Genomic DNA, 56,011 nt, shown 5'->3' on the forward strand with positions numbered 1-56,011 from the left:
AGACGCGCGGAGTTAAATCACTGATTTGCCCGACGGCGAAAGTGGAATGTTTTTCGCGCGAGGGCTGGACAGACTTTCGGTGATTTGCCCGTCGGGTTGATTTGTCGCACCGAAAGTCGCCACGTCGTCATTGCGAGCGCAGCGAAGCAATCCATCGCGCCGCTTGTGGAGACATGGATTGCTTCGCTCCGCTCGCAAGTGACGGAAAGTACGGCACCCGTGGGCGCGTCAGCGCAAACGCGGACAGATCAATAACAATACGGCACGCCATCGAGCACCGGGCAGCGCGCCCGCCGCGGGTCGCTTGGATTCTCCATCGGCACAACGCCGTTGCCCTTGCCGACGAACACGCCTTGCCCGACCCTGACCGAGGACCGGTTGCCGACGATCACGCTCGGATGCGGCGAGGTCAGGCTCGAGCGCGTGCCGTCGCTCCAGATGATGGTGTCGCCCGAAAGCACCCCGCGTCGTCCGTCGTCGCAGCTCACATCCGTCCCCGCCTTGGTGCAGCTTTGCGCCAGCGCCGGACCGGCGCCCACAACCGCCACCACGACCAGGCCGAGAATCGCAAATGCCCGCTTCATGCCGCCCTCGACCGCTGATTTGCCTTGCGGTCGTCGGCACGGCAAGGATTCGGGTTCAACAGGCCGAACCCGCGCCCCGATCCCGACCGGCAGCCCCGCCAAAAACCCAAGCTCTTCCAAAAACTTAAGGAAATTTCAGCTTCCACCCGCTCTCTCCCTTGCAAAATCCGCCCCATCCCTTCAAGAGAGGGCGCTTCCGGAGAGATGGCCGAGTGGCTTAAGGCGCACGCTTGGAAAGCGTGTGTGCGGGAAACCGTACCGTGGGTTCGAATCCCACTCTCTCCGCCATTTATGCGAGTTTGTACGCCGGACTACGATTTGGACGGTGTTGCACGCGATATCACGCCGTTGCACACGCAGGGCATTCTAGAGCTTTGCTTAGCGGGTGGTTCAAGGCAACGGTCTCGAAGTGCATAATGCAGACATCTAAAACTGTCTAAGCGGTGAACGAGAGGTGCGAACGATCTCCGCACCTCCCACCAACGGGCTTACAAAAACCCGATAGAAATCCACGGCACTACAGCCACTAGAAGTGTGCCGAGGAGTAAGGCCAGTATGTACGCGACGATCGGACCCATGCCTTCGTCGGGATGAATTCGACTGATCGCGCAGGCTGCGTAATAGCCAACGCCGAAGGGCGGGGCAAAAAGACCGATTCCCATCGCGAGAACGACGACCATCGCATAGTGGACCTCATGGACGCCCACTTGACGAGCAATGGGGAAGAGCAGTGGTCCAAAGAGCACGATGGCAGGAATACCTTCGAGTACACTCCCGAGGATGACGAACGCGATGATGGTGACGATCAGAAATGCCGGCGCACCACCGGGCAAGGAGGTCATGAACTTCGCAAGCCATGCCGAGAAGCCCGACTGGGTCAAAGCCCAGGCCATTCCCGTCGCCGCACCGATGATGAAGAGGATCGCGCCGGAGAGAGCCGCGGTCTCAACCAGCATCGGATAGAGGCGACGCCAGTCAAACTGGCGATAGATGAGAAGCCCAGCCAATATGGAATAGACGATGCCGATTGTCGAAACCTCGGTCGCAGTCGCGACCCCTTCGATAACCGCGGCGCGGATCACAAAGGGAAGGGCAATAGCGGGAATAGCAATCAGAAACGCACGACCAACTTCTCGGCCCGTCGCTCGCTTGACGTGGGATAAGTCCTGCCGACGGTATCGCCACCACACGACCGCGCACAGCCCGATCGCGAGCACGATGGCTGGCAATAACCCACCGGTGAACAGCGCGGCGATTGACACGCCGGTCACCGATCCGATCGTGATCAGCACCAAGGAGGGAGGGATCGTCTCGGTCTGGGCGCCGGTAGCCGCCAACAGTGCGACGAGGTCGCCGCGCTTTGCGCCGCGCTTGGTCATTTCAGGGAAAAGCACGGGCGCTACCGCCGCCATGTCGGCCGCCTTGGATCCTGAAATGCCTGAGACCAAGTACATCGCACCGACCAACACATACTGGAGGCCGCCCCGGACGTGGCCGAGCAGGCTGGCAAGGAACCCGACCATGGCGCGTGCCATGCCTGTCATTTCGATTAACAGACCGAGAAATACAAACAGGGGTACCGCAAGAAGGATGAGATGGCTCGTGCCTTCGTCCATGCGGCCGATGACAACCACGTCGGGCGTGCTGGTGGTCAGCGTGATATAGCCGATGGTTGCCAGGCCGAACGCGAAGGCGATCGGCACCGCCGCAAAAACCATCGCCCCGACGATGAATACAAAGAAGATCAGCAAGTTGAGATTGCCGAGCGGTTTCAGCACCGGCGCTAGTAGCGCCAGAACTGCGACCAGCGATCCCACCGCGACGACGGCCCCAACGAGGTGCTTGAGATTGGCCGTGGCCGCCAGCCTTAGGCTTGCGACGATCAGCATCAGGCCAATTCCGACCGGAAGCGCGGCCGCCCGCCAGGTGTTGACGATGCCCAGTGCAGGAGTGGTGACATAGACTTCGTCGGCCGCGAACTCGTACGCCGGTTGAATGACCAAAAGCAGGAATGCCAACGATGCGGCTGTCGCGAAAACATCGAGGAACAACCTGGCTTCAGGGCGGATCATGCCGATGACCGCCGTCATCCGCATATGTTCGGCTCGTTGGAAAGCGATAACTGATCCCAGCATCGCGAGCCATAGGAATAGAATGCCAGCAAGTTCGTCCGACCAGACAATCGGCGCCTGGAGCACGTAGCGGGAAATGATGCCGACAAAGAGGACGATCACCTCGGCAACGACGAGCAGTGCGGCAGGGACGGCGACGACAGGCTTGAGCGCGCGGTTCACGCTCACGACAATCTTTCGCCATCCGGAGGCCGGTTCGGGAAGGGCAAGAACCGCCCCTTCTATGTGTCCGTGTTCCATGGCGCTCAACCCAGCTTACCGGCGGCTTTCTCGAGCTGCGCCCATGCTTCTTCACCGAATTTGGCTTTCCAGTCGGCATAGAAGCTCGTCTTCGCCAGCGCCTGGCGGAAGACCGATCGGTCGACCTCGAGGAATTGCATGCCCTTTGCGGTCAAATCGTTGCGTAGGGACTCGCTGAGCTTCGCGATATCCGCCCGTTCATCATTCGCAGAGCGATCGAACTCGCGCGTCACGATCTCTTGCACGTCTTTCGGAAGCTTCTCGAAGGCGCGCTTGTTGCCGAGAATCCAGTAGTTGTCCCAAACATGCCCGGTCAGGCTGCAGGTCTTCTGCACCTCATACAAGCGCGCCGTCGCGATGATCGGAAGCGGATTTTCCTGACCATCAACGACCTTGGTCTGCAGCGCGGAATAGACTTCGTTGAAGTTGATCGGTGCCGGACCCGCGCCAAGAGCTAGAAACAGCGAAGTCAAATTCGGAGCAGCAGGGACCCTCAGCTTGAAGCCCTTGAGATCCTCCGGCTTCTTGATCTCGCGCCCCGAGGACGTAATGTGCCGGAAGCCGTTGTCCCACGGCTTTGACACCGCCATGATCGGCGTCTTTGCAATCTGCGCGCGGATATAGGCGCCGAGTTCGCCATCCATGGCCTTCCACACCGCATCATAGTTGGGAAATAGGAAGCCCAGGTTGACGGTGCCGGCGGCCGGTACGAGCGTGGCCAAGATCAGAGAGGAGAGGTTGAAGAATTCGACACTTCCGTTGCGAACTTGTGTCAAGAGATCGGTATCCGAGCCGAGTTGATTGGCGGGGAAAACGTTGATCTCGAGACGTCCGCCGGTCGCCTCCTTGATGCGATCGGCCGCTTCTTTGGCGCGAACGTTTACGGGATGCGTCGGGTCCTGCCCGGTCGCAAGCTTGTATGTGAATTCTGCCGCCGCAGCGGGTCGTGTGAGGATGGCGCAGAACGGGACGGCCGCGCCGGCCAAGAGTAATTTGCGACGACTGATGGCGATCGGTTTACGTTGGGTCATGGGTTCCTCCTTGTTAGTGCGAAGTGGTCTATTCACCGGTAGCGGGACATGATTGCAGCTTCGACCGGCTCTCGGACGCCGGGTTCGGGTAGCAGCCATCCTTCTGCGCGGTGGGGCCGCGCAGCCGATGTTTTTTCGCAGTCGAACGTGACGAAGGGACGATGCGCGCTTAGCGCAGCCACTCCTTGATCTGCCGCGAGACTTCGGCAGTGGAAATTCCGTAGCGATCGTGCAGCGTGGGGAGCGCCCCTGCGGCAAGAAACTCGTCGGGTAGCGCGACCTGACGGAAGGCAGGATGGACTCCCGAACGCATCAGCAGAGCCGCAACCGCCTCCCCGAGGCCGCCGATGGTGGTATGATTCTCGGCGACGACAACGAGGCGACCGGGCTTGCCGGCCTCGCGCAGGATCGCTTGCTCATCGAGCGGCTTGATGGTCGGAACATGCAGCACGGCAGCATCGACTTTGTCGTCAGCAAGCGCTTTGGCGGCTTCCAGCGCGCGCATGGTCATGATGCCCGAAGAGATGATCAGGACTTCCCGCCCGTCGCGGATTAGCGACGCCTTGCCGAGCTCGAAGCGGTAGTTGTATTCGTCGAGCACAAGCGGCACCTGGCCGCGCAGCAGTCGCATGTACACCGGTCCCCGATGAGCGGCGATGGCCGGAACGATTTGCTCGATCTCATGAGCGTCGCAAGGATCGATCACCGTCATGTTCGGTATCGCGCGGAAGAGGGCGAGGTCTTCCGCCGCCTGGTGGCTTGGGCCGTAACCGGAAGTGAGGCCGGGCAAGGCGCAAGCGATCTTCACGTTGCGGTCCTCTTCCGCAATCGTCTGATGAATAAAGTCGTAGGCGCGTCGCGACGCGAACACCGCATAGGTCGTCGCAAAGGGCATGAAGCCTTCGGCCGCCAATCCAGAGGCGGCGCCGAACAGCAGTTGCTCGGCCATGCCCATCTGGTAGTAGCGATCCGGAAACTGCTTCGCGAAGATATGCAGGTCCGTGTACTTGCCGAGATCGGCCGTGAGCCCGACGACCTCCGGCCGGCTCCGCGCCAGTTCGACGAGCGCGTGGCCAAACGGCGCAGGTTTGGTCCGTTGGCCTTCGGCCGCGATCGACGCGATCATTGCAGAGGTAGTGAGCCGCGGTTTCCCGGGGCTAGCTGGGGCTGCCGATTTCATGACCTGTCTCCCGCATCGAGTTCTGCCAGGGCGAGCTGCCATTCGTGCGGCTCAATCCGGATGAAATGGTTCTTTTCGCGCTGCTCCAGGAAAGGAACGCCCTTTCCCATGAGGGTGTCGGCGACGATCACGCGCGGTTGCGGTTCGGGGTGCGAACTCGCTGCGTCAAAGGCCGCCACGACGGCGTCGAGGTCATTGCCGTCGACCCGGCCTACGAACCAGCCAAAGGCTTCGAGCTTGTCGACCAACGGCTCGAATCCCAGCATCTGCTTTGAGGGGCCATCGGCCTGCTGATTGTTAACGTCGATGATCGCGATCAGATTGTCGAGCTTGTGGTGTGCTGCCGACATCATCGCTTCCCACTTCGAACCCTCGTCGAGTTCTCCGTCGGAGAACAGTGTGAAGACGCGACTTTTGGAGCCCTTTCGCTTCAAGCCGAGACCCATGCCGACCGCGATACTTAGTCCGAGCCCCAGTGACCCGCCGGACATTTCCATGCCGGGCGTGTAGGAGGCCATGCCAGACATTGGAAGACGGCTTTCGTCGAAGCCGTACGTCTCCAGCTCGGCTTCCGGGATAATGCCGGCCTCGATCAGTGCGGCATATAGGGCGATGGCGTAGTGGCCGTTGGAAAGAAGGAAACGGTCACGATCTTCCCAGGTGGGCTCCTCGGGCCGGTAGCGCATCGCGTGAAAGTATGCGACCGCTAGCACGTCGGAGATGTCGAGAGCCTGCGCGATGTAGCCTTGGCCTTGCACTTCGCCCATGAGCAGGGCGTTACGGCGAATGTTGCGCGCACGCTGTGCAAGGGTCGGCGTGTTAACAAATGTATTCGTGGACATCCTTCTCTCCATCGCTTCTCTCAGTGAATGAGCATCCCGCCGTTGACGTCGATCACCGCGCCGGTGACGTAGGCGGAAAGGTCCGAAGCGAGGAATGTGTAGATTCCCGCAACATCCTTCGCTTCCCCGAGCCTTCCCAGCGGAATGCCTTCCAGAATCTTCGCCCTCATTTCGTCAGTGAGCTTGCCGGACGTGATGTCGGTGCCGATCAATCCCGGCGTGACGCAGTTGACGCGAATTCCATCGGCGCCAAATTCCCGCGCCATCGCCTTGGCAAGCCCAAGGACGCCCGCCTTTGCTGCCGAGTAGTGCGGTCCACCGAAAATGCCGCCACCGCGCTGGGCTGATACGGACGACATGCACGCAATGGATCCGGACCTGCGCTTCTGCATGTGCGGAATCACCGCCTGAGACAGGAACAGTATGCCCTTGAGATTGACGTCCTGAATCCGGTCCCAGTCGCCCGGCTTGATGTTGAGGAACTTCACCGGCTGGGTAATACCAGCGTTGTTGATCAAGACGTCGATCTGACCGAAGACGCTGGCGACGGTTTCGACCGCTTTCAGGCAAGCGGCCTGGTCGGCGACGTTGCAAGCCACTCCAATATGAGCGTCGCCCAGATCTTTTGCGGCGGCTTGCGCGGCGGGGCCATCGAGATCGAGGATACCGACGCGAGCGCCTTCTTCGGCAAACCGTCTGGCGGTCGCGAGGCCAATTCCGCGCGGCGAAGCCGCACCTGTAATAATGGCTGTCTTGCCGCGAAGCAGCATTCGATCCTCCCTGTGTCTATTCTTCCAAGGCGCTGCGGTAGGCAGCCGGTCCTCTTCACCCCATTCCTAGGTCCGAGGCGCTGCAGGGACAAACGCGCTGTTGTCTTGGATATGTGAATCTGGTTCACTCATAGGCATGCTGCTGTCGAGCATCCCGATCTCGGCGATCCGAGCCTTCGAGGCGGCTGCGCGCACCGGCTCCTTCAGCAGCGCGGCCGACGAACTGCATTTGACTCCGAGCGCAGTCAGTCACGCCATCCGCAAGCTCGAAAGCTCGATGAGCACCACTCTGTTCGAAAGGAGTGCACGTTCCGTCCGTCTGACGCCGGCGGGCGAAAACCTGATGCGTCACGCCGGCGCGGCTTTTGACAATCTGCGCCGTGGCATCGAAGAGGTTGCCGGTCGCGGGCCGCAGCTCTTGAGGGTGCATTGTGCGCCAAGTTTCGCCGCGCAATGGCTGGCCCCGCGATTGACAAAATTCCTCGCTGCCGAACCGCGGCTCGAAGTGAGGCTTGCCGCCAACACCGACTATGCTCGGTTCACCAATGACGACTTCGATCTTGACATTGTTTATGGTCAGCCGCGCGGCGAAGGCGTCGATGTGATACCTCTTGGGGAAGAAACTGTTACCCCGCTTTGCACGCCTGAAGTCGCGAAAAAGATTCGCAAGCCAAAGGATCTTTTGGGCGCGGTGCTCATCCGTTCAGACGTTAAGCAAGTGCAGTGGCATCAATGGTTCACTGCGAACGGACTTGAGCCGCCGGCCATCCACGGAATGCGTTTTGATCGCAGCTTCCTCGCGATAGCCATGGCATGCGGCGGTGTCGGCGTTGCTTTGGAATCGACTCGTCTGGCCGAGCGTGAAATGGCATCTCGCAGATTGGTGGCGCCGTTGGTCGGTCGTTCTGTCGACATTCGATACGTCGGCCATCATCTGGCATTTCCGCGTGCAAGTCGGCAACGCCGCGCCCTGCGAACGTTCGTGGATTGGATCACGTCGGAACTCGCGCTGGCCGATAAGGGTTAGTTCGAGTTGAGTTAGGAAAACCCGCTGGCCATCTGCCAGCCGGTGGCGCAGTGCGCTCTCGCCGCTGTGCATCAATTCCGATCATCGCGCGGCGGCTGCCTTCGGAGGGCAAATGGTCGCCCGACATGCAAGGGACAACGCATCCGACCAGTCCCAAGGATCGTGTTTTGCAGCATCTGTGACCTCGCCGCCACGCTCATTCATACGCCGCACCACGCTGCGTCGCGAAACTGGCATAAGGTACTGTTGTCGATGAAAAGATCTATCAGCGGAAAGAGATTCTGTCGGAGACAAAATACTATCTTCCAGCGTAGCTTAGAGTGTGGGTTTTGGTCTAGGAAAGACAGAAACGCTTTATCTTTCAATGGGGATTGACTGACACTCTCTCCGCCATTTACACGATTTTGTACCCCAAACTACGATTTCGCGCGCTGGGGTTCGTTAGTTGTGCCGAATGCACGCCAGTGGCTTGCATGAGGGACTCCAAGTGATCGTCCCATCAACAAGGATGTGGACGCGCCGATCTTCCAGGTGCCGTTGGGGCGAAGCATCAGCGGCAAATCTTTGGGCGCGATACCGAGCCGTTCGACTAGCTCGCGACCATCGGGCCGCCCGGGTTTGCCGCGCGTTCGTCTCTTCATCGACTCGGTTGCCGCTGTTCTCGGCCCCGGACGGCGTCTTTGGCGGTTGTGCTAATCGATGAAGGCCGCAAGCTCGTCCGGTGTCCCTGAGGGGAAGGCTTCCTTGAGAAAGTCGAGGAACGCGGATACGCGAGCGCTCAGCAATCGGCGCGATGGATAGAGTGCCCAGAGGACGATCTCCGGTCCGTCGACATCACCCCAGTGGACAAGCTTGCCGGCGGCCAGATCGTGACTCACGAGCGACACAGGAAGGCGTGCGGCGCCCACGCCTGCGCGGACCGCATCGCGGACCATGACGATCGACGACAGGCGAAGCACCGGGGCGGTCGTGATCCGAGAGTTTCCGCTTGACGACTTCACATCCCATGCGGATGTCAGATCGCTCACCCCGCGCACCACGGTCGGAACGGCAAGATCGCGCGCAGGACGACTTAGGTCGGGGCTCGCCACCACCACCAGCCGATCACGCATCAGGATTCGTCCGACAAGGGTTTCGTCCGGATCCGGATTGACCCTGATCACCAGGTCATAGCCTTCCTCGATCATGTCGACGGCGCGGTCTTCCGTCGTGACCTCGAGCCGAACCTCCGGGTATCTCAGCGCGAACGCGGCAGCCAGCTTTCCCATCGCGGTCTGCGAGAAAAGCAGAGGCGCGCTGACCCGTAACCGGCCTCGCGGCTTGTCCCCGCCCGAAGCGATAGCCGCCGCCGTCTCGTCGAGCTCGGCGAGCAATGCTCCTGTCCGCTCAAAAAGCGCTCGACCTTCCTGAGTAAGCTTCAGTGTGCGCGTTCCGCGCTCGAACAACCGCAGATCGAGGCTGCTCTCCAGTTCCGAGACTCGGCGGGAGAGCGTCGCTTTCGGGCGGCCGGCGGCCCGGGCGGCCCGTCCAAAGCCTCCATGGCGGGCGACGAGGTTGAAATCGGCGAGGGCCAGCAAATCCATTCGTTCCACCAGTGAGACGATCTGTCTAAATATAGCGTCTATCTGGCTGAATTTGGATCACTAATTTGCGGGGTGTCGCAACCCACCCGGAGTGATCCCCATGACCATCCTCGTTACCGGCGCCACCGGCAATGTCGGCCGCCACGTCGTCCAACAACTCGTCGAGCGCGGCGCCGATGTCCGTGCCCTCGTGCGCGATCCTGCAAAGGCCAACTTCCCGGCAAGCGTTAACGCCGTGAAAGGCGACCTGCTGGACGTCGACTCGCTGCGCAGCGCGTTCTCGGGCGTCTCGACCCTGTTCCTGCTCAACGCAGTGGTGGCGGACGAATTCACCCAGGCGCTGATCGCGCTCAACCTGGCGCGAGAGGCCGGCATCGAGCGCATCGTGTACCTGTCGGTGATCCACAGCGACGTCTACGTGAACGTGCCCCACTTCGCCGGCAAGTTCGGAGTCGAGCGGATGATCGAGCAGATGGGCTTTAGGGCCACCATCCTGCGCCCCGCTTACTTCATGAACAACGATCTCACGATCAAAGACGTCATGACTGGCTACGGCATCTACCCGATGCCGATCGGCAGCAAGGGCCTCGCCATGATCGACGCGCGCGACATCGGCGAGATCGCTGCTATCGAGCTCGTCCGCCGCGAGACGTCCGTCGCGTCGCTTCCGCTCGACCGGATCAATCTCGTCGGTCCGGATGTGCTGACCGGCGCGAAAGCTGCCGCCATCTGGTCGGAGGTGCTGGGTCGCACGATCGCATATCCGGGCGACGATACCGCCGGCTTCGAGAAGAACCTGAGGCAGTTCATGCCGAGCTGGATGGCCTTCGACATGCGGCTGATGAGCGAGCGCTTCCTCACTGACGGGATGATCCCCGAGGCCGGCGACGTCGAGCGTCTGACCGCTCTCCTGGGCCGTCCGCTGCGCTCCTATCGCGACTTCGTCGCCGAGATCACGGCCGCTGCCTGATGGCAGCGGCTTCACCCAAACGCGACAACCAAGGAATACGACCATGATCCATTCGACCGCCACCGTTCCGGTGAATCCGAAAGGCGAGATTCCGCTGACCCGCGCGCAGGTGTGGGAGGGCCTTGTTCTCAAGGCCCGCGACGCCCGGCTGTTTCTTCCGCCCAATCTCTGCACGCGTTGCGAGGTGGTAGAAGAAAGCAAGACGCACATCGTGCGTGAAGCCACGATCGCCGGCGACGATCTGCGCGAGATCATCGCCTTCGAGTCGGAGAAGAAGGTGACCTTCTTCCAAGCCACCGGCCCGCGCGAAGGCGCGATCGTCAACGAACTCTTCGAGGACGAGGTCGGCGCCCTGCAACTGCGGTTCTATTGCTACACGGGGCTGCGCGGCAAGAAGCCGAATGGCCCCGAAGAGCAGGCCGAGCAGGCGCAGTTTGACAGCGACAAGGGCTACAAGGCCGCCCTGCTGTCCACGCTAAAGCGGACCCGCGAATTGCTCGCGGAAACCAAGCTCTGATCATCACCGAACACCGAAACCGCGGCACGACCTCCTGAGAGGCGTCCCGCCATTCAAGGAGGCATCCATGAGCAATCCCACGAACGACAGCACCAGGACTTCCCCATCGAAACTGTTGGTCCTTGGCGCGACCGGCGGCACCGGACGTCTGATCGTCAGCCAGGCGTTGGCGCGCGGACATCAGGTCACCGCGCTGGTGCGTTCAACCCAGAAGGCAAGCGATCTGAAAGGCGCCAAGCTCGTCGTCGGAGACGTCCGCGACGAACAAGCGTTGCGCGAAGCCCTCAGGGGACAGGACGCCGTCGTGAGTGCGCTCGGCACGCCGGCAAGCCCCTTCAGCGAGGTGACGCTGCTCTCGACGGCAACGCGCGCACTGGTGAGCGCGATGAAGGCCGAGCACGTGTCCCGCCTGGTTTGCATTACGGGGATCGGCGCCGGCGACAGTGCCGGACACGGCGGCTTTCTCTTCGACAACTTGATCTTTCCGCTTCTCCTGAAGAAGGTGTACGCCGACAAGAACCGCCAGGAAGCCATCGTCAGAGACAGCGGGCTCGACTGGATTCTCGTTCGGCCCTCCGTCCTGAATGACCAGCCCAGCCGCGGTTCGGTCCGGGCCCTGACGGATCTCTCCGACTTCCATGGCGGAAGCATATCGCGACAAGACGTTGCGGCGTTCGTCCTGGATCAACTGCGAGCCGATGTCTGGCTGCATCGTGCTCCGTTGATCACCTGGTGAACGCGATTCCGCACACCGTCTGGTCCGGAACGCGTACGAGTGCGCGGAATGCGGGCTTGACTATGCTGGCGTTCATGATGTGGGGCGCGCCAAGCGGGGTCGGCATCATTCTGCGCGTGGAAGCCATCATCCCCGTAGGCGACATGCTGCTCATTCTTGCAGAAGGCCCCACGAAAAGCGCCTTCGGTATGCACGGTCTCACGGCCGTGATCATGGTCGAAGTGCTAGAGTTGGAGGCAATGCATCGCCGCGAGCAACGTGGCGCTTTTCTCGGCTGGAGCGGTTTGCTGTCCGACAGAAAGTCGATAATATAGCGATAATACGTGAGTTTTGGTATCAGGAAGGGCTCAGTGACCAAGGAACGAGAGTTGCCTCTCATCGCCCTTCGGGCGTTCGCCGTCGCCGCACGTGCGCACAGTCTGAGTTCCGCGGCGAAAGAACTCGGGGTGACTCACGGAGCGGTTAGCAAGCAAATTCGGTCCCTCGAGAGTTGGCTGGGTCAACACGTATTCACGCGTGAGGGAAGGGGCCTTACGCTGACCCCCTATGGCAAGATACTCGCAGAACAGTTGGGGCAATCCTTCAAGGATATCGGAGCCGCTTGCGAGTACGTGAGACGCCAGCGAAGCAAGACGGTTCTTGCCATAGAGGCACCCTCCACATTCGCAATGTACTTTCTGATGCCCCGATTGAGACGCTTCGAGGTGCGCAATGCCAACGTGTCGGTTTGGATTTCAACGCGCATGACCGGCGAGACCCCCGACATATCGGCCAATGATTTAGTGATAACGAGAGGCACAGCGGAGCGGATTGGATCGTACCTCAAGGATACCACGGCACTTTTCACCGAGAACCTTACCCCTGTCAGCGCGGAGGTCCTCTTGCAACGTCGCCCCGTTAAGAAGCCGGCTGATATCCTCAAGCATTCTCTGATCACATCGGCAACGCGTCCGGGGCACTGGGAAGCGTGGCTGCAGGAGGCCGGGGTCCGCGATTATCTGCTTGAAGGCGGCCACCGATTTGATCACATGTTCGTCGCGATGCATGCGGTGCGCGAAGGATTGGGGTCGATTGTAGCACCCAAAGAGTTCTTCGCTGGCCCGAGCAGATGGAAGCTGCGCTGTCCGCTCCCAGGCATCGCTGTGAAAGGAGAGCAGTACTTCGCGCATTCTACTTCGAGAGCTGATCCGCGACATGTCAATCGCGTCGTGGATTGGCTGAAAGAAGAGATCGGGAAGTAGCGCACCCACGAAACGTGCCGGTCAATCTTGTCCGGCGCCGGCGGATTTCTGCGTGCCAGAAGATTGAGTTCGGACGTCTCTCCGCAAAACGATTTCGCGGATGTCCTCTGCTGGCTGGGACAGTTACTAGAACTCACATATAGGTGCATTTAATTCGATTGAAACTCTCGCTCGCGAGCGGGAATGTGCCGCCATGCACGATTTGCCCACCCGAGCCTTATCCATGAACCAACGCCTCGCGCCCTCGCAGAATCCCGCTACGGGAGTCGACGTGAACGGAAGATTTTATGCTGCGCCCAAGCGTCCCACCGTCGTGGTGTGTGTCGACGGTTTCGACCCCGCTTATCTGGAGCATGGCATTGCGAACGGCACGTTGCCCACGATGAAGTCCTTCAAAGAACATGGCTTTGTTGCAATCGCGGATTGCTCGATGCCGAGCACGACGAACACCAATAATACGTCAATCGTCACCGGCGTGCCGCCGGTCGTGCATGGGATCAACGGAAACTATTATCTCGATGCGGAAACTGGCAAGGAGATCATGGTTACCGACGCCAAACGCCTTAGGTGCGGCACCATCCTCGGTGCATTGAGTCGGGCTGGCGTAAAGACGGCTGTTGTGACCGCGAAAGACAAGTTGCTGAAGGTACTCGCTTACGAGATGAAGGGGATCAACTTTTCCTCGGAGTACGCAGGCAAAGCCAATCTGAAGGAAAACGGTATCGATAACGTCGAAGAATTGGTGGGGCGCACTACGCCGGACCAATACTCGGCAGATCTCTCGCAGTTCGTCTTCGACGCCGGTGTCAAGCTCCTGGCGACTGAGCATCCAATGCTCATGTACCTGTCGACCTCCGACTACGTCCAACACAAACATGCGCCGGGCGAGCCCGAAGCTGACGCGTATCATCAGGCTGTCGACGAGGCGATCGCGTCCCTCATCTCGCTTGGAGCAACTGTTGCGATTACTGCAGATCACGGGATGAACGACAAGTCTGCCAAGGATGGCACTCCCAATGTCGTGTACCTCGAGGACGAATTGAACTCACGGTTCGGCGACGGCTCGGTGCGCGTGATTTGTCCGATTGCGGATCCATTCGTTCGTCATCACGGGGCGCTCGGTTCCTTTGTTCGGGTGCACCTGCGAAAGCCTGGCGATGTCCACGCGATGATTGCCTTTGCCAAGACGTTGCCGGGAATCGAACTCGTCTTGGATAAGCAGCAGGTATGTAGGCAGTTCGAACTGCCCATCGACCGTGAGGGAGATTTTGCGGTCTTCAGCGATCGGCACACCGTGGTGGGCGCTCGACAGGAGGATCATAATCTCAGCCAGTTGGCCGGCCATCGGCTGCGCTCGCACGGTGGCCTCGGCGAGCAGAAGGTGCCGTTCCTGATTTCGCGTCCGATCAGCGAGCAATACAAGGAAAAGGCAAAAGCCGGACCGCTGCACAACTACGACATTTTCGATTTCGCGCTGAACGGAGTTGTCGACTAGACAGCAAAGCGCCAATCGAGAGCGGCGGTCCGTAGCTGCGCGAACCGCTGATCGTTCCGTCCGTCAATGTCTATCCCTACAAGCACGCGATAGGCTTCCCAAAGGTTTTGCAAGGCCGTCCGGCGCAACACGCAGGGGTCGCCCACGTTGACCCACGGGCGCTTGCGCCTTGCTCACATCGGCGCTCGCCAGCCGGCCGACCTGGACAGCGCCCGCCAGCTGCGTGCGTCAATCGGCGTGCGTCGCTTTAGGGACGAACGCGGATGATCGTCTTCCCCTTGCGTCGCTCGGTCGGGTTTAAGGCGGCGACGGCATCCTCGAGGGGCGAGACGTTGCCGATGTTCGTCCGCAGTCGTCCGTCCCGCACCCGCTGGACGATCTCACTCAGTTGGGCACGATCGGACTCGACGACGAAGTCGACCGCGAGGCCGTCGGCGGGCCGTGCCTCGGCCGGCCCGACGATAGACACCAGCGTTCCTCCGGCTCGAATCAGGCCTGCAGACCGCTTCCCGATGTCGCCGCCGATGACATCGAACACGAGATCGACTCCGCCGACGTCTTCCAGGGCGTCGTTGTCGAGGTCGACGAACTCCTTCGCGCCGAAGTCGAGCACCGTCTGACGGTCGGCGGCGCGTCCGGTACCGATGACGTAGGCGCCGGCCTCTCGTGCGAGTTGCGTCACCATCGACCCGACTGCGCCGGCCGCACCGTGCACGAGGACGCTCTGCCCCGCCTGAAAGCGGCCGTGCTCGAACAGTCCCTGCCACGCGGTCAGCCCCGAGATCGGCAGGCTCGCGCCGACTGTGAAGTCGACATCGCCCGGCAGCGGCGCGAGGTTGCGTGCCTCAATCGCCACATACTCGGCCAGCGTGCCGTCGCGATACCAGTCCGCGAGGCCGACCACCCGCTGTCCCACCGACAGACCGGTCGTGCCATATCCGAGAGCGGTGACCACTCCGGCCAGCTCGTGCCCCAGGATCGACGGTGTTCGATCACGGTCGAGGCGATCGGTCCAGGTCGAGGGCCACGCCAGCTCAGTCGGGACGAATCCCGACGCATGAACCTGAACGACGACGTCGTTTATCGCTGCCTGCGGCTCGGGCCGCTCCACCAGCGTCATCCCGGCCGTTCCCGCCGCTTGGTCCGTCACAACGATCGCTTTCATGATAATTTTCTCCTCGGTCATTTGTCTCTTTGGCTCGGGAGCGTGGACGCGCCGGCTATCCACAAAATGTCAGCCATTGTCGAAGTCCGGTCTCCATCCCTGCGATCTGCGCTGTCTGCATTGACCGGGGTTCCCACCAAGCCTGATGCATCGGGATCGCTCCGGTCGCCGGTGTTGACGAATAGATGCGTTGCGGCTGGTCATAAAACAGTACCAAGATTGCCAATTTTGGCTGTACCATCGCGCAACGGCTGGCCTCCGCATCCGACTTGATCGTGCCAGAAGGACCCCGCTGGCTGCCCAGATCTGCTGGCTGCCCAGATCTATTGCGCGGTCAGAGAGGGTATCGAGAACGGGCGGCTCACCTCGGGCGCGCGGTCACCCTCTTGGCGCGATCTGGCCGCTCAGCTCGGAAGGACTTGATGTCGCCGCTGGTGTCCAGACCGCCGGTGGAGCGACATTGCCAGTTGTAACGCCAGGCCAGCAGGCACCGCTCGGAATGACGATGTCGCTGCCGCGGCGGCTTGCACTGATCGCCTGGGCTCGGCGGAACGACGCCTGGATCATCGAGGACGATTACCTGAGCGAACTGCAGCTGAAAGGACGGGCGGCTCCGGCTCTCTCTCGACGGCCGGGAGCGAATAATATTTCGACCTTCTTGCGCTGTCGTCGTGATGCTCGACCCAATCCAGGATTTGGCAAGCGCCGCGCCATGTCGCGGGCTCTTCATGAAGCGAGCGAGGTACCTTTCGAGCAGGCGGGCAGCAATGTCGATTGTTCAGACAAGAAGCCGCCGCGCAGGCCATTGGAACAAAAGCATGCAATGTCGGTTGGCCACCAGTTGTCCAAGGAGGAGAGCAATGGATTGGAATCGCGTTGAGGGCAATTGGAAGGAAATGAAAGGTAAGGTCAAGGAGCAATGGGGAAAGCTCACCGATGATGACCTCGACGTCATCGCGGGAAAGCAGGACCAACTCGAAGGTCGTTTGCAGCAACGTTACGGCTATGCGAAGGACCAGGCCAGAAAAGAGATCGATGACTGGTACGGTCGTCAGAAGTGGTAACTTCAAGAAGCCCCGCTTTTGCGGGGCTTTTTTGATCGGAGGTCCAGGGTTTCGACGTCCTTCAGGACAGGAACAAAATGTCGCACCGGCACGTTCTTCATCTGTAATCGGAATGGAGGAATGAGATGAGGAGCTACCTTCTTGCCGCCGCCTTGATGGTGTCGTTTGCCGCCCCCGCTTTGGCTGAAGACGTTGGCGTTGGGGTTCAAACCGGACCGGTTGGCGGAGGTGTCACTATCGGTGAGCCTCGCGATCATCGCGACCGCGATCGGACTACCGTCATCAAAGAACGTGAGCCTCGCGAGACCGACAGGACAACGGTCATCAAGAAAGAAAATGAGGACGGATCTCGCGAGAAAACCGTCATTCATCATGACAACGACTGACCGGGCGACTGGTGAAGACGGCCGGCAACAGCCGTAGAAAATTGGAAAAGGCGATCGGGCCATCAAGCGGGCATTCTTGGATCCGCAAGATACTGCCCGGCCCTTCAACTTCTGAAAGAGCCTCCGCTGCCTAGCGGGGGCTTTCTCATACGAGGCGGCATGGTCGTACAAGCGCTTGGTCGGAGGTCGGACCCGTGCGATTCCGGTCCACGACGAAGTGCGCTATCATCCGATTCGAGCGCGGCCCACGCCTCCCCCCTCCGATCGGGAAAGTATTGTTCATACCGGGCTACCTGATCATCGAACCGACTGTTCGAGCGCCAAGCATAAGGAGGGATTGCGAAGATTGCTCGCAATCGGAGGTTGCCGATGAAGCTGTCTGCGCCGATCTACCATTTGAAGCGCAAAGCCAAACGACTATCCCGCGAGGAAGGTATTCCACTCCATGTCGCGCTGAATCGCATCGCCCTTCAGGAAGGCTATCGCGATTGGAGCCTGCTTGCGGCGAAGCTGTCCGCGTCCAGGCCCGCCGGCAAGCTGCTTGCTCGGTTGAAGCCTGGTGACCTGGTGCTAGTGGGCGCGCGCCCGGGCCAGGGAAAGACGCTGATGAGTCTTGAGCTCGCCATTGAGGCCATGAAATCCGGCAATCGCGCCGTGTTCTTCACGCTGGAGTATACCGAAAGGGACGTTCTGGATCGCTTCCAGGCCATCGGCGCGGAGTACGCGCGGTTCGACGGACTGTTCGAACTCGACTGCTCCGACGCGATAAGTGCCGATTACATCACGAGGGTGTTGGCGACGGCAGCTCGCGGCACCCTGGTGGTGGTGGACTATCTGCAATTGCTCGATCAGAAACGTGAACACCCGGGATTGGCCGAGCAGGTTCGCGTGCTGAAATCGTTCGCGCGGGAGCGGGGGCTGATCATCGTCTTCATCTCGCAGATCGATCGCTCCTACGATCCGGCGAAGAAGACGTGTCCTGACATTGGCGATGTCCGGCTGCCTAATCCGCTGGACTTGCGGCTGTTCAACAAGACATGCTTCTTGAACAAAGGCGAAGTCCAGTTCCGGGCGGTGAGCTAGCGCGGGCCAATCCGGTTCTGCTCCTGTCGTGTGCCAAATCGATCGTGCGCGACAGGGGCTGCAACGCCCCGTTGCTCCGTTTCTGATATCGCCAGTCGTGTTCACGCCTTCGGCAGGCTCGGCGGAAACCAATCGTTAGGATTCGGTCGGGTCCGCTTTTTCCGGCTTCGATTCGTTCTTTGAGAACGAAATGAAGTCAGATGCAGAACAGTCAAAGACAGGTGCATGGCCCGCAAAACAGCGCGCCCCGCCGCGGGCGTGCTAGTCGCCTCTCTTGCATTCACTCTCGCGCGCAACCACTGTCCGGCAACGCGCTAAGGGGCGGCCGCGATGGCTTCGATCTCAATAACGAATTCCGGCCGCACCAAGCCGGCCACCATTATCAGCGTCGTCGCCGGCGGCGTTCCCGGAAACTGCCGGTCGCGCGATCGCCTGTAGCCCTCCATGTGCTCACGGGCCGTCACATAGACGCTGAGGCGGACGACGTTCGCCAGCGTCATCCCGTCCTCGGCAAGGATCGCCGCAATGTTTGCGAAGCAGAGATCGGCCTGCGCTTCGCTGTCCGCGGGAATCCTCTCATCTGGAGCGATGCCGAGTTGCCCCGCAGTGATCACCAGCCGGTGGCCCGCCGGCACGGCGATCCCGTGGCTGTATCGCGCCAAGGGCGGTCGAATCGACGAGGGAGACAGTGCACGCATGGCGACCATCCTGAATGGAGACAAAGGGCAGATGATGCAGCCAATGTTAGTCAAAGCTGCGACGCAGCGTCAATGAGATGACGCCGCCACGTTCGGCGGAAACCAATCGTTAGGACGCTGTCCGGACCGATGTTCGCGGCTTCGATTCGTTCCTTGAGAACGAAATGAAGTCAGATGCAGAACAGTCGAAGGCAAGATGCATCGCGACGGAAAACAGCATGCCCTGCCGTTGGCGCGCTAGTCGCCTTTCTTGCCATCGCTCGGAGGCGCAGGCCTCGGTGGCGGTGGGCTGCCCACGCTGCCGGGGGTACCGCCGGTCCGGGCTCCAGGTTTGAGTGGCGGCGCGCTTCCGCCCACGGCGCCTGTTGCAGCGGCCGGGTCTCCAGGCCGGGGCGGCGGTGGACTGCCGACGCCTTGCGCAAACACCTGAAGTGGCGCGAGTGCGAGAGCTGCGGCAATCAGCATGGAGAGCTTACTTTTTGACATTCGCTTCTCCCAATGATGTCCCACGATAACCTTCAGGCCAGGTGCGAAGTTCCTCATCGACCCATCCGATCGATCTCCGCCGCAGCGAGTTGCGCGATATGCAGATCGATCTCCGCCATCGGATCGCCGTCGCCCAAGTACCAGGCTGCAGACAGACCGGTCCAAGCAAGGATCCAGCGAAGCAGGCGAAGCCGGTCGAGCTTTGCGGCTTCTGCGACGATGTCCAGACGCCGTGCAAAGCGGCCCGGCACGGTGGCCACCGGCCGCGTCGGGTCGGCGAGATCGGGATTGGTGAAGATGTTGGCGAAGTCGAAGCCGCGCTCGCCCATGATGTGCTTGGGATCAATCGCGAGCCAGCCGCGCGCGCCAAAGTCCAGCACGTTGTCGTGGTGCAGATCGCCATGCAGGACGACGATGTCGCGCTGATCGCGGAGCAGGGCTTCGGCCGTCTCGGTGCAGCGGGGAAGAATCCCGCCGTAGGTTCGCGCGGCTGGCGCGAGTTCGCGAAACCATTGCGCCAGCGGTATCAGCTTCGGCAAGGCCTTGGCGCGGGGCGCATGAAGGCGGGCGGCTGTCCGGCACAAAATGCGGCAGGCCTCATCGTCCTGTCCCGTTCGGGCCATGTCGCTGAGAGAGGCCGGACCGGTGGCGCGCTCCAGCAGCAGCGCGTGTTCGTCGCGTGCCAGCACGCAGGCTGCGCCGTCTCCATCCCACCATTCCATGACTGCGCCGCCGAGGCGTTCGTCCTCCTCGAACGCCAGCTTGAGCATGGCGGGTTCGCCGTGCCGCAGCACCGGCAGCAGCCGCGCTGCATGGGTGACAATGGGTTCGCCATCACGGACGAGGCGCCAGTTTGAGAGATATGAATCGAACATCCGATGAGCGTATAGCGGCGTTTATCGTGTTGTTCACGCGGTCGTGTAGAGGTAATTCATCGTTATTTTCGCACGAGCGCGATGCATTCTTTGCGCCGCTTGGCGACGCGCCGATTTCTGCGATTTACGCACAAGTCTTTCAAGCGCGGCGCGCTTTCTCCGAAACGGTGTTCCGCGATAGCTCTGCTGTCAGATCAGTTGCAGCCATTGCGAGTCAGGCGGGCATGTCCCTCAAACGATTACCAGAACCACGCTGTTGCGTGGGCGATGATTGCTGCCGTGATCCTCACCAAGGCAGTTACGGAGAAACAAGATGAACAGCCTCAAGATATCAGTCGCTTCGGCCATGATGCTTTCGGCTTTGGCGGCGGCGCCGGTGTTCGCGCAGCAAGCGATTCAGGAGCCCGGCCTGCACGCATTCTATCATCCCAACTCGGATGTGCTGAATTCGGGGGCGAGCGCAAACAAGCTCGTGAATGACGCCAGCGCCTACGCGGCAATGGAAGGCGGTCGTGCTTCGCAATGCGCGCCGCGGGTTCGGTCTCAGAAATCCGGATCGCGAGCCGTTGCTGCAGCGGACAATCGGCAGCTTCGCTGCGACTGACGCATCGTCCATCCTGAATGTCGAACGACAGTGCGGGTTCGCTTCGGCGGCCCGCGCTTCACACGCTGAGAACCGGAGCGCTTTGGTCGCTTCCCTGGTTCCGGATCTCGCCCGGGTCCTCGGAAAGCAAAGCGCGAATTTCTCGCAGCTCTTCCAGGATGAAATTCAGCACCACGCGCGTGCGCGGCGCAAGATGTCGGCGTGAGGAGTAGACCAGGCTGAGCGGAATGTTCGGCGACGGGAAGTTGTTCAAGACGCGGATAAGCTGGCCACTGCGCAGATCGTCGAACACGTCGACCAGCGTGAGATAGGCAATCCCGTATCCGCCTCTGGCGGCCAGATGCACAGCGCTGCCGTCATTGGCGAGGAATCCGCCCGACACGCGAAATTGCTGGGTGCCTTCGTTGGTCACGAACGTCCACATATCCGAATTCTGGCTGGTGGCGTGCACGATGCAGGTGTGCTCTGCAAGTTCGGCGGGCAAGGAAGGCTCGCCATGCTTTTCGATATAGCTCGGCGCCGCCACGGCGACGCGCGAAATCGTGCCTGCGTGACGAACGACCAGCGATGCATCTGATATCTCGCCGGCGCGCATCGCTAGATCGAGACGATCTTCGATCATGTCGCCGATCCGATCGCTCACCACGAGCTCGACCTTCAGTCCCGGGTGATCCGCGAGCAACTCGGGCAGACGCCGCGCGAGGAAGCGACCTGCGGTCCCCGTCACGCCGACGCGGACCAGGCCTATGGGAGAGGCGCTCTGTCGTCCCACGGCGGTCAGCATGCCCTCGACGCCGTCCAATATCGGTCGCGCGAGGAGGACAAGCATCTGTCCGTCATCGGTGAGGCTGATCTTTCGCGTGGTGCGATGGAACAAGCGAACGCCAAAGTGCTCTTCGAGCTGCGAAATCTGGCGGGCGACCGCGGCCTGGCTCACATCACGCTCGCGCGCGACGGCGGAGAACGAAAGAACTTCCGCTACGCGTACGAGGATGCCGAGGCTGCCGAGAAGGTCCATCGCCGGTGCGCCTGTTCTCTAAGGCTCTGCCACCTGCAGACGTGCTTTCTCCAGCCTTTCCTTAAGAGAGAATAGTTTTCCACTGAGTTCATCGAGTTCGCCGGGCGCGAACTCCGCGAAGATAAATTCAATCAATGAATCTCGTCGCGGTGCCAGTCCTTCCAGATGCTCCAACGCTCGATGCGTCAGCGACAGGTTGACGATTCGTCCGTCTCGTCGCGACGTCTTTCTCTGGATTAAGCCCTCTTTCTCAAGGATTTTTGACTGCGTTGTGACAAACGATGCTTCGACGTTCAAAATTTTCGAGACGTTGCCGACGGACAACCCGTTGTCGTCGTTGGCATCGGCGAGGATCAGCATGATCTTCCATTGCGGGCCGGTGATTCCGAGCGTTTTCGCCCAGGACTGATAGAGTTCATCAAGAGATGCGTGGAGCGACGCGATTTCCCGACCAAACTGTCGAATAGAGTCTCGCTTCCTCATTGCGAATACATCTGCTCCGTTCATTGGTCATGTCACCGAGTGTAGCTTGGCTGCAACAAGATCGATTTTGTTGTCATTTGATAATGGTGTTATCTAGATCATGACAAATAAGTTCGTTACTTATGCTCGGGCAAGGGGGCTGGTTGGCTCGACGCGATAAATTTTCCGTCAGCTTGAGACACTTGTAATTGGGCATTACGCGAGAGCGATGGGTCTCAGGCCGCTCGTTCCGCTTCGACTGACACCAGTCCGTCAGATCAGGAGGTTGCAATAAAATGACTGTCGTTAGGACATTCGTACTTGGTGGGGCCGCAAGCCTCATCACTCTGGCGGGCGCGCAAGCGGCCGATCTTCCGGTGAAGGCGAAGGCCGTCGAATATGTGAAGGTTTGCTCGCTGTACGGCGCCGGCTTCTGGTACATCCCGGGCACCGACACCTGCATGAAGATCGGTGGCTATCTGCGCGTGGACGCGACCTTCAACGGCGGCATCCATGGCACCCCGGCGTGGAACGGCGATATCGGTCAGGGGAACCGTTATCGCGATTACTTCGCCGCTCGTTCCCGTATGGCGCTGACGATCGATACCCGCACCGCCACCGAATATGGCGTGGTCCGCACCTTCGGTCAGGCCGACTTCCAGTTCTCGACGCTCGGCGGCAGCACCTACAACCCGAACTCGATCAATACCGGCCTGCCGGTTGCCGGCTCGCAGTTGCTCGACACTCCCGGCGGCGGCTACGTCGCGGTCGAATACGTCTTCATTCAGTTTGCCGGTTTCACGTTTGGTAAGTCTGCTTCCGCCTACGCTACTCCGTGGCAGGGCTTCCCGGGCAACATCAACTCCAACCTGCTCGGCGGCCAGAACACCGACACCGGTGTGAACAACATCCAGTACACCGCGCAGTTCGGCAACGGCATCTCGGCCAGCATCGGCTTGGACGATCCGACGGTCTGGGATCGCACCGCGGTCTACAACCTGTCGCTGCCTCTGAACGCGACGTTCAACACGGGCAACGCCTATGCGGGCGTTCACGCGCCTGACGTGGTCGGCAACATCCGCGTCGACCAGGCTTGGGGTCTGTTCCAGATTTCGGCCGCGGCGCATGAAGTGAGCGGCTCCTACAACACGCTCAACGCACTCGGCGCACCGGCCGGCGGCGTGGGTCTGCCGGGTGCGGCACCGACCGGAGCGTCCGAGCTTTCCGGTCACCCTGACACCAAGTGGGGTGGCGCGGCGATGATCGGCGTGAACATCAAGAACATCCCGACCGGCCCCGGCGACGACATCAAGTTCGACGTCAGCTACGCCAAGGGCGCGACCAAGTACGTGATCTCCACCTCGTCGTCCTCGCCGAGCTTTGCGATGTTCGGCGGCGGCGGCGCGGGCGCCTATCAGAGCATCGGCTTCGGTGCCACCACCGACGGCGTCTACCTGCCGGTCGCGGCCGGTGGCGACGGATCGTTGCATCTGACGGAAGCCTTCGGCGTCCGCGGCGCCTTCAACCACAACTGGGATCCGTACTGGTCGACCAGCCTCTTCGGCAGCTATTCGGCGGTCCGGTATGATGGTGCGGCGAAGGCGTTCATGTGCCTCAACTACACCACGCCGGCCAAGGCGGTCAGCGCGAATTACGTCTGCAACCCCGACTTCAACGTCTCGCAGCTCGGCGCGGTCACCCGCTGGACCCCGGTCAAGAACCTGACTTTCTCGGCCGAATTCCAGTGGTTCCACCTCGACCAGAGCTTCCAGGGCTCCGCCGTCCTGGGCCCGTCGGCGCCCAAGCCTTCGGCCCGCTACGAGTTCAAGGACCAGGATACCTACCTGCTCCAGCTCCGCGCGCAGCGTAACTTCTGAGGACAAAGAGCCGCAGCGCAGCTCGTCTGCGGCTCCAGATCATGATCCGATTAGACCAATCGGATCATGGTCCATCTATCTGTTTGAGCATGATCTTTTCGGAAAACCGGTTTCCACTTTTCCGGATGATGCTCTACCAACGTCAACAGGGACCTGCCGCAAACAGATCTTCGTGTTGACCTCCAGGGACCTCCGGCGATGCCCCGCCGGAGGTCTTTCCTTTGAGATGACATATTATTCACGTGACATGGTGTCCGCGCGACATATTGTTGTTGCGCGTGTTCCGCTTTTGCTCATATTTTATGCAGAACCCGCCGGTGAATTTCGATTTTCGCTCTGGCGTTTCCTATGGCGGCCGATGCAGCATCCCGCGCCCTGTCGGCGCTCCAGGGGCGCTTCCAGAAGGAGCAGTCGGGGGCGCCGTCGGTCATGCCCATCCTGTCCCGCGAGCATATTGAACCAGCAGAAATGTCTTACCTTGACGATTCCCTTGGCTATGCCCTCCATCGGGCACAATTGGCGGTGTTTGAGGGAATTCTTCAGTGTTTCGCTGAGTCCGACGTAACGGCTGCGGAATTCCTGGTGCTTGTGGTGGTGGCGGAGAACCCCGGCATCAACCAGGCTGATCTCGCCAAGAGCCTTGAAGTGGAGCGCCCGAGGATCGTTCCGACCCTCAACAGCCTGGAACAGCGCGGGCTAGCCAAGCGGACCCAAGTCGCCCAAGATGCCCGCGTCAGGCAGATCCATCTCACCAAGAGCGGCCATCAGCTCGTGAAGGTGCTGCAACGGCGCGCCCGGGACCATCAGAAAAGGATCATGGCGCGGCTCGATGAAACCGAGGCAAAGGTGATTCTCTCCTGCCTCTGGAAACTTGCAGGGCGGGATTGTCCGGACGAAGAGCGCGTCCGTCGGAACGGAGCGCAAGTCCGCAGCGTCTGAGTCTTCGCCGCGAACGTGCTGTGGTCACCGCTGTCGTTTCTCATTTTCGCCGCGGCTGACGATCACGCCTGGACGTTGATCAGCTTCGCCGCCGTCAGGCCGAGGATGTCGGCCTTCTCCTCATCGCTCAATGACGTGCATGCGAAGATGTGGTCGACCGGCTGCAACTGCCATGGATACGGATAGTCGCTGCCCAGCACGAGCTGCGACGCGCCGACCTGCGCGGCCAGATGCCGGATGGCCTCCGGCGTGAACACCAGCGAATCGAAATAGATCTGCTTGAGATATTCGGTCGGCCGCTTCTTCAGCTTGATGTCGGGATTGCAATTGGCCGGGCTGACCAGGCAGGCGTGATCCGCACGATCCGCATAGGAAGGCAGATAGCCGCCGCCATGCGCGGCGATGATCTTCAACCCGGGGAAGCGGTCGAACGAGCCTTCGAAGATCAGGTGCGCCAACGCGATACTGGTCTCGGTCGGGTAGGCAACGAGGTTGGAGAGCCAGCCGTTGCCGGCAAGATGCTTGTTCAATTCCGCGATGCCCTGCGGATGGATGAACAGGGGGACGCCGAGCTCTTCAGCCTTGGCCCAGACCGGGTGAAATTTGGGATCGGAAAACGGCATGCCCTCGACCATGCCGCCGATCGCCGCGCCTTTCAGCCCCTGTTTCCTGACCGCCGTCTCCAGCTCGTTCACCGCGAGATCGGGCGCCTGCAGCGTCAGCGAGGCGAAGGCCGCAAAGCGCTCGGGCTTGGATGCACAAAGCTCGGCCAGCTTTTCGTTCTGCATCTCTACGATCTTGCCGGCGAGCTCACGATCGCGGCCGTACCAGAACGGATTGATCGACAGCACTTCCATGTCGACCGCCTGCGCGTCCATCGCCGCCAGCCGCTGATCGAGATTGATGAAAGCTTCCTCGGCGCCGCGCACCGGAGGCACCTGGATCTTGCTGGCATCGTTGCCCAGCAGTGCGCCGGCTTCCCGGATCTGGCAATGCGCGTGAACGTCGATGGTCTTCACACGTTTGCCGTTGACGCTGACCGGCAGCGTCTGGCGCGCCGGCTGCTGCGCGTGCGCGCTGCGCAACAGGCCGCAACTGCAGAACATGATGCTGGCGGCAGCGCCGCCCTTCAAGAAGTTTCGACGGGTGGTCACGCGGGTTCCTCCCAGTTCTATTTTTGAAGTGTGCAAGGTAAGGTAGTAAACGCGGCCTCAACAAGGCAGCCGGTGCGCGCCGCACAAAATGCAACCGCGGCAACTTTTCAGAGGCGCTTCTCGAAGAACGTGTCCGGATACGGATCGTCGTTGAAACGCTCGATCTCGTTCCAGCCGCTGTTGCGGTAAAGCTGCTGCGCCTCCGGCAGCGCGCTGTTGGTATCGAGACGCAGGACCTTGATGGACAATTCGCGCGCGATGTCCTCGGCGGCCTCCATGAGACGATGTGCGAGCCCAAGGCCGCGCGCTGATGGCGCGACCCACAGCCGCTTGATTTCCGCGATCTCGCCGCCACCGCCCTTCAGTCCGACGCAGCCGATCGGCAGGCCGTCCGATATCGCGACGAGGAACGCGCCGCGCGGGCGGATCATGTCCACGGCTTCCGGATCGCGGGACAGCGAGACGTCGAAGCCGTTCTCGAAGCGGCGCGCCAGCTCGGCATAATATTCACCGAGGCAGTATCTGGCGTCCTCGCGCCTCGGGTCGATTTCCTCAAGCACGATGCGGCCGCACCCGAGCGCGGAAGCGACCAGGTCCATCGCACGCAGAAGTTCTTCCTGCCGCGAGTGGCGGGCCAGGAAGTCTTTGGCCCGGGCGTTGGAGAGCGCTTCATAAGCGCGGAATTCGGAACGGCCAGTCCTGGTCAACCGGGCGACGCGCCGCCGTGCATCCTCGGGATGCGGCACGGTCTCGATCAGGCCTTCGTCTTCCAGGCCGCGCAGCAGGCGACTCATCAGGCCGGAGTCGAGGCCGAGATAGTCGCGGATCGCCGCAACATCGGACTGCCCATGCCCAATCGCGTTGAGCACGCGCGCGCTGCCGAGCGGGCGTCCGCGCCCGAGAAAGGAGGTGTCGAGGGCGCCCACCTCGGAGGTGACGGCACGGTTGAAGCGGCGGACACGCGCGATGGGATCGAGCGGCATGATACCTGACTTTAGTCAGATAAATTGTTCTGTCAATCGAGGGCGGGGCGAAGTTGGGACGAAGCCCTGCGCACTGCGTCATGTCGTTCGCCAGATCCGGGCTCGCCAGCAGGCACTTACCGCGCCCGTTAACCCAACCTCTTAACAATCCGTAAACACCTGCAAGCGCAGCCTCCGCACCGGAGGTGCAGCATGCTCATCTACCCCGTACCTGTCGAAGTGACGAAGGCGAGGGTTCAGCTTCTCGCCCATCAGATGGAAAAGGCCCCGCCTCGTGTCATCAACGAAGCCGTCCTTGACGTCTTCGCGGCCAAGAACAAGGTCGAGCGCGACGCTGTCGCTGTCGATATCAAGGCGTAGCGCGCGGCCGTCCTTGCAGTGAGAAAAGCCGCCCCTCACGTTGCGCCCACGCGATCTCTGTTGAGCAACGGTGGCGCGGACCTATCGGAGCGCTCGGGCGTTGATGGCAGACCATCCCGGTGATGGTGGCGCCATTGTCTCACCGTAAGGTCATGCAAATGAAGCGGCAGTTCATCATCGCTCTCGGTGGGTTGACGTTCCTGCTCGCGTCATTCGCTTCCGGGCAACCGATGGCGCAAGACGCGGGCGCATCGGGACAGCAACTGTTCAACAATTCCTGCCGCACCTGCCACACCACGAAAGAAGGTGACAATCGCTTCGGTCCGCATCTGCACAATATCATCGGCCGCAAGGCCGGTTCGCTGCCGAATTATCGCTACTCCGAGGCGATGCAATCTGCCGATTTCGTGTGGGACGAAGACAAGCTCGGACGCTTCATTCAAAATCCGGATGCACTGGTGCCGGGCAACGGCATGACACCCTATACCGGAGTCCGGTCCGCCGAAGACAAGGCGAAGATTATCGCTTTCCTGAAGTCGTCCGGCCAGTAAGGCGCGCCGCCTTCAGTGCGCCGGCACGACGAAGACCTGGCCGGGATAGATCCGGTTGGGATTGCGGATTTGTTCCTTGTTCGCCCGGTAGATGACGGCATAGCGTTGCCCCGCACCGAACGCGCGCTGGCTGATGCGCCAGAGGCTGTCACCGCGGGAGACGGTGGCGGTCGTGATCTTCGGCACCACCACGGCGGAGGGCGAGCCCTTGTCGGACGGAGCGGTCGCCTGGGCAGCGGCCAGCTTGGTCGGGGCAGCTTCCGAGGGCTTGGCCTGCGCCGGCAAGGAGGCGGTCGTCAATGTGCTCGGAACGTTGAACGGCACCTCGGCGCGCGCGCGGACGGCGCCTGAAGCAGCCTCCACCTCGTCCAGCCTGATCCGGTAATTGCCTGCCGCCACGCCGGCATTAATGGCGACGGAGAGGCGCCCGTTGTCGTCCGACGTCACGGCGGTGACAAAGCTGTCGTTGAGATAGAGCCTCACGGCGGCGCCGGGATGCGCGCGACCGCTGACACGGAGCTTTCCGCCCGGCTCGGTCTCGATCGCTTCCACGACGATCACGCGCTCCGCCGCCGGCGTCGGGGCGGGATCCTGCGAGAGCACCTTCACAGGTTTATCCGGCGCTATCAGCGCTACGATCGGCTGCTCCTTCCCGGCAGGCTCGAGCGCCACCGCGACGCTCTGCTTGGACGCGGTCTCCTTGCCGTCCGGCTGCTTGACGCGCAGGGTGAGATCGTAATTCCCCGGCGGCAGTGGACGCGGGATCATGGCGAATTGTCCCGATTGATCGGCGACGATGCGATCGTGCAATTCGCCGTTGCGGAGCAGCTCCACCGTCGCACCCGGCGTCGCCCGGCCCGCGATCACGGCTTCGCCTGTTGGCTCGATGCGGACAACGTCGAACTCCGGCATGCCGTCGCTGCTACCCGGGGCGGGAGGCAGGCCGGTAAGCGCTGTTGCGAGGTTGGCCGCCTCCGATTGTAGGGCCGATAGAGCCGATGGTGCCTGATCGCGCTTGTCCGATGCCGAATCCTGCGCTGCAGGCGCAGACGTCGTGGCGGAGCTGGTGTCCACCGGTGGCGTTTGCCGCGCGGGAGGAATGAGGAAGAACAGCGCGACGACGCCGGCGATGGCAAATGCCAGCATCGGCACGACCATTCGGCTTATCGACGTGGCGCTCATGATGTTCATCCGTTTGGCCGAATCGCTTGACGGCGCGTGGCGCAGCATGTCGGGAACAGTGCTCCCATCTGTTCAGTCCATCAAGTAGCCTTCAAATCGCTTGGTAGATTGGTCAGCCAGGCTGACTTAATCTGCCAGCGCTCCTCAGTGCCAATCCGCCAAATTGATCGCGAGCGCGATGGCGCCGACCAGGACCAGGCTCACGGCCCAGACCGTCTCCAGATTGAACCAGCTTCTCGCCACATACCTCACGCCGAGATAACGATACACCAGCCACGCCAGGCATCCGCCGGCGGTGATCATGGCTGCGGTGTGGACCAGGGCGACCAGCAGCGCCATCGCGAGGTTCTGGTTGACGACGCCTGCCGCCGCCTCGTGGCCGTCATGGATGCCGGAAGGCAGGCAGAGCCCGAGATAGAGCGGCAGGATCATCAGCCCGGCGCCATGGGCGATCGCGACCGCGAACGACCACAGGCCAAGTTGCGTCGGCGGTATCCGTGCCAGCGCGCGCGGATGGCGAGGCCTGAGCAGTCGCGTGACGCCAAAGGCGATGACGAGCAGGCTGGCGCCGGCCTGGATCGGGCGCTGCCACTCGACCAGCGCGATCAGGAGCGCGAACGGCAACAGCACCAGCAGCATTGCAAAGAGGTGACCGACCGACAGCGGCAAGAGCGCACTGACGAGTGCACGAGGGGATTTCTCCATCAGGCCCGCGGCGACCGCGAGCGGCCAGCCCATGCCGGGATTGATCCCGTGATAGAGGCCGCTCGCGACGATGCCAAGCCAGAGCCAGAGGATGGGCGTGTCTGCCTCGTTCAATTCCAGACCGACGGATAGCAGAAGGAGTCCGTCGAGCAGTCGCCGCCTTCGAGGCGGATCTGATGCGCGCGGTAGCCATCGGGGAAGCTCACGAAGTAGTCGCGGGCGAGCTCCAGCCCGCCCTGCGGTCCGACATTGGCCATCACCTTGGCGCCCGGCACGCCGTCGGGATAGAACTGGTCGTCCCAGCTCGAATAGAGCGAGTTGGTCCAGTACACGCGCTTGCCGTCGCGGCTGATCTCGACCATCTGCGGGCCGCCGGCGAAGGCTTTTCCATCGGGGTGTGGCGTGCGGCGCGCGATGCCGCCGATATGCACGGAGCCGGCAAGTTTCGGCTTCCTGGGATCGCTGACGTCGTATTGGCGCATTTCGCCGGTGCCCCAGCAGGCGACGTAGAGGAAACGATCGTCCATCGACAGATCGATGTCGGTCACCAGCGGCGGCACCCCGCCGAAGCCCTGCAACAGCGGCGGCAGTTTTTCCTTCGGTGCGGGCTCCGCGGGAATTGTCGCCGTCTTCTCGATGTGGAACTTGCCGCCCTCGCGCCACCAGGTCCAGATCGAGCCTTCGAGGTTGGTGGTGTCGACGACGACGCCGACGAAGCCATATTCCCTGACCGGATCATGCGCAGGACGCACCTCGAGCGCCATCTGGTGGTTGGCGCCGAGATCGAGGGTCTGCACGTTGCGGCGGGCGCGAAGGTCCCAGAAATGCAGCCTGTGGCCGTATTTGTTCGACAGCAGATCTTCCGGCACGACGCCGTTCTCGAATTGCGGCGGCAGCGCCCATTCGCTGCTCACCATGTAGTCGCGCGGCAGATTCCACCAGAAGTCATAATGCAGCGTCTGCGGGCCGCGATCGATCTCCCAGCGCCCGAGCACGTCGAAGGTTTCGCAGTCCATGATGAAGATGCCGGGAGGCCCGTTGGTGCCGTCCTTGCCGCTGCCGCCGAGCGTCGAGACATAAATGCCGTCCGGCCCGCAATGGATCGTGTGCGGCCGCGAGTAGCCGGTCTTGCCGAACACTTCCTCGGGCTCGATGATCTTATGAATCTTTGCCTCGAGCGGCGATGGCTTTGTGTCGATCACATAGATGCGCGAAGATCGCAGTCCCGGGATGATGAGATAGCGGCGTTCGACAAAGGCGTGTCCCGTGAGCGGCGACAGCGCGGAGGAGCAGGCGTTCCAGCCGAAATGATGGAATTCATCGCCCTTGTTCGGCATCGTCACGGTATGGACGATCTGGCTGTAGGTCTTTGAGCCCGGCTTGACGTCGATCACCGCGAGCGCGTCGGGCTTGGAGAAATCGGGGCTGAGCAACAGCGTGTAGGCAAAATTCTCCGGCGGCGCTTCCATGGCAAGCTTCGGCGACGCATGGAACGTGGGGTCCGGTCTCATCGTCATGACTTCCTCCGTTATTTCGGCTTGGGCCAACGGCTCGGACGGTCGGAGCGAGGAAACGGCTTGTTCTGGGACTTGCGATCGGGGCTCCGCGGGCGAGGGTTGGCAGCGCCAGCTTACGGCATCGCGCGCCTGCGCGGAATATGCTTGTGGGCGACAGCGGTGCGGCGATTGGGCCCTGCCGCGGAGTTCTTCGACAGCTGCGGAGCGTCGCACTGCGCTCGGGGTCACGCCGAATGGGCAAGTATCTCTGTGATTCCGGTATTCTTCCGTCAACCAAGCTTATTCAGCTTTCGGCTAGGAATGCCTGCCAAGCTGTCGTCATTGCAAGTGGTCGCGACTGAAGCGTGATGACTTCTTCTCGAATTGTGATCCCGCTTTAGCTTCTTAGTTTGAGCATGATTTTTTCGGGGAGGCGGTAGTCACGCTTCCGGATCATGCTTGAGCGACAGTGAATTCCGGAATGATTTGAAACCCGGACCAGCCCGGTTGGCGGTCTCTTCCACAAAGGAGGCCCCTATGCTCAAGGGCTTCGCAATTGCGGTTTTGCTGCTGCTTGGTGCATCGCAGTTCGATCAATACTGCTACGCAGGCCGTTACACGGATGCTGCGCTGTCAATGCTGAGACAGATCAGGCACTCATTTCGGATCTGACGCCCGGCGCTGTCTGCACCGGATCATCGTTCGGGGCGTATACTCGCACGCCTGGGACGCGCAAGCTGCCAATGGCCAAGCCTGCGTTCATTCGGGCTCGATCTGGCGCAGATTTCAATCTATGATTGATAACAGCAGAGTTCGGCGAGAGGCGTGAACCGGGAGGGGTCCAATGCGTTTCAAGATGCTGACGCTTGTCGCGTTGGTCGCGAGCTTTCAGTTCTTTGGCGCATCCAACCGGCTTGATGCCGCAACTGACGGTGAAGGTCCTCAGGAAGTCCTCTGGCCGACAAAATCCTGGCAGACGTCGAGCCCCGAAGAACAGGGGATGGACTCAGCGAGTCTTGCCCGGCTGATAGAGAATGTCGGCACTTATCAGCAGGACAGCCTGACGATCATTCGTCACGGCAAGATCGTCGCTGATGTCTACTACGCTCCGTACATCGCCGGGGTCAGCCATGATTTGAGATCAGTGACCAAGAGCGTCGTCGGCACGCTGACCGCTATTGAGCTGCAAAAGGGCGAGCTTGATAGCGTTGATCACCCGGTCATCGATCTGTTTTCAGACAAGCAAATCCAAGACGTCGATGACCGGAAAAAGGCGATCACGGTGCAAAGCCTTCTCGACATGACGTCAGGCATCGAATGGCTGGAGAAGGCGTATCGCCCCGGCGAGACCATCATGAAGATGTACGAGAGCCCCGATCGGACGGCCTTCGTGCTGAACCAGCCGATGGCTGGCGCGCCCGGTGCCACGTTCAATTACAATGGCGGCAACCCTTATCTGCTGTCCGCGCTCGTCAACAGGAGGTCCGGGCAGAGCGCCTTCGATTTTGCAAAGAAGGAGCTGTTCGAACCGCTTGGCATCCACAGTGCCCGATGGGGAAATGTGGACGCGCAGGGTGTGACGGACGGCGAAGCGGGCCTGTATCTCTCGCCGCACGACATGGCCAGGATCGGCTACCTGTATCTTCACAACGGGCAGTGGGAGGGAAAACAGCTTATCCCGTCGTCATGGGTCGAGAGGGCGAAGTCCGGGCCCGTCGCAGCGACGTCTGGATTTCACTATGGGAACCTGTGGTGGTCTTATCCCGAAAAGGGCGCCTACATGGCGCGCGGCCGGCATTCGCAATTGATCCTGATCATACCGAGGTTGGATGTTATCGTCGTCATGACCGGCGCCCTGCGGGACACCGAGTTCTATTCGGCCTCCGGGCTGATCGACGACATCTCGGGCGCGGTCAAATCCGACAAGCCGCTGCCCGAGAACCCCCTCGCCAAGGCGTTGTTAACCGACGCGATACGCCGAGCCGCGGCCGAAAAACCGTACGCCATCGGCGGCACGCCGGATCTGGCCAAGGCGATTTCGGGAAAGGCCTATCATTTCTTCGACAACAGGCTGCGGTTGAAAAGTTTCACGCTGAATTTTTACGACACGGATTCGTCCTGGGTGATCACGACCTATACCGACAAGTCAGATGGCCGGTTTACAGGATTGGTCGGACTGGACGGAACCTATCGCAAGAGCCCTCCGGCGCAGTATGGGATCAACGCCGCAAGAGGGCGCTGGACCGGCGACCATACATTTGTGATGGAGCGCCGGATCCTGGGGCATGGCGAAATCCAGACCTGGGCGCTGACCTTCGACGGCGACAAAGTGAAGGTGAATTTCGAGAACACCGACGGCTTCAAAGCAGAGCTGCGAGGCGAGAGCACCGAGTGAATGCAGCCCGCTGCGAAAGCGGGCCCGCTCCTGCAACAGATGGAGCGTGAGCCGCACGATGCGTCGATCGAGTATCGGAAGCGGGTATTCGCATCGGTTTGGTCGACGAGACGGTCATGACTATCTCGCCGACCAAGGAGCCAATTCAGTCCGTTCAGCGTCACGACAGGGACTGCGCGACGCCGGTCCGGCGGCGAAGCCTGGATACTTCGACCGGAGTGATTTCTCCATCGAGCCAGTCCTGCTCGCGCGCCAGGGCCCTCCAGGAATCTTCCAAGCGCTTGAAGTAAATTTTCGTCTGCTTGTCGGTTGTCCGCTTTGCAAGCTTTGAACAGATCACCGCGTTATCCAAGAGATGCTGCGATTGCTTCATGGAAAGTCCTCCCGTTCGAAGGAAACGTAGGCGATCGGCAAGGCCATTCAACGAAACTTCCGTGACGATTTGGTCACGCTCATGAACACCTGTTCATCATGAGCGTGCAGTCGCGGGCAAGCGAATGAAGTCAATTCGCGGCTGCAAATGTCTTGCGCAGCGATTTCCGAACGCGCTTACACCTCGACGTTGCGAAGAGCGGGAACATCACGACATTGTCCGCGTTGAGGGTGCCGTTGGAATGCTTCAATGAAGGGCGACCCATGAACAAAGCAACGCTGAACGGAATCGCAACCGCAGGTGTCCTGGCGCTCGCGCTCGGCATCGCTCCGGCGAATGCTCAAGAGGCTGGACGAACGAAAGTCGGCACACTCACCTGCAGCATATCGCCAGGGGTCGGGATGATCGTCGGGGGACAGCGGCAGCTGAGCTGCATCCTTACGTCGGCGAGAGGCAGAGCACGCGAGCCTTATGATGGCACCGTCAGCACGCTCGGGCTCGACATCGGCGCCACATCCGGCGGCCAACTGACATGGGCGGTTTTTGCGCCGACGACACTGCGCCGCGGCGCGTTGGCGGGAACCTATGTGGGGGCCACCGCCGGCGGCACAGTCGGCGCCGGCGTGGGCGCCAACGTCCTGGTCGGAGGATCGGACCGCACGGTCACCTTGCAGCCGCTGTCCGTGCAGGCGCAGACGGGCCTGAATATCGCGGCGGGCGTATCCAACATGGAGCTACGGCCGACCGCTGCGCCGCCTGCACGTCGCAGGGCTCAGTGACTGGAACGAGCCCGGCTCATTGCTGCGTGCCGGCGTCCTTGTTCCGGAATGCTTTCTCTCCGGCATCGGACACTTCGACCCACGTCTTGTCGGGCGCGGCGTCGGCGACGTAGTTGTCGTGCCAGTTCCACCACTTGTAGGTCGGGGTCTGGGGATAGCCTTCGGGCGAGTCCTCCCAGACCTCCTGCCGGCCCAGCGGCGTGATGTCGAGATAGTTCCAGGTGCCTCCCATCTGCTCGTCGCCGCGGTTGTTGATGAAGTAGGTGCGGAACACGCGGTCACTGTTGCGGTAGAACACGTTGGTGCCGTGCCACTCGTTCACGCCGAAGTCGGCGTCGAAGCCATCAGTGATGGTGAACCATGGCATCTGCCAGCCCATCCGCGCCTTCAGCCGCGCGATGTCCGCCTGCGGCGCGCGTGAGACGAAGACGAGGGTGGTGTCACGGGCGTTCAGATGGGCGAGGTGGGCGACCTGATCGGCCACCATGGAGCAGCCGCGGCAGGCGTGATCAGGCCAGCCGAACACGCCCGGCTCGAAGAAGGCGCGATAGACGATGAGCTGACGCCGGCCGTCGAACAGGTCGAGCAGGCTCGTCTTGCCCGCAGGCCCCTCGAACGTATACGACTTCTCCACCGCCATCCACGGCATGCGCCGGCGTTTGGCGGCGAGCGCGTCACGGGCGCGGGTCTGCGCCTTCTCCTTCACGAGCAACTGCTGGCGGGCCGCTTCCCACTCCCGCGGCGATACGACCGGTGGTGTGTGCATGGCGCGCTGGCCGCCTTTCCGTCCGTTCTCTGTCGATGTGTTCATGGCTCCGGAAACCTCCTGATTTGGACGAATTCGCGGCCTCGTGGCGTGAGGCGCGATTCCATTCGCCGCAAGTTGGCAGCGGAAATCGAACGGTGAGAGTAACAAGTGTGGCGCTATTCGGTTCGAGTCGCTGATTGCAGCCGCTATGCGCGAGGCAGACATTCCCCCGTCGATTCGATTGTGGCTTGGGGCCCAGAAGCAGAAGTGTCACTGACGCATTATTGGTGCGCTGCCATAAGGTGTTGGGAGCGGCCTCACCAGCCCCCCTTGCTTGATGTGCCGTATGGCTTGATGCAGACTCTGCTATCTCAAGACTTGTCTATTTGAGGCAAATTCGCGACTGAAGGGCAGGCATTGCCTGCGAGGCTGACATATGAGCGCAGGGCTCGACATGTCCGCGGCGCAAATGTTGCGTCATGGGCGCGACGTGCTGTTCGCGCTGTGCCTCGTGGTCGAACTTGTCTTCGGTCGGGTCACGCCGGCCCACGCGCTCGAACAGGTGTCGCTGCAATTGAAGTGGAAACATCAGTTCCAGTTCGCCGGGTATTACGCTGCGGTCGAGAAGGGATTTTATCGCGACAACGGCCTCGATGTCTCAGTTCGCGAGGGCGGCCCTGGCATCGATGCGGGCCTCGAAGTGGCCAAAGGCGCTGCTGATTTCGGCGTGTGCACGACCAGCGTGTTCGTCAACAGCGCCGAACGCGCCAACAATGTCGTCCTCGCTGTGATCTTTCAGCACTCCGCGGCCATCATCCTGGTGCTGCACCGCGCCGGCATCCATGCGGTCTCCGAGTTGAAGGGCCACGCTTTGATGGATGCCCCCGGCAGCGATGACATCGCCGCGATGCTGAAGCACGAGGGGGTCGGCTACGCGGACCTGCCCCGCATCGCCCATTCCGGGAATCCGCGTGATCTGCTCAGCGGCAAGGCCGATGCGATGGTCGCCTACAGCACCAACGAGCCATATTTGTTCGAAGAGTACGGCACGCCATATCTGGCCTTCTCGCCGCGCGCCTACGGGTTCGACTTTTACGGCGACAACCTCTGCACCTCAAAGCGCCAGATCGCAGCGCATCCGGAGCGCGTAGCAGCGTTTCGCGAGGCGAGCTTGAGGGGGTGGGCCTATGCGCTCGCCCACAAGGAGGAGATCGCCGATCTGATACGAGGCAAGTACGCCGCGCAAAAAACTCAGAAGGCGCTGCTGTTCGAGGCCGCGCGGACCGAGCTGCTGATCGAGCCGCATCTCACGCCGATCGGTCAGCAGAGTGTCGCGCGCTGGAACGCCATCGCGCGCGCTTATGTCGACCTCGGCATGTTGGATGAAGCGAAGCTCCCGGAAGGCCTGATCTATGCGTCTGACGATCAATCATGGCGATCGCAGATGCGGGATCCGAGACCGTGGGCCTTCCTTGCGGTCGTTGCTGCCATCCTGCTGAGCCGGATTCTTTATCGCCGGATTGCGCCCGCAATCGGTGCGCTGCGACTGAGCGCGGCGATGTCGGGATTGTTCGTCCTCCTCAGCATTCCCGCGCTGATATTCATCCTGGCCTACAATTACTGGCAAAACTCGGCCACGATCAATGCGACGCTGAACGACGTCGTGGCCAAGACCAAGCGGGCCAGTATCGATGACGCCCGAGGCCTGATCAATCCGGTCGAGGCCACGCTGGAATTGCTCGCCTCCTTCGCCGCGGAAGATCCCGAGATATTCAAAAAGGAGGAGAGCCGCGAGTTGCTCCACGAGGCGCTTACATCGGCGCCGCAGATCGATGCGGTCTATGTCAGCTTGGAGGACGGCTATCATCGGGTTGTGACCCGGATCGACGATGACCGCCGGCGCTCCGATCCCAAGATTCCGGCGACAGCGAACTGGCATTCCGGCTATATCGACAGCTTCTCCGGCTCGCCGCGACGGGTCCGGCACCGTACGTTCTACGATACGTGGCCCCATGTCGTAGGGAGTTATGACGTTGGGACAATCGAGGACATCAGGACCCTTGCCGGTTACCAGGCGGCGAAAGATGCCCGCGCACTGATCATCGAGGGGCCTCGGCCAAATCCGGACACCGGCTTTCCGGTCATCATTGTGAGAGTCCCGATTATCAAGGACGGTGCGTTCGTTGGCTGTGCTTCGGCAAATATCACGCTCAACGTGCTGTCGCAGTTTCTCACCAGCCATCGCGCCAGCCCGCGCAGCACCACCGTGATCGCCAATCCGACCGATGGCACGATCATCTCTTATCCTGACCCGAAGAAAGGCGTGAGACTGGAGAACGACCGCCTGGAAATGGCCAGGCTGGATACGATTGACGACCCCAATGTGCGCGAGGCTCATCGGCTACAGAGCGATACCAATCGCGACGATTTCCTGTTCCGGTCGCCGCAGGGCGGCGAAGAGATCAGCGCCTCATTTGCCCGCTTTCCAGGAAGTTTCGGCAAACCGTGGGAGGTTATCACCCTGACGCCGACCGATGATTTTATCAGGACCCTCAAGCGAACGAACAGGCAGATGGTCGCCCTGATCGCCGCTCTCACCGGCATCGAGTTGCTGCTGATCCATTTCTTCTCCCGCAGATTGTCACGGCCGATCGAATGCGTGTCGCAGGACTTGCGGTCAGTCGAGGACCTGACGTTCTCGCACGGGGTCGCGACGCCATCAAAGATCAAGGAGATCAAGGAACTCCAAACCGCCGTCAAGCTGTTCGAGACGTCGCTGCGCTCCTTCTCTTCGTTCGTACCGCTGGGCATAGTGAGGAATCTGATCAAGACGGGAACCCCGCTGACACTCGGTGTGGAACAGCGCTTCATGACGGTGCTGTTCACCGACCTGAAGGACTTTTCCACTCTGTCGGAGCAAATGGCGCCGAATGATCTCCTCGCGCAACTTTCGCACTATTTCGAAGTCGTCTCGCACGCGATAGCGGAGGAGTCCGGGACGGTCGACAAGTTCATCGGTGATGGCATCATGGCGTTCTGGGGCGCTCCGGTCCATCGCGACGACGATGTGTTGCGTGGCTGCTGTGGTGCGATGCGGGCGACGAGGCGAATGGAACAGCTCAATGCGGACTGGAGCAAGCAGGGGCGACCGTCACTGCATCTTCGGATCGGGCTGCATTGCGCCGAGGTGCTTGTCGGCAATGTCGGTTCAAGCGAGCGGCTCAGCTACACGGTGATGGGAGACGGAGTGAACGTTGCGGCGCGACTGGAAGGCATCAACAAGAATTTCGGAACCACGATCTGCATCAGCGACAGCGTGGTCGAGGCTGTCGGGCCGGAAATCGTGGCAAGGCCGATCAGAAAGGTTCAGGTCAAGGGTCGCAAGCGGGAGTTCATGATCTATGAGCTTCTGGGCATCAAGGCCAGCGACGATCCGGAGCTACAGGCGTCGGACAATGCAGCCAGACTGTGCGATTTGACGTGGGAGGCCTCGTTACATTTCGAGCGAGGTGAATTCGATCAAGCCGCCCGCCGCTACGAGGGTATTTTGACTGCCTTCCCCGATGATTCAGTTGCAAAGTCGCTGCTCGCGATGTGCTCGGCAAAGGCATCGGCTTAGTCCAGGCTCTTGGACGGAGTCAATTCGGGCGGCGCGCCGCCGTTCAGAGGCGCAACTGGCTTAAGGCCAGCTAATTGCGCTTCGGCCTGATGGCGTCGGCGGTACCCTGGATGAAGGCCTGGATTTTCACAACGTCCGCTTCCGTCAGCTTGCCGGCGAAATCAGGCATGCCCTTGTCGCGGAACGGACCGTGGAAGACGATGTCCTTCAGATTGGCGATCTCTTCGGCCGGAACGTAGCCGAGATTTCTAATGTTGCCTCCGGGGCCGACACCAGGCACGCCGTGGCAGGCTGCACAGGCCGCCGCGACATAGATGGCACCGCCTTCCCTCACATCCTTCGGATCGTACTTCACGCCCTGCAGGAGACCTGCGGTCTGGTACTTCACGAATTCCGGTAGCTTCGCCTTGCCGCCCAGCGCAAATGTATAGACCGTTCCCGGGTTCTGGAACTCGGTCACTCGCTGAGAAATACCGAAAGCGCCGCCCCAGCCGACCGCAATCGAGACATACTGCATGTCATCGATCATGTAAGTTGCGGGAGCCGCGACCACGCCGTTGCCGGTCGGGGTTTCCCACAGCTTGGTTCCCTTTGCTGCGTCATAGGCGACAAAGCGGCCATCCGCCGTTCCCTGGAAAACCAGGTTGCCCGCGGTGGTCAGAGTACCGCCGTTCCACGGCGACACGTGCTCGACCCGCCAGACTTCCCTTTGATGCGCCGGATCCCAAGCGAGCAGACGTCCGAATGCGGACGACTTCGGAGGTGTGCTGTTGAAAATAAAGCCGATATTCCCGCCCAGTATGGAGCCAACCTTGCCCGGCGCAGCCGCATTCTGCGTAAACGACTTTTCCGGCGTCACACTAACCGGTATGTGCTGCACCGGAATGTAGACGAGGCCGGTCTGGGGATTGAACGACATTGGGTGCCAATTGTGAGCTCCGTCTGGCCCGGGAATGGAGTCGTATGGACCGTCGCCGCGCGCAGCCGGCAACTCGATCGGCCGCCCGTTGGTGTCGTATCCCGTCGCCCAATTCACATCGACGAAGTTCTTCGCCGAGATAAACTTGCCGTTGGTACGATCGATAACGAAGAAGAAGCCATTCTTCGGCGCGTGCAAGATCACTTTACGCAGTACACCGTCGATCATGATGTCGGCGAGGATCATCGGCTGGGTTGACGTGTAGTCCCAATTATCGCCGGGCGTCTCCTGGTAGTGCCAGATATATTGGCCGGTGTCGGCGTTGAGCGCGACGAGCGAGGCGAGGTAGAGATTATCGCCGCCCGACGGACTGCGGAATTTGCGATTCCAGGGAGAACCATTTCCAGTACCGATATAGACCATGTTCAAGTCGGGATCGAACGTGATCGTGTCCCACGGAGTCCCGCCGCCACCGTTGATCCAGTATTTGCCTGCCGGGTCCCAGGTCTTGGCCGCGGCTTCCATCGAAGCGTCTTCAAACGGCTTCGATGGATCCCCGGGCACAGTGAACCAGCGCCAGAGTTGATTACCTGTCTCGGTGTCGTAGGCTGTGACATACCCGCGCGCACCGTACTCGGCGCCGCTCTGGCCGATCACGACCTTGCCGTTGAACGCGCGAGGCGCGCCGGTGATCGTATAGGAATGCGCGTGGTCGATCAGCGTATCTTTTTCCCAGACCTTCGCGCCGGTCGCGGCATCGAGCGCGATCAGGCGGCCGTCATAGGCCCCCACGAATACCTTGCCCTTGTAAATGGCGACGCCACGGTTGACCACGTCGCAGCAGCCCTTGTAGCCCTTTGACCGGTCGACACCTGGATCGAACGACCAGAGTTTTTTTCCGGTCCGCGCGTCAATCGCATGGACCACGCTCCAAGACGCCGACTGATACATGATGCCGTCGACGACGACGGGTGTCGCCTCGACACCGCGCGATGATTCAAGATTGTAGCTCCAGACCAGCCCAAGATCCTTCACGTTGTCGGTGTTGATCTGATTGAGCTTGCTGAACCGCGTTTCGGCGTAGTCGAGGCCGATAGTTGGCCAGTCCTTGGATGTTGTGGCGTTTGCCTTGATGAAGTTGCTGTCGACCGCCGAGGTACTCGCCTTGATGCGGTCGAGCGTCGCGCTGGTGACGCTCTGCGCCGATGCGTTGAAAGGGAGAGAAAGACCAAGGAGAACCGCAAGAACAACTTTTATGTTACTGGAGGAACTGTGGATCTTGAACCGATGTCCCGGTGTCGTCCCTGGCCATTCACCCTTCAAGTTTGATAGCGCCATGTGTCGTCCCCGGCCTACGCCTTGCGCTGGTTGATATGGCGTATTCAAACTGTCTTCCCGCTACGGCACTATTTCAATCTCCCGAAAAACGGTTGCAGTTGTAGGCGTGCGGCCATCACATGGCGGGGACCGCCGATGCCGTAGCCCGGGTGAAGCGTTAGCGTAACCCGGGGCTGCTCGTCGTGTTGATACGGATGTCCCGGGTTCGCGTTCGCTCCACCCGGGCTACGCAGAGAGACGAACTCGGCTCTCGTCAATCCGGCACCGGCACGTCGAACGTGTTCAGCGTGACAGAGACCATGCAGTAGATGCCGACGAGATAGGACAGCTCGGCTGCGCCGTGCTCGCCGAACTCCTGCACCGCTGCGCGATAGGTCAGTTCCGGCAGCACGCCGCCGTTCACGAGCGCCGAGGCCATGTCAAAGGCGACCGCTTCCTGCCGCGTCAGGTCGAGCGGGCGCTGGCCGGCGACGATGGTGGCGAGCTTTTCGTCGGAGAGGCCGCGCGCCTCGGCCACCAGCACGTGAGCATAGAGCTCATAGCCCGAGCGAAAATGCGACCCGGTGACGAGGATCGCGACCTCGCGCACCGCGGCTGGCAGCAGAGGGTTCGAGGCAACGGCCTTCACCAGATCCCACACCGGCTTGCCGAACCTTGGCTCGCGCAGCCAGGGATTCCAGGGGCCGAGCAGCGCGCCGTCGGCGCGCATGTTCACGAAGCCCTTGAAATGGCGTTCGATGCCCTTGCGCATGTCATCGTAGAGCGGCTTCTGCTCGTCGGTCAGTTCGGTCGGATCGAGGATCGGAAGGCGCACGGCAAAGCTCCTCTCTCTGATGAAAGCCCAAAGAAGAGTTGAGCGTCGCGTGCATGGCGGCACGAAGCAAGTGAAGTTGCCGTGACATGCGATCGGCAAGATGCGGCCGATCCGGTTCAAAACTCCAGCGGTGCATTGTCCACCACCTCCTTCATCACGAAGAAGGTTCGCGTCTGCCGGACGCCAGGCAGCGCGATCAATTGCTCGCCGTGGATGCGGTTGAAATCTTCCATGTCGCCGACGGCCGTTCTTGTGCAGCAATCGCAGGATCTTGAGGTCGATGCGATCGAGCTTGGCAGTCATGGAAGATTCCTTCGTTATTCAGCCGGTCTGTGAGAGAAATGGCGGCATGAACGCACATTTGGCGTAGCAGAGCATAAAGCAGTCAATCGAAATAGAGAGCACCTTTCGCGCAGCCGGTGCTAGGAATCCGCATCGAGACCACGCCATCAAGGGGGACCACGATGCTGGAAAAATTCGCGCGCTATCCGCTCACCTTCGGGCCGACGCATATCGAGAAACTGGAGCGGCTGTCGAAGCATCTCGGTGGCAAGGTCGAGATCTTTGCCAAGCGCGAGGACTGCAATTCGGGGCTCGCCTTCGGCGGCAATAAATTGCGCAAGCTGGAATACATCATTCCTGATGCGATCGCGTCCAACGCTGACACGCTGGTTTCGATCGGCGGCGTGCAGTCGAACCACACCCGCATGGTCGCGGCCGTCGCCGCCAAGCTCGGCATGAAGTGCCGCCTGGTGCAGGAAAGCTGGGTGCCGCATGAGGACGCGGTCTATGACCGTGTCGGCAACATCCTGCTCAGCCGCGTGATGGGCGCCGACGTGCGGCTGGTCGATGACGGCTTTGATATCGGCATCCGCAAGAGCTGGGAGCAGGCGATCGAGGAGGTGAAGGCCGCGGGCGGCAAGCCCTATGCGATTCCGGCTGGCGCCTCCGTGCACAAATATGGCGGGCTCGGCTATGTCGGCTTCGCCGAGGAGGTGCGGGCGCAGGAGAAGCAGCTGGGCTTCAGCTTCGACTACATCGTGGTCTGCACCGTGACCGGCTCGACCCATGCCGGCATGCTGGTCGGCTTCGCCGCCGACGGCCGCGCGCGAAACGTGATCGGCATCGATGCCTCCTTCACGCCGGCGCAGACGAAGTCGCAAGTGCTCTCGATCGCACGCAATACCGCCGCTCTCGTCGAGCTCGGCCGCGAGATCGTCGAGGACGATGTGGTGCTGCTCGAGGATTACGCCTATCCCGCCTATGGCGTGCCGTCGGACGCGACCAAGGAAGCGATCCGGCTGTGTGCACGGCTGGAAGGCATGATCACCGACCCCGTCTATGAGGGCAAATCCATGCAGGGCATGATCGACCTCGTGCAGAAAGGCTTCTTCCCGGCCGGCTCACGTGTGCTCTACGCCCATCTCGGCGGCGCGCCGGCGATCAATGGGTATGCTTACACGTTCCGAAATGGGTGACGGCATCCACCCCACTCCCGTAGCCCGGATTGCGCTTCGCTCCATCCGGGCTACGGGAAACACTTTGTGGTTGACGGATTTTGATTCAAAGAACAAAATAGGAACATTGCGCGCGCAACTTGCGGATGACTTGCGAAGCTTCCTATGATGGGGCGCTGGCTGGGGAGTGAAGTATGAGGTTTGCGATCAGCGCGGTTGTCGCGGCCGCGTGCGTTGTTTTGTCCGTGACGTCGTCGCATGCGCGCGGGCCGTATGGCTCGATCGCGATAGGCAACTGGCAGGGCGGCGCCTATACCGACGACAACAGCGGCAACTTCACTCATTGCGCCGCCGGTGCCTCCTACCAGAGCGGCATTTATTTTCTGGTCCTGATCGACGCCCGCGGCAATTGGCGCCTGGGATTTTCCCATCAGGGCTGGCGGTTGACGGCCGGCGAATCCTTTCCGATGACGCTGACCTTTGACGGCCAGCAGCCCTTCAACGTGTATGGGCGGCCGCTTGGGGCACAGCTCGTGGCGGTCGACATGCCGCTCAATTCGGCGCTGATCAATCAATTCCGCAAGGCGCGGACGATGAGCGCGTTCGCCGAGGGCCAGCTCTTCCAGTTCAACCTGAACCAGACCGCGCAGCTATTGCCCGCGCTGGTCACTTGCGTCGAAAGCGTCAGGAAGAACGGGCTCGCCAATGCCGGTGAGTTCGCGGTCGCACCGCCGAAGCCGGCCCCATCAACGCCGGCCGCGCCGAGTGCCGCCGCACCCAATGCTGGCGCACCGAAGCAGGCCAGGGGCCAGACCGGCACCGGCATCGTGATCTCCAGCAATGGTCACGTGGTCACCAATCACCATGTCATCGATGGCTGCGGCGAGATCACGGGCAATCTCAGCGGCGAGGCACCCGTCAAGCTGCGGCTGGTTTCCAGCGACGAGACCAACGACCTCGCACTGCTGCAGGCGCCGACCCCGTTCAAGGAGGCCGCGGTGATCAGGGAAAATTCCGTGCAAACCGGGGATGGCGTGATCGCGATCGGCTATCCCTTTCACGGGCTCTTGACGTCCGATTTCACGGTGACCACCGGCATCGTTAGTTCGCTGAGCGGCATCTTCAACGACACCCGCCATTTGCAGATCAGCGCGGCGGTGCAGCCGGGCAATAGCGGCGGGCCGCTGCTCGACTTCACCGGCGCTTTGGTCGGCGTGGTCGCAGCCAAGCTGAACGCGCTCAAGGTCGCGCGGGCAACCGGCAACATCCCCGAGAATATCAACTTCGCCATCAAGACCGGCGCGCTCAGGGACTTCCTCGACAACAGCGTCGTGATGTACCGGGTCACCGAGCGGCGCGAGATGAAGAAGGAGACGGCCGAGATCGCCAAAAGTGCCCGCGGCTTCACGCTTCTGATCTCCTGCACGGCGAATGAGCAAAACGCCAGCGCGAAGAAGCCGGGCAATTAGTCCAACGCATGATTCGAATCAGGTTGAACCGTAGCCGCGGTGAAGCTGCACTCCCTCTCCCGCTTGCGGGGGAGGGCTGGGGTGGGGGTGCCTCCGCATTGGGACTCCCCGAGTGGAGAGAGCCCCACCCGGCGCTTGCGCGCCGACCTCCCCCGCAAGCGGGAGAGGTGAAGCCAATCCGTAACCGCTTCAATCTGATCGGCTCTCGCTCTGACGCGCGCCTGCGCGTCACTCCGCCCGTCGCAACGTGTGCAGCGTGATCTCCGCCGGGCAGTTGAGGCGAACCGGCAGCAGGCTGGTGCCGGCGCCCACCGAGGTGTAGCCGGCCATCTTGCCGTAGCGCCAGGCGCCGGCGCCGAACTTGCGCGGCAGCCAGGCTTCGAGCTTGATCGCGATGCCGCCGGGCAGGCAGAGCTGGCCGCCATGGGTGTGCCCGCTCAGCATCAGGTCAAAGCTTGCGGCTGCCGCCGCCCGGTACACTTCCGGCGTATGCGAAAGCAGGATTGAGAAGGCGTCGCCTGGAATCGGAGCGGCGGCCTTGCCGATGTCGTCGGCGCGATAGAAATGCGCATCGTCGACGCCGGCGAGATAGATCGCTTCACCGCCGCGCCGGATCGCCTCGCACTCGTTGAACAACATCCGGATGCCCATTGCCTCCAATGCCGGCGTCATTCGGATCGAGTCGTGATTGCCGAGGATGCCGTAGACCGGCGGCTTCAAAGCCGCGATCACCGGCGCAAGATAGTCAAGGCTCTTGTCGAAGGGACCAAAGGTCTGGCCGCGATAGTCACCGGTCAGCACGCAGATGTCGTAGGCGAGATCGGCGACCATGCCGGGCAGCCGCCGCATGGCGCCAGCGCTCATGTCGGCGTGCAGGTCGCTGATATGCAGGAGAGTGAAACCGTCAAAGCTCTTCGGCAGCACGGTCGAGGCAAGTTCGTTGCGCCTGATGCACACGAGGTCCGCGTTCTGCCGCGCGCGGCCGTACAGCCCGGTGACTTTCAGCGCCGTCGCGATGACGCCCGGCGCAAGCAGCGAGTTCTCCAGGTTGAAGAACAGCGTACCCTGGCCGAACAGTTGAGCCTCATGCTCGGTCTCGTCGTTCAGCCGCCGCCGGACATGCTCGGCGCCGATCCGCTTGATCAAGTCCTGAAGGCCCAATTCGTGCATCGCCGCCACCCTAGCAAACGGGAACGTCGCCACCTAACGCCCAGATCGAGGACTTATCCCTCAGTCCTCTTCACCACCGCAACCAACTCGTCGCCGTAATGCTCGAGCTTCTTGTCGCCGATTCCGGCGATGCCGCGAAGCCGGTCGAGCGTCGTCGGGCGCACGGCGGCGATGCCGTCGATGGTGGAATCGTGCAGCACGACATAGGCCGGCACGCCCCGCTGCCGCGCCACCTCGGAACGCCAGGCGCGTAGCGCGGCATGAAGCGCGGGGTTCGCTGCCTTGCCCTGGCCGGTCGCGACCGGCGCTAGCTCGCCGCGCCGCGACTTGGAACGGACGGCGCGGTTGCGCGCGCCTTCCGCCTGCTCGCGCAAGAGAACTTCAGTCTCGCCCTTGAGGACGCCGCGCGCGCTCTCCGTCAGTTTCAGCGCGCCGAAAGCCTCGCCGTCGGCCCAAAGATGCCCCATCGCGACAAGCTGGCGCAGCACCGCGCGCCACTGCTTCTCGTTGAGCTCGCGGCCGACGCCGAACACCGAGAGCTTGTCGTGCCCAAACTGGGTTACGCGCTCGGTGAGGCGGCCGACCAGCACGTCGATCAGGTGCATGGCCCCGAAGCGCTGGCCGGTGCGGTAGACGCAGGACAGCATTTTCTGCGCCAGGATCTTGCCGTCGCGGACGCGCGGCGGCGACAGGCAATTGTCGCAATTGCCGCAATTCTCTTCTGTCAGCGTCTCGCCGAAATAGGCCAGCAGGCGCCGCCGGCGGCAGCCCACGGTTTCCGCCAGCGCCACCAGCGAATCGAGCTTGCCGATCGAGACGCGCTTATAGGCATCCGAGCCGGTGGACTCGTCGATCATGCGGCGCTGCTGCACGATATCGGAGAGGCCATAAGCCATCCACGCGCTGGACGCCTTGCCGTCGCGCCCCGCGCGGCCGGTCTCCTGGTAATAGGCTTCGATGCTCTTCGGCAGATCGAGATGGGCGACGAAGCGCACGTCCGGCTTGTCGATGCCCATCCCGAAAGCAACCGTGGCGACGACGACGATGCCGTCCTCATTGATGAAGCGGTCCTGGTTGCGTGCGCGCACGCTGGGCTCCAGCCCGGCGTGATAAGGCAGCGCCGGGATGCCGGCCGCGCTGAGCGAGGCTGCGACGTCTTCCACCTTGGCGCGCGACAGGCAATAGACCACGCCGGCCTCGCCCGCATGCCGCTCGGTGATGAACGCCTTCAACTGCGCCATCGAATTCACCTTGTCGATGATCTCGTAGCGGATGTTCGGTCGGTCGAAACTCGACACGAAGCGCGGCGCGTCGGTGAGTGACAGCCGTTCGGCGATCTCCTCGCGGGTCAGTTCGTCGGCGGTCGCGGTGAGCGCCATCCGCGGCACGTCGGGAAAGCGCTCGGCGATCACGGAAAGGCCGATATATTCGGGCCGGAAATCATGGCCCCATTGCGAGACGCAATGGGCCTCGTCGATCGCAAACAGCGCGATCTTCGCCTGCGCGAGCAGACTGAGGCAGCGCGGCGTCACCAGCCGCTCCGGCGCGACGTAGAGCAGATCGAGATCGCCTGCGATCAGGCGGCGCTCGACTTCGCCTGCTTCCTGCGGCGACAGCGTCGAGTTCAGCACCGCCGCGTTGACGCCGGCCTCGGTGAGGCCCGCGACCTGGTCGCGCATCAGCGCGATCAGCGGCGAGATCACGATGCCGCAGCCCTCGCGCAGCAGCGACGGCAACTGGTAGCAGAGCGATTTGCCGCCGCCGGTCGGCATCAGCACCAGGCAATTGCCGCCATCGGTCACATGCCGAACGATCTCTTCCTGCGCGCCCCGGAACGCGGTGAGGCCGAACACGGAATTGAGCACGGCAAGCGCATCGCTGGTCTCGCCGGACGGACGGTTGAGGACAGAATCCATGTCGGTTTCAGACGCAGTCAAGAAGCGGTGATCGGGAGCCCCGCCGGCGAACGATGCCGGGATATCCGTGTTAAAACACGGTCCAACCACAAACTCAAATGGCCGGCATGGCGAGATCGCCACGGATCATCGCAGGCATTGTCGCTGTCGCGCTGGCCGCAGGCGCAGTGGCGGCCTTTGCGATCGTGTGGCAACCCGCAATCGCCGCGATCGAACCGCCGCCACCGGCATCGTTCGATCCGGCCGTTGTCAAGCGTGGCCGCGAGCTCGCTGCACTGGGAAATTGCAGTAGCTGTCACACCGTGCGTGGCGGCCAGGATTTTGCCGGCGGCGTGCCGGTCCCGACCCCGTTCGGTGTGGTCTTCTCCTCCAACATCACGCCGGATCCGGAGACCGGCATCGGCAGGTGGTCGGAAGAGGCGTTCGGCCGCGCCATGAGCAGCGGCGTCAATCGCGAGGGCCAGCATCTCTATCCGACCTTCCCCTATGACCACTTCACCAATGTCACCGATGAGGACGACCGGGCGCTTTATGCGTTCCTGATGACCCGGCCGCCGGTGCATGCGGTGGCCCGGCCGGACGAACTCGTCTTTCCGCTGGATCAGCGGCCCATCATCGCCGGATGGAAACTGCTGTTCCTGCGCCGCGAGACATTCCAGCCGGATCCGGCAAAGAGCGCCGAATGGAACCGCGGCGCCTATCTGGTCGACGGCCTTGCCCATTGCGGCGCCTGCCACACGCCGCGCAATGCGCTGGGCGCCGAGCGCGTGAGCGCGCAATTTGCCGGCGGCGAGGCCGACAATTGGCACGCTTATGCCCTTAACGACCGCGCGCATGCGCCGGTGCCGTGGAACACGGAGTCGCTTTATGCCTATTTGCGCAACGGCTGGCATCCCGATCATGGCACCGCACGCGGGCCGATGGCCGAAGTGGTGAGCAACCTCTCCACGGTGCCCGATAGCGACGTGCGCGCCATCGCCATCTATATGACGGACGTCTCCGGCGCGGCGAAGCCGGAACGCGATCGCAGCGCTGTGCTCGCCCAAGCCGAATCGGCACCTGCGCAAGGAGACCCGACGGGTGCCGCGATCTACGTCGCGGCCTGCGCCTCCTGCCATGAATCCGGCCGGCCGCTGCCTTATGGCGGCGTCAACCTTGCGCTGAGCACTGCGGTCACCAGTCCTGATCCCCGCAACCTCGCCAATCTCATTTTGGCCGGCGTTCCGGCGGTGGCGGGCGAACGCAGTCCGATCATGCCGGGCTTCGCCGACAGCATGACCGACGCGCAGGTTACTTCGCTCCTCAATTACCTGCGCACGCGTTTCAGCAAGGAACAGCCCTGGACTGACGTTGAAAAGACCGTTGCGGATGCGCGCCGCACCCAGACCGCGCTTCTCCAGACTTCCATTGGGCCGCGCAATGCGCCGGCCGACCCTTCGCAGCGAGACCAGCCATGATGACATTGAAGGTCAACGGCCAGGAAAATCACATCGATGCCGATCCGGATACGCCGCTGCTCTACGTGCTGCGCGACGACCTGAAGCTCAACGCTGCCAAGTTCGGCTGCGGGCTCGGCCAATGCGGCTCGTGCACCGTCATCGTCGATGGCAGGGCCGTGCTGTCCTGCGTGACGCCGCTGGTGCTGCTCGAGGGCAAGCAGGTGACGACGCTGGAAGGTCTCGGCACCGTGTCCGCACCGGCGCCGATCCAGCGCGCCTTCATGGAGGAGCAGGCGGCGCAATGCGGCTATTGCATCGCCGGCATGATGATGCGGGCGCAGGCGCTGCTGCTCAGGAATCCAAAGCCGACCGATGCGCAGATCCGTGCCGAGCTGCAACCCAATCTTTGCCGTTGCGGCACCCATATGCGCATCCTGCGCGCGGTGCATCGCGCCGCGCGATTGATGGATACGGCGGATGCATCCGCAAACGAGAGGAGCGGCCAATGAATGCGCCTGTCATCCTCGATCGCCGCCGCGTGCTGCAGGGTGGCGGCGCCCTCATTGTCAGCTTCTCGCTAAGCCGCGCGTTCGCGCAAGAAGGAGCGCCGGCGGCTGCAAAGCGGCCGGGCAGCCTCGCGACCGCGCCTTATCTCGATTCCTGGCTCCGCATCGATTCCGATGGCCGCATCACCGCCTTGACGGGCAAGGTCGAGCTGGGGCAGGGATTCAAGACGGCGTTCCAGCAGATCGCCGCCGAACAGCTCGATGTGGCCTTCCAAGCGATCCACGTCGTCACCGCGGACACGCAACTCACGGCCAACGAGGGTTATACCTCAGGCAGCCACTCGATGCAGGATTCCGGCACCGCGATCCTGAATGCCGCCGCGCAGGTGCGCGAACTCCTGATCGCGGAGGCGGCGCGGCGGTTCGCCCTCGCCGCCGAGAGCCTGAAGACCGACAACGGCGCGGTCGTTGCTCGGGATGGCAGGCGGCTCACCTACGGTGAACTGGTCGCTGCCGACATGCTTCATGTGCAGGCGCAGCCGCAATCGAAATTGAAAGATCCGGCGACTTTCAAGATCATGGGCCGCCCCGTGCCGCGCGTGGATATCCCGGCAAAGGTCACGGGCGGTGAAGCCTATGTGCAGGACATGCGGCTACCCGGCATGGTGCATGCGCGTGTGGTGCGGCCGCCGAGCTATGGCGCGCAGCTTGTCGAATGCGATAGCTCGGCCGTCGAGAAACTGCCCGGAGTCGTCAAGGTCGTGCGCGATGGCAATTTCCTTGCGGTGGTCGCGGACAAGGAATTTCAGGCGGTCAAGGCGATGAACGCGCTCGCCGCCGCCGCGAAATGGAAGGAAAGCCCGAGCCTGCCAAGGCAGGATGATTTGCTCAATGTGATCACCAGCCTGCCCTCCCAGGATTCCACCATCTTCAATCGCAGCGATCCTTCCGTCTCCGGCCAAAAGACCCTCGAGGCTACTTACACGCGCCCCTATCAGTCGCATGGCTCGATCGGACCATCCTGCGCCGTGGCGCATTTTGTCGGCGACGCGATGACGGTCTGGACGCACACCCAGGGCGTCTATCCCGACCGCCAGGCGATTGCGGAGATGCTGCGGATGCCGCCCGCGAGCGTCCGCCTGATCCATGTCGAGGGATCCGGCTGCTACGGCCATAACGGCGCCGACGATGTCGCGGCCGACGCTGCGCTGATCGCGCGGGCGCTGCCCGGGCGGCCGGTGCGCGTGCAGTGGATGCGCGAGCAGGAACACGCCTGGGAGCCGTTCGGGCCGGCGATGGTGACGAAGCTGAAGGCCTCGCTCGACGCCGATGGCCGCATCGCCGACTGGAATTTTGCGGTGTGGAGCAACACCCATTCGATGCGGCCGGGCAACGCCGGCACGCTGCTTGCTGCGCAGCACATGGCGCAGGGCTTTGCCGTTCCGCCGCCAAAGCCGTTGCCTTTGCCGGAAGGCGGCGGCGACCGCAACGCGATCCCGCTCTACAATTTTGCCAACGCGCACGTGGTGCATCATTTCATTCCAGCGATGCCGCTGCGGATTTCGGCGATGCGCGCGCTCGGCGCCTATCACAATGTGTTCTCGATCGAGAGCTTCATGGATGAGCTTGCCGGGCTCGCCGGCGCCGATGCGGTCGAGTTTCGCTTGCGGCATCTCGAGGACGCGCGCGGACGCGACGTCATCGAAAAGGCCGCGCAGGAATTTGGCTGGACGCGAGATCAGAAACCGCAAGCCGGCCGCGGCTACGGCTTTGCCTTCGCGCGTTACAAGAACCTTGCGGCCCATTGCGCCATCGCTTCGGAAGTCGAAGTCAATCGCGAGACCGGACGTGCGCGGCTGCTGCGCGCGGTCGCCGCTGTCGATTCCGGGCAGGTCGTCAATCCGGACGGGCTGACCAACCAGATCGAGGGCGCGATCATGCAATCGATGAGCTGGACGCTGTATGAGAGCGTCAGCTTCGACGACACCAGGATCACCAGCATCGACTGGCAGACCTATCCGATCCTGCGCTTCGACGCGGTGCCTGACCGCATCGATGTCCACATCATCAACCGCCCTGGCCAGCCGGCCCTCGGCAGCGGCGAGACCGGTCAGGGCCCCGCCGCAGCCTCGATCGCCAACGCCATCGCCCACGCCACCGGCAAACGTCTGCGCAACCTGCCGCTGACGCGCAAACGCATCAAAGACGCGATCGACGCGTGAACGGTAAGAGTATCGCGCTGACATCGTGCGCGCCGTCTCTACTTGTTCGGACGCGCCTCTCCCCTTGTGGGAGAGGCCGTATCGCATGCAGCGAAGCGGAATGCGATGCGGGTGAGGGGTCTCTCTCCACGCACTGTGCTCGCGGAGGCAGACCCCTCACCCGGAATTCAAGCTGCGCTTGAATTCCGACCTCTCCCACAAGGGGAGAGGTGGCGTTCGCCGCGCCAGCGTCGCGCAACGTTTCACGCCGCCCGCGGTTTATTGATAAGTCGCGACGATATCGGAGACCGCGCGTTCGAGCTGCTGGGCGGTGGCACATTGGCGCACCACGCTGCAGAAGGTGGCGTAACGCGGCATTTCCGAATCGCCGAAGCCCCAGGTCATGCGTCCCTCGGGGTTGAGCCAGACCAGGCGTTTCGAACGCTCGGCGATGCGGCGCAAGATGTCGGCGCGCGGATCGAGGTTGTTGCTGCGGGCGTCCCCGAGCACGATCACGGTGGTCTGCGGCGTGATCGTGTCCATCCAGCCCTTCTCGAAATCGGCAAGCGAATTGCCATAGTCGGAAGAGCCGAAGCCGACCTTCGACATGATCTCGGCCATCGCCGCCTCAGGCGATTTGTCCTCCAATATGTCGCTCACCTCGATCAGATGGCCGGAGAAGGCAAAGGAGCGGACATCGTCGACCACTTCGTGCAGCGAGTGGATCAACAGCAGGAAGAAATCGGACACGCGCGCGACCGAGCCGGAGACGTCGCAGAGCGCGACGATCTTCGGCCGGTCGCGGTGCTTGCGCTTCCAGGCGGTCAGGAAGGGCACGCCACCCCAGGCCGCGTTTCGCCGCAGCGTGCGGCGCACGTCGAGATGGCCGCGGCGCTGGCGCTTGCGCGGCTTGGAGTAGCGTTCGCGCAGGCGGCTGGCGATCTGGCGGATCAGCGCGCGCATCTGCTCGACCTGGCGCGGCTCAATCCGGGCGAGCGGCGCATTGCGCAGGATCTCGTTGCGCAGGTTCTCGGCCTCCTCGCGGCCGTAGAGCAGAAGCGCCTGCGAGACCGTGTCGCGGACGGTGCCGCGCAATCCGTCGAGTGCCGCCTGCAGCCGCTCGGCCAATGCCGGATTGGTCGCGGTCAGGTTGTCGAGATCGTCGCGCAGGCGCTGGATGCCCATGGCGTCCAGGATGCGGCCCGAGAAGATGCCGCGTTGGGTGAAGTATCTGATGTTTGAGAGCGAGGCCGCGCCGGAGGCGTTCGCGATCGCCGCCGCTATCGCATTACGGTCCTGCGACAGCAGCATCTGCGCGAGGGGGCCAAGATTCTGGGCCTGATCGCCGCTGCCGCTTTCGCTCGAGGAATCGGAGCCAGCGCTTGAATCCGCCCGCTCGGCATCGTCCGACTTGCTCTCGTCCTGCGCCGTATCCTGCGCCGGCTCGGGCTGGCTGAAGAACAGATCAAAACATTCGCCGAGCGCGCGCTTCTCGTCCTGCGACTTCGCAAGCGTCAGCAGGAAAGTGTCGCGCAGGACGCCGCGATCGGCAAAGCCGACCTTTGAGACCGCGCGCATCGCATCGATGCTTTCGGCAGGCGAGACCCGGACCCCGGCTCCGCGCGCGGCACGAAGGAACCGATGCAGGTTCTCGCGCATGGCGTCTACCCGAACACGCCCTGCCGCGACGCCTTGGCGATGAAGGTGGTGAGTTGCGGCTGCGCGGCCTCGATGTCGGCCTCGTATTTGAGCAGGACGTTCAGCGTGTCCTTGACGATCTCGTGGTCGAGCTCGGTCGCCTGCAGCAGCACCAGCACGCGCGCCCAGTCGATGGTCTCGCTGACCGACGGCAACTTCTTCAGGTCGAGGGTGCGGATTTCATGAATAAAGCCGACCATCTGCCGGCGCAGCGTCTGCGAGATGCCGGGCACGCGGCTCTCGACGATGCGTTCTTCCAGCTTCTGTTCGGGAAAGCCGATATGCAGATGCAGGCAGCGCCGCTTTAGGGCGTCGCCGAGATCGCGCTCGCTGTTGGAGGTCAGGATCACGGTCGGCGGCGCGATCGCCGAAACCGTGCCGAGCTCGGGAATGGTGACCTGGAAATCGCTGAGGATTTCGAGGAGCAGCGACTCGAACTCGGCGTCCGACTTGTCGATCTCGTCGATCAGGAGCACGCAGCCCGCCGGTTGCTCCAGCGCCTGCAGCAGCGGCCGCGGCTCGACGAACTCCTTGGAGAAGAACACGTCGCCGAAGGTGTGGAGCTGGTCCAGCGCCTGATGCAGCGTCTGCGCGCCGCCCAGCACCTCGCCGAGCTTGTCCTTCAAGATCTGGGTGTAGAGGAGCTGTTTGGCGTATTTCCACTCATACAGCGCCTTGGCCTCATCGAGGCCCTCGTAGCATTGCAGGCGGATCATTTTCATGCCGCGCCAGGCGGCGATCGCCTTCGCCAGCTCGGTCTTGCCGACGCCCGCGGGCCCTTCGACCAGGATCGGTTTCTCGATTTCCTGCGACAGATAAACCGCGGTCGCGATCTGCCGGCTCGCGATATAGCCTTGCGCGGCGAGGCCGCTTTCGACGGCCTCGATCGAGGCCGCAGGCCGATTGTCAGCCACCGATGTGAGCTCCGGATTTGCCTTGGTGCATCAGGTTGTTCTGCCTCCCTCTCCGCCAAAGCACAAGGCTCATTTGCGCGAGGGCAGACCTGGTTCCGGCATTTTCCGCCTAGCGATATTTGTTCTCGAACCGGGAGGCGAATTCCGCTTCGCGAGGCCGGATCGCATCGCAGATGCGATCCGGGTGAGGGGGAGCCCCCCGCGATTCCATCTGTCACGGTGTTTGCGGAGGCCGCCCCAACCCTCCCCCCGTAAGAATGGGGAGAGGGGGAAGTACCGTCGACGCCGCTCAGCAGCCGCGGCAGATGCTGCGCAAGCTCTTGTAGACTTCCTCGTCATCCCGCCGCATCTGCTGCAGCGATTCCATCGGCTTGCTGTCGTAGACCGGCTCCGGCTTGCGCTTGGCCTCGAGCGCCACGGCCTGCCGCTCGTAGCAGGCTTCCCGCTCGGCTTTCGCCTGGATGAACCGGCATTGCTCGACCGCTGCCGAGGGAGGGGCGAAGCCGACCAGAAGGCCGAGGGTTATGAGGCTGAGGAGTTTCATGTCGCCCGTCCTTTACCGGCCCCTTGTCTCAGTTCCGTGAAACGCGAGCAACATCAACTTTGCGCGCGAGCCATTTCCTGACCGAGCTTTCTTTGCTAGCCCGTTGTTGCGATAACAAAATCCTCCAGCCCGTCATGATGGCGGGTCACTTCCGGGAAGCAAGCGTGCCAAAGACGATCGACGAACCCGCACGGCGCGTGCCGATCTATGGCGAATATGAAGTCGCGGTGCTCGGCGGTGGGCCTGCCGGGATCGCGGCAGCGGTTGCGGCAGCGC

Annotated in this window: 51 protein-coding genes, 1 tRNA gene and 1 pseudogene (1 of these 53 cut by a window edge); 26 read left to right on the forward strand and 27 right to left on the reverse strand. The window is 62.0% G+C overall.

Going from position 1 to position 56,011, the window contains the following annotated elements:
* Positions 1-248: 248 nt before the first annotated feature.
* Positions 249-584, reverse strand: coding sequence for a hypothetical protein (locus AC5ZGW_RS14930; protein ID WP_130226746.1), 336 nt, complete (start codon positions 582-584; stop codon positions 249-251).
* Between the two features lie 198 nt (positions 585-782).
* Between AC5ZGW_RS14930 and AC5ZGW_RS14935 the strand changes: the two genes are divergently transcribed.
* A tRNA-Ser gene (locus tag AC5ZGW_RS14935) sits at positions 783-872 on the forward strand.
* Positions 873-1,072: 200 nt separating this feature from the next.
* Here the strand turns inward: AC5ZGW_RS14935 and AC5ZGW_RS14940 are convergent.
* The 5 genes from AC5ZGW_RS14940 to AC5ZGW_RS14960 all read right to left on the reverse strand — a co-directional run bounded on the left by AC5ZGW_RS14940 (position 1,073) and on the right by AC5ZGW_RS14960 (position 6,779).
* Positions 1,073-2,956: a TRAP transporter large permease gene (locus AC5ZGW_RS14940; RefSeq protein WP_165435280.1), complete on the reverse strand. Its 1,884-nt coding sequence runs from the start codon at positions 2,954-2,956 to the stop codon at positions 1,073-1,075.
* 5 nt (positions 2,957-2,961) lie between these two features.
* Positions 2,962-3,987 carry a TRAP transporter substrate-binding protein gene (locus tag AC5ZGW_RS14945; RefSeq protein ID WP_130226744.1) on the reverse strand — a complete coding sequence of 342 codons (1,026 nt, stop codon included), beginning with the start codon at positions 3,985-3,987 and terminating at the stop codon, positions 2,962-2,964.
* 169 nt (positions 3,988-4,156) lie between these two features.
* Positions 4,157-5,167: a transketolase family protein gene (locus tag AC5ZGW_RS14950; RefSeq protein ID WP_130226743.1), complete on the reverse strand. Its 1,011-nt coding sequence runs from the start codon at positions 5,165-5,167 to the stop codon at positions 4,157-4,159.
* Positions 5,164-6,009, reverse strand: a complete 846-nt coding sequence (locus tag AC5ZGW_RS14955) for a transketolase (protein ID WP_130226753.1) — start codon at positions 6,007-6,009, stop codon at positions 5,164-5,166. Before AC5ZGW_RS14955 ends, AC5ZGW_RS14950 begins: the two co-directional genes overlap by 4 nt.
* Before the next feature lie 20 nt (positions 6,010-6,029).
* Positions 6,030-6,779, reverse strand: coding sequence for an SDR family NAD(P)-dependent oxidoreductase (locus AC5ZGW_RS14960; protein ID WP_130226742.1), 750 nt, complete (start codon positions 6,777-6,779; stop codon positions 6,030-6,032).
* Between the two features lie 139 nt (positions 6,780-6,918).
* On the opposite strand from AC5ZGW_RS14960, the gene AC5ZGW_RS14965 reads away from it, so the two are divergent.
* Positions 6,919-7,806 (forward strand): LysR substrate-binding domain-containing protein, encoded by an 888-nt coding sequence (locus tag AC5ZGW_RS14965; RefSeq protein ID WP_130226752.1) that lies wholly within the window; start codon positions 6,919-6,921, stop codon positions 7,804-7,806.
* A 692-nt stretch (positions 7,807-8,498) separates the two neighbouring features.
* On the opposite strand, the gene AC5ZGW_RS14970 is transcribed toward AC5ZGW_RS14965, so the two are convergent.
* On the reverse strand, positions 8,499-9,389 hold the full coding sequence (locus AC5ZGW_RS14970) for a LysR family transcriptional regulator (protein ID WP_130226740.1): 891 nt from the start codon (positions 9,387-9,389) through the stop codon (positions 8,499-8,501).
* A 100-nt stretch (positions 9,390-9,489) separates the two neighbouring features.
* Here AC5ZGW_RS14970 and AC5ZGW_RS14975 point away from each other — a divergent pair, with 100 nt between their 5' ends.
* The 6 genes and pseudogenes from AC5ZGW_RS14975 (at position 9,490) to phnA (ending at position 14,348) form a co-directional block, all read left to right on the forward strand.
* Complete coding sequence (locus tag AC5ZGW_RS14975; RefSeq protein WP_130226739.1) at positions 9,490-10,359, forward strand: SDR family oxidoreductase; 870 nt, start codon at positions 9,490-9,492, stop codon at positions 10,357-10,359.
* A gap of 43 nt (positions 10,360-10,402) precedes the next feature.
* Positions 10,403-10,876 (forward strand): SRPBCC family protein, encoded by a 474-nt coding sequence (locus AC5ZGW_RS14980; protein WP_130226738.1) that lies wholly within the window; start codon positions 10,403-10,405, stop codon positions 10,874-10,876.
* Positions 10,877-10,943: 67 nt separating this feature from the next.
* Positions 10,944-11,612 carry an NAD(P)-dependent oxidoreductase gene (locus AC5ZGW_RS14985; protein ID WP_130226737.1) on the forward strand — a complete coding sequence of 223 codons (669 nt, stop codon included), beginning with the start codon at positions 10,944-10,946 and terminating at the stop codon, positions 11,610-11,612.
* A 50-nt stretch (positions 11,613-11,662) separates the two neighbouring features.
* A pseudogene (locus AC5ZGW_RS14990) lies at positions 11,663-11,836 on the forward strand (DUF4267 domain-containing protein); the annotation flags it as partial.
* Between the two features lie 126 nt (positions 11,837-11,962).
* On the forward strand, positions 11,963-12,853 hold the full coding sequence (locus AC5ZGW_RS14995; protein WP_028166607.1) for a LysR substrate-binding domain-containing protein: 891 nt from the start codon (positions 11,963-11,965) through the stop codon (positions 12,851-12,853).
* 223 nt (positions 12,854-13,076) lie between these two features.
* On the forward strand, positions 13,077-14,348 hold the full coding sequence (phnA, locus tag AC5ZGW_RS15000; protein ID WP_130226735.1) for a phosphonoacetate hydrolase: 1,272 nt from the start codon (positions 13,077-13,079) through the stop codon (positions 14,346-14,348).
* Between the two features lie 247 nt (positions 14,349-14,595).
* Here the strand turns inward: phnA and AC5ZGW_RS15005 are convergent, their stop codons facing one another.
* On the reverse strand, positions 14,596-15,513 hold the full coding sequence (locus AC5ZGW_RS15005) for an NADP-dependent oxidoreductase (RefSeq protein WP_130226751.1): 918 nt from the start codon (positions 15,511-15,513) through the stop codon (positions 14,596-14,598).
* A 499-nt stretch (positions 15,514-16,012) separates the two neighbouring features.
* Here AC5ZGW_RS15005 and AC5ZGW_RS15010 point away from each other — a divergent pair, with 499 nt between their 5' ends.
* From AC5ZGW_RS15010 to AC5ZGW_RS15025, 4 genes are all read left to right on the forward strand, one after another.
* Positions 16,013-16,393, forward strand: a complete 381-nt coding sequence (locus tag AC5ZGW_RS15010; protein ID WP_207231044.1) for an aminotransferase-like domain-containing protein — start codon at positions 16,013-16,015, stop codon at positions 16,391-16,393.
* Positions 16,374-16,577 carry a CsbD family protein gene (locus tag AC5ZGW_RS15015; RefSeq protein ID WP_028166602.1) on the forward strand — a complete coding sequence of 68 codons (204 nt, stop codon included), beginning with the start codon at positions 16,374-16,376 and terminating at the stop codon, positions 16,575-16,577. The genes AC5ZGW_RS15010 and AC5ZGW_RS15015 overlap by 20 nt, the downstream gene beginning before the upstream one ends.
* Before the next feature lie 125 nt (positions 16,578-16,702).
* Positions 16,703-16,963 (forward strand): hypothetical protein, encoded by a 261-nt coding sequence (locus tag AC5ZGW_RS15020; RefSeq protein WP_130226734.1) that lies wholly within the window; start codon positions 16,703-16,705, stop codon positions 16,961-16,963.
* A gap of 369 nt (positions 16,964-17,332) precedes the next feature.
* Entirely contained in the window at positions 17,333-18,046 is a 714-nt protein-coding gene (locus AC5ZGW_RS15025; RefSeq protein ID WP_130226749.1) for a DNA helicase, read from the forward strand.
* Between the two features lie 314 nt (positions 18,047-18,360).
* Here the strand turns inward: AC5ZGW_RS15025 and AC5ZGW_RS15030 are convergent, their stop codons facing one another.
* Both AC5ZGW_RS15030 and AC5ZGW_RS15035 read right to left on the reverse strand, forming a co-directional pair.
* Positions 18,361-18,744, reverse strand: a complete 384-nt coding sequence (locus AC5ZGW_RS15030; RefSeq protein ID WP_028166599.1) for a RidA family protein — start codon at positions 18,742-18,744, stop codon at positions 18,361-18,363.
* Positions 18,745-19,283: 539 nt separating this feature from the next.
* Positions 19,284-20,105 (reverse strand): aminoglycoside phosphotransferase family protein, encoded by an 822-nt coding sequence (locus AC5ZGW_RS15035; protein WP_130226733.1) that lies wholly within the window; start codon positions 20,103-20,105, stop codon positions 19,284-19,286.
* Positions 20,106-20,372: 267 nt separating this feature from the next.
* On the opposite strand from AC5ZGW_RS15035, the gene AC5ZGW_RS15040 reads away from it, so the two are divergent.
* The gene (locus tag AC5ZGW_RS15040) at positions 20,373-20,585 is read left to right on the forward strand and encodes a hypothetical protein (protein ID WP_130226732.1); all 213 of its coding nucleotides are present in this window, start codon (positions 20,373-20,375) and stop codon (positions 20,583-20,585) included.
* 182 nt (positions 20,586-20,767) lie between these two features.
* Here AC5ZGW_RS15040 and AC5ZGW_RS15045 read toward each other — a convergent pair whose 3' ends face one another.
* Both AC5ZGW_RS15045 and AC5ZGW_RS15050 read right to left on the reverse strand, forming a co-directional pair.
* Positions 20,768-21,727 carry a LysR family transcriptional regulator gene (locus AC5ZGW_RS15045; RefSeq protein WP_063623407.1) on the reverse strand — a complete coding sequence of 320 codons (960 nt, stop codon included), beginning with the start codon at positions 21,725-21,727 and terminating at the stop codon, positions 20,768-20,770.
* Between the two features lie 18 nt (positions 21,728-21,745).
* Positions 21,746-22,234: a MarR family winged helix-turn-helix transcriptional regulator gene (locus AC5ZGW_RS15050; RefSeq protein ID WP_130226731.1), complete on the reverse strand. Its 489-nt coding sequence runs from the start codon at positions 22,232-22,234 to the stop codon at positions 21,746-21,748.
* Between the two features lie 251 nt (positions 22,235-22,485).
* On the opposite strand from AC5ZGW_RS15050, the gene AC5ZGW_RS15055 reads away from it, so the two are divergent.
* Both AC5ZGW_RS15055 and AC5ZGW_RS15060 read left to right on the forward strand, forming a co-directional pair.
* The gene (locus AC5ZGW_RS15055; protein ID WP_130226730.1) at positions 22,486-24,066 is read left to right on the forward strand and encodes a porin; all 1,581 of its coding nucleotides are present in this window, start codon (positions 22,486-22,488) and stop codon (positions 24,064-24,066) included.
* Positions 24,067-24,414: 348 nt separating this feature from the next.
* A complete protein-coding gene (locus AC5ZGW_RS15060; protein ID WP_051397018.1) occupies positions 24,415-25,005 on the forward strand; it encodes a MarR family winged helix-turn-helix transcriptional regulator in 591 nt (196 codons plus the stop codon).
* 62 nt (positions 25,006-25,067) lie between these two features.
* Here the strand turns inward: AC5ZGW_RS15060 and AC5ZGW_RS15065 are convergent, their stop codons facing one another.
* Together AC5ZGW_RS15065 and AC5ZGW_RS15070 are read right to left on the reverse strand one after the other, a co-directional pair.
* On the reverse strand, positions 25,068-26,159 hold the full coding sequence (locus AC5ZGW_RS15065; RefSeq protein ID WP_130226729.1) for an amidohydrolase family protein: 1,092 nt from the start codon (positions 26,157-26,159) through the stop codon (positions 25,068-25,070).
* A 107-nt stretch (positions 26,160-26,266) separates the two neighbouring features.
* On the reverse strand, positions 26,267-27,142 hold the full coding sequence (locus tag AC5ZGW_RS15070) for a bifunctional helix-turn-helix transcriptional regulator/GNAT family N-acetyltransferase (protein WP_130226728.1): 876 nt from the start codon (positions 27,140-27,142) through the stop codon (positions 26,267-26,269).
* A 192-nt stretch (positions 27,143-27,334) separates the two neighbouring features.
* On the opposite strand from AC5ZGW_RS15070, the gene AC5ZGW_RS15075 reads away from it, so the two are divergent.
* Positions 27,335-27,502, forward strand: a complete 168-nt coding sequence (locus AC5ZGW_RS15075) for a hypothetical protein (protein ID WP_165435279.1) — start codon at positions 27,335-27,337, stop codon at positions 27,500-27,502.
* A 122-nt stretch (positions 27,503-27,624) separates the two neighbouring features.
* A complete protein-coding gene (locus AC5ZGW_RS15080) occupies positions 27,625-28,053 on the forward strand; it encodes a c-type cytochrome (RefSeq protein WP_245474776.1) in 429 nt (142 codons plus the stop codon).
* Positions 28,054-28,065: 12 nt separating this feature from the next.
* Here AC5ZGW_RS15080 and AC5ZGW_RS15085 read toward each other — a convergent pair whose 3' ends face one another.
* The 3 genes from AC5ZGW_RS15085 to AC5ZGW_RS15095 form a co-directional block, all read right to left on the reverse strand.
* A complete protein-coding gene (locus AC5ZGW_RS15085; protein WP_245474774.1) occupies positions 28,066-29,235 on the reverse strand; it encodes a LysM peptidoglycan-binding domain-containing protein in 1,170 nt (389 codons plus the stop codon).
* Positions 29,236-29,379: 144 nt separating this feature from the next.
* Positions 29,380-30,054 (reverse strand): hypothetical protein, encoded by a 675-nt coding sequence (locus tag AC5ZGW_RS15090; protein ID WP_130226726.1) that lies wholly within the window; start codon positions 30,052-30,054, stop codon positions 29,380-29,382.
* The gene (locus tag AC5ZGW_RS15095) at positions 30,051-31,457 is read right to left on the reverse strand and encodes a selenium-binding protein SBP56-related protein (protein WP_130226725.1); all 1,407 of its coding nucleotides are present in this window, start codon (positions 31,455-31,457) and stop codon (positions 30,051-30,053) included. The genes AC5ZGW_RS15090 and AC5ZGW_RS15095 overlap by 4 nt, the downstream gene beginning before the upstream one ends.
* An 823-nt stretch (positions 31,458-32,280) precedes the next feature.
* Between AC5ZGW_RS15095 and AC5ZGW_RS15100 the strand changes: the two genes are divergently transcribed.
* Positions 32,281-33,831, forward strand: a complete 1,551-nt coding sequence (locus AC5ZGW_RS15100) for a serine hydrolase domain-containing protein (protein ID WP_130226724.1) — start codon at positions 32,281-32,283, stop codon at positions 33,829-33,831.
* A 160-nt stretch (positions 33,832-33,991) separates the two neighbouring features.
* On the opposite strand, the gene AC5ZGW_RS15105 is transcribed toward AC5ZGW_RS15100, so the two are convergent.
* Positions 33,992-34,204: a hypothetical protein gene (locus AC5ZGW_RS15105; RefSeq protein ID WP_130226723.1), complete on the reverse strand. Its 213-nt coding sequence runs from the start codon at positions 34,202-34,204 to the stop codon at positions 33,992-33,994.
* Positions 34,205-34,467: 263 nt separating this feature from the next.
* Between AC5ZGW_RS15105 and AC5ZGW_RS15110 the strand changes: the two genes are divergently transcribed.
* A complete protein-coding gene (locus AC5ZGW_RS15110) occupies positions 34,468-34,983 on the forward strand; it encodes a DUF992 domain-containing protein (RefSeq protein ID WP_130226722.1) in 516 nt (171 codons plus the stop codon).
* A gap of 16 nt (positions 34,984-34,999) precedes the next feature.
* Here the strand turns inward: AC5ZGW_RS15110 and AC5ZGW_RS15115 are convergent, their stop codons facing one another.
* Positions 35,000-35,794, reverse strand: a complete 795-nt coding sequence (locus tag AC5ZGW_RS15115) for a DUF899 domain-containing protein (protein ID WP_165435278.1) — start codon at positions 35,792-35,794, stop codon at positions 35,000-35,002.
* Positions 35,795-36,167: 373 nt separating this feature from the next.
* On the opposite strand from AC5ZGW_RS15115, the gene AC5ZGW_RS15120 reads away from it, so the two are divergent.
* Entirely contained in the window at positions 36,168-39,350 is a 3,183-nt protein-coding gene (locus tag AC5ZGW_RS15120; RefSeq protein WP_130226721.1) for an ABC transporter substrate-binding protein, read from the forward strand.
* Between the two features lie 70 nt (positions 39,351-39,420).
* On the opposite strand, the gene AC5ZGW_RS15125 is transcribed toward AC5ZGW_RS15120, so the two are convergent.
* From AC5ZGW_RS15125 to AC5ZGW_RS15135, 3 genes are all read right to left on the reverse strand, one after another.
* The gene (locus tag AC5ZGW_RS15125) at positions 39,421-41,607 is read right to left on the reverse strand and encodes a PQQ-dependent dehydrogenase, methanol/ethanol family (protein ID WP_130226720.1); all 2,187 of its coding nucleotides are present in this window, start codon (positions 41,605-41,607) and stop codon (positions 39,421-39,423) included.
* A gap of 253 nt (positions 41,608-41,860) precedes the next feature.
* Positions 41,861-42,421 (reverse strand): carboxymuconolactone decarboxylase family protein, encoded by a 561-nt coding sequence (locus AC5ZGW_RS15130; protein WP_130226719.1) that lies wholly within the window; start codon positions 42,419-42,421, stop codon positions 41,861-41,863.
* Positions 42,422-42,537: 116 nt separating this feature from the next.
* Complete coding sequence (locus AC5ZGW_RS15135) at positions 42,538-42,720, reverse strand: Lrp/AsnC family transcriptional regulator (protein ID WP_283813272.1); 183 nt, start codon at positions 42,718-42,720, stop codon at positions 42,538-42,540.
* A gap of 165 nt (positions 42,721-42,885) precedes the next feature.
* Here AC5ZGW_RS15135 and AC5ZGW_RS15140 point away from each other — a divergent pair, with 165 nt between their 5' ends.
* Positions 42,886-43,899 (forward strand): 1-aminocyclopropane-1-carboxylate deaminase, encoded by a 1,014-nt coding sequence (locus AC5ZGW_RS15140; protein WP_130226718.1) that lies wholly within the window; start codon positions 42,886-42,888, stop codon positions 43,897-43,899.
* A gap of 173 nt (positions 43,900-44,072) precedes the next feature.
* A complete protein-coding gene (locus tag AC5ZGW_RS15145) occupies positions 44,073-45,347 on the forward strand; it encodes a S1C family serine protease (RefSeq protein ID WP_130226717.1) in 1,275 nt (424 codons plus the stop codon).
* 228 nt (positions 45,348-45,575) lie between these two features.
* Here the strand turns inward: AC5ZGW_RS15145 and AC5ZGW_RS15150 are convergent, their stop codons facing one another.
* Together AC5ZGW_RS15150 and recQ are read right to left on the reverse strand one after the other, a co-directional pair.
* Complete coding sequence (locus AC5ZGW_RS15150) at positions 45,576-46,517, reverse strand: metallophosphoesterase (protein ID WP_130226716.1); 942 nt, start codon at positions 46,515-46,517, stop codon at positions 45,576-45,578.
* A gap of 53 nt (positions 46,518-46,570) precedes the next feature.
* A complete protein-coding gene (recQ, locus tag AC5ZGW_RS15155; RefSeq protein WP_463327062.1) occupies positions 46,571-48,433 on the reverse strand; it encodes a DNA helicase RecQ in 1,863 nt (620 codons plus the stop codon).
* 107 nt (positions 48,434-48,540) lie between these two features.
* Between recQ and AC5ZGW_RS15160 the strand changes: the two genes are divergently transcribed.
* The 3 genes from AC5ZGW_RS15160 to AC5ZGW_RS15170 are packed head-to-tail and all read left to right on the forward strand — an operon-like array spanning position 48,541 to position 52,600.
* Entirely contained in the window at positions 48,541-49,890 is a 1,350-nt protein-coding gene (locus AC5ZGW_RS15160) for a cytochrome c (RefSeq protein WP_130225249.1), read from the forward strand.
* On the forward strand, positions 49,887-50,381 hold the full coding sequence (locus tag AC5ZGW_RS15165) for a (2Fe-2S)-binding protein (RefSeq protein WP_130225250.1): 495 nt from the start codon (positions 49,887-49,889) through the stop codon (positions 50,379-50,381). Before AC5ZGW_RS15160 ends, AC5ZGW_RS15165 begins: the two co-directional genes overlap by 4 nt.
* Positions 50,378-52,600: a xanthine dehydrogenase family protein molybdopterin-binding subunit gene (locus AC5ZGW_RS15170; RefSeq protein ID WP_130225251.1), complete on the forward strand. Its 2,223-nt coding sequence runs from the start codon at positions 50,378-50,380 to the stop codon at positions 52,598-52,600. The genes AC5ZGW_RS15165 and AC5ZGW_RS15170 overlap by 4 nt, the downstream gene beginning before the upstream one ends.
* Positions 52,601-52,858: 258 nt before the next feature.
* Here AC5ZGW_RS15170 and AC5ZGW_RS15175 read toward each other — a convergent pair whose 3' ends face one another.
* From AC5ZGW_RS15175 to AC5ZGW_RS15185, 3 genes are all read right to left on the reverse strand, one after another.
* Positions 52,859-54,238, reverse strand: coding sequence for a vWA domain-containing protein (locus AC5ZGW_RS15175; RefSeq protein WP_130225252.1), 1,380 nt, complete (start codon positions 54,236-54,238; stop codon positions 52,859-52,861).
* A 5-nt stretch (positions 54,239-54,243) separates the two neighbouring features.
* Positions 54,244-55,191, reverse strand: a complete 948-nt coding sequence (locus tag AC5ZGW_RS15180) for an AAA family ATPase (RefSeq protein WP_130225253.1) — start codon at positions 55,189-55,191, stop codon at positions 54,244-54,246.
* A 289-nt stretch (positions 55,192-55,480) separates the two neighbouring features.
* Complete coding sequence (locus AC5ZGW_RS15185; protein WP_028167912.1) at positions 55,481-55,735, reverse strand: hypothetical protein; 255 nt, start codon at positions 55,733-55,735, stop codon at positions 55,481-55,483.
* A gap of 137 nt (positions 55,736-55,872) precedes the next feature.
* On the opposite strand from AC5ZGW_RS15185, the gene AC5ZGW_RS15190 reads away from it, so the two are divergent.
* Positions 55,873-56,011, forward strand: the 5' end (the start) of a protein-coding gene (locus AC5ZGW_RS15190; protein ID WP_130225291.1) for an FAD-dependent oxidoreductase. 1,250 nt of this gene lie beyond the right edge of the window; the window shows 139 of its 1,389 coding nt (coding positions 1-139); it begins with the start codon at positions 55,873-55,875; its stop codon lies off the right edge, out of view.

Source organism: Bradyrhizobium sp. Crot121 (assembly GCF_059512385.1).

Bases quoted from the DNA above. Each gene is read 5' to 3' on its own strand.
- AC5ZGW_RS14950 (WP_130226743.1), bottom strand. From the start codon at position 5,167: ATGAAATCGGCAGCCCCAGCTAGCCCCGGGAAACCGCGGCTCACTACC.
- AC5ZGW_RS15125 (WP_130226720.1), bottom strand. From the start codon at position 41,607: ATGGCGCTATCAAACTTGAAGGGTGAATGGCCAGGGACGACACCGGGA.
- AC5ZGW_RS15105 (WP_130226723.1), bottom strand. From the start codon at position 34,204: ATGAAGCAATCGCAGCATCTCTTGGATAACGCGGTGATCTGTTCAAAG.
- AC5ZGW_RS15060 (WP_051397018.1), top strand. From the start codon at position 24,415: ATGGCGGCCGATGCAGCATCCCGCGCCCTGTCGGCGCTCCAGGGGCGC.
- AC5ZGW_RS15010 (WP_207231044.1), top strand. From the start codon at position 16,013: ATGACGATGTCGCTGCCGCGGCGGCTTGCACTGATCGCCTGGGCTCGG.
- AC5ZGW_RS15050 (WP_130226731.1), bottom strand. From the start codon at position 22,234: ATGAACGGAGCAGATGTATTCGCAATGAGGAAGCGAGACTCTATTCGA.
- AC5ZGW_RS14945 (WP_130226744.1), bottom strand. From the start codon at position 3,987: ATGACCCAACGTAAACCGATCGCCATCAGTCGTCGCAAATTACTCTTG.
- AC5ZGW_RS14940 (WP_165435280.1), bottom strand. From the start codon at position 2,956: ATGGAACACGGACACATAGAAGGGGCGGTTCTTGCCCTTCCCGAACCG.
- AC5ZGW_RS14975 (WP_130226739.1), top strand. From the start codon at position 9,490: ATGACCATCCTCGTTACCGGCGCCACCGGCAATGTCGGCCGCCACGTC.
- AC5ZGW_RS15120 (WP_130226721.1), top strand. From the start codon at position 36,168: ATGAGCGCAGGGCTCGACATGTCCGCGGCGCAAATGTTGCGTCATGGG.
- AC5ZGW_RS15185 (WP_028167912.1), bottom strand. From the start codon at position 55,735: ATGAAACTCCTCAGCCTCATAACCCTCGGCCTTCTGGTCGGCTTCGCC.
- AC5ZGW_RS14985 (WP_130226737.1), top strand. From the start codon at position 10,944: ATGAGCAATCCCACGAACGACAGCACCAGGACTTCCCCATCGAAACTG.
- AC5ZGW_RS15015 (WP_028166602.1), top strand. From the start codon at position 16,374: ATGGATTGGAATCGCGTTGAGGGCAATTGGAAGGAAATGAAAGGTAAG.
- AC5ZGW_RS15140 (WP_130226718.1), top strand. From the start codon at position 42,886: ATGCTGGAAAAATTCGCGCGCTATCCGCTCACCTTCGGGCCGACGCAT.
- AC5ZGW_RS14960 (WP_130226742.1), bottom strand. From the start codon at position 6,779: ATGCTGCTTCGCGGCAAGACAGCCATTATTACAGGTGCGGCTTCGCCG.
- AC5ZGW_RS15075 (WP_165435279.1), top strand. From the start codon at position 27,335: ATGCTCATCTACCCCGTACCTGTCGAAGTGACGAAGGCGAGGGTTCAG.
- recQ (WP_463327062.1), bottom strand. From the start codon at position 48,433: ATGGATTCTGTCCTCAACCGTCCGTCCGGCGAGACCAGCGATGCGCTT.
- AC5ZGW_RS15165 (WP_130225250.1), top strand. From the start codon at position 49,887: ATGATGACATTGAAGGTCAACGGCCAGGAAAATCACATCGATGCCGAT.
- AC5ZGW_RS15095 (WP_130226725.1), bottom strand. From the start codon at position 31,457: ATGACGATGAGACCGGACCCCACGTTCCATGCGTCGCCGAAGCTTGCC.
- AC5ZGW_RS15080 (WP_245474776.1), top strand. From the start codon at position 27,625: ATGGTGGCGCCATTGTCTCACCGTAAGGTCATGCAAATGAAGCGGCAG.
- AC5ZGW_RS15160 (WP_130225249.1), top strand. From the start codon at position 48,541: ATGGCGAGATCGCCACGGATCATCGCAGGCATTGTCGCTGTCGCGCTG.
- AC5ZGW_RS15100 (WP_130226724.1), top strand. From the start codon at position 32,281: ATGCGTTTCAAGATGCTGACGCTTGTCGCGTTGGTCGCGAGCTTTCAG.
- AC5ZGW_RS14970 (WP_130226740.1), bottom strand. From the start codon at position 9,389: ATGGATTTGCTGGCCCTCGCCGATTTCAACCTCGTCGCCCGCCATGGA.
- AC5ZGW_RS15040 (WP_130226732.1), top strand. From the start codon at position 20,373: ATGATTGCTGCCGTGATCCTCACCAAGGCAGTTACGGAGAAACAAGAT.
- AC5ZGW_RS15175 (WP_130225252.1), bottom strand. From the start codon at position 54,238: ATGCGCGAGAACCTGCATCGGTTCCTTCGTGCCGCGCGCGGAGCCGGG.
- AC5ZGW_RS15170 (WP_130225251.1), top strand. From the start codon at position 50,378: ATGAATGCGCCTGTCATCCTCGATCGCCGCCGCGTGCTGCAGGGTGGC.
- AC5ZGW_RS15145 (WP_130226717.1), top strand. From the start codon at position 44,073: ATGAGGTTTGCGATCAGCGCGGTTGTCGCGGCCGCGTGCGTTGTTTTG.
- AC5ZGW_RS15070 (WP_130226728.1), bottom strand. From the start codon at position 27,142: ATGCCGCTCGATCCCATCGCGCGTGTCCGCCGCTTCAACCGTGCCGTC.
- AC5ZGW_RS15085 (WP_245474774.1), bottom strand. From the start codon at position 29,235: ATGAGCGCCACGTCGATAAGCCGAATGGTCGTGCCGATGCTGGCATTT.
- AC5ZGW_RS15035 (WP_130226733.1), bottom strand. From the start codon at position 20,105: ATGTTCGATTCATATCTCTCAAACTGGCGCCTCGTCCGTGATGGCGAA.
- AC5ZGW_RS15020 (WP_130226734.1), top strand. From the start codon at position 16,703: ATGAGGAGCTACCTTCTTGCCGCCGCCTTGATGGTGTCGTTTGCCGCC.
- AC5ZGW_RS15030 (WP_028166599.1), bottom strand. From the start codon at position 18,744: ATGCGTGCACTGTCTCCCTCGTCGATTCGACCGCCCTTGGCGCGATAC.
- AC5ZGW_RS15115 (WP_165435278.1), bottom strand. From the start codon at position 35,794: ATGAACACATCGACAGAGAACGGACGGAAAGGCGGCCAGCGCGCCATG.
- AC5ZGW_RS14955 (WP_130226753.1), bottom strand. From the start codon at position 6,009: ATGTCCACGAATACATTTGTTAACACGCCGACCCTTGCACAGCGTGCG.
- AC5ZGW_RS14980 (WP_130226738.1), top strand. From the start codon at position 10,403: ATGATCCATTCGACCGCCACCGTTCCGGTGAATCCGAAAGGCGAGATT.
- AC5ZGW_RS15025 (WP_130226749.1), top strand. From the start codon at position 17,333: ATGAAGCTGTCTGCGCCGATCTACCATTTGAAGCGCAAAGCCAAACGA.
- phnA (WP_130226735.1), top strand. From the start codon at position 13,077: ATGAACCAACGCCTCGCGCCCTCGCAGAATCCCGCTACGGGAGTCGAC.
- AC5ZGW_RS15110 (WP_130226722.1), top strand. From the start codon at position 34,468: ATGAACAAAGCAACGCTGAACGGAATCGCAACCGCAGGTGTCCTGGCG.
- AC5ZGW_RS15055 (WP_130226730.1), top strand. From the start codon at position 22,486: ATGACTGTCGTTAGGACATTCGTACTTGGTGGGGCCGCAAGCCTCATC.
- AC5ZGW_RS15150 (WP_130226716.1), bottom strand. From the start codon at position 46,517: ATGCACGAATTGGGCCTTCAGGACTTGATCAAGCGGATCGGCGCCGAG.
- AC5ZGW_RS15005 (WP_130226751.1), bottom strand. From the start codon at position 15,513: ATGAAAGCGATCGTTGTGACGGACCAAGCGGCGGGAACGGCCGGGATG.
- AC5ZGW_RS15045 (WP_063623407.1), bottom strand. From the start codon at position 21,727: ATGGACCTTCTCGGCAGCCTCGGCATCCTCGTACGCGTAGCGGAAGTT.
- AC5ZGW_RS14930 (WP_130226746.1), bottom strand. From the start codon at position 584: ATGAAGCGGGCATTTGCGATTCTCGGCCTGGTCGTGGTGGCGGTTGTG.